The 56143-nt window shown below is 62.3% G+C and carries 56 protein-coding genes, 1 tRNA gene and 1 pseudogene (1 of these 58 only partly in view); 31 read left to right on the top strand and 27 right to left on the bottom strand.

Features of this window, described 5'->3' with window-relative positions; all coding sequences use genetic code 11:
• The 3 genes from HMPREF1531_RS03920 to HMPREF1531_RS12785 all read right to left on the bottom strand — a co-directional run.
• Positions 1-2484, bottom strand: the 5' portion of a protein-coding gene (locus tag HMPREF1531_RS03920; protein ID WP_016668608.1) for a PEP/pyruvate-binding domain-containing protein. The gene continues 75 nt to the left of window position 1, outside the view; the window shows 2484 of its 2559 coding nt (coding positions 1-2484); its start codon is at positions 2482-2484; its stop codon lies beyond the left edge, outside the window.
• A 3-nt stretch (positions 2485-2487) separates the two neighbouring features.
• Positions 2488-3567, bottom strand: coding sequence for a 3-phosphoserine/phosphohydroxythreonine transaminase (serC, locus tag HMPREF1531_RS03915; RefSeq protein WP_016668607.1), 1080 nt, complete (start codon positions 3565-3567; stop codon positions 2488-2490).
• A 198-nt stretch (positions 3568-3765) separates the two neighbouring features.
• Positions 3766-4350 (bottom strand): hypothetical protein, encoded by a 585-nt coding sequence (locus HMPREF1531_RS12785; RefSeq protein WP_016668606.1) that lies wholly within the window; start codon positions 4348-4350, stop codon positions 3766-3768.
• A gap of 341 nt (positions 4351-4691) precedes the next feature.
• Here HMPREF1531_RS12785 and HMPREF1531_RS03905 point away from each other — a divergent pair, with 341 nt between their 5' ends.
• The gene (locus HMPREF1531_RS03905) at positions 4692-5693 is read left to right on the top strand and encodes a D-cysteine desulfhydrase family protein (RefSeq protein WP_016668605.1); all 1002 of its coding nucleotides are present in this window, start codon (positions 4692-4694) and stop codon (positions 5691-5693) included.
• Positions 5694-5792: 99 nt separating this feature from the next.
• On the opposite strand, the gene HMPREF1531_RS03900 is transcribed toward HMPREF1531_RS03905, so the two are convergent.
• Together HMPREF1531_RS03900 and HMPREF1531_RS03895 are read right to left on the bottom strand one after the other, a co-directional pair.
• Entirely contained in the window at positions 5793-6644 is an 852-nt protein-coding gene (locus HMPREF1531_RS03900; RefSeq protein ID WP_016668604.1) for a hypothetical protein, read from the bottom strand.
• Between the two features lie 14 nt (positions 6645-6658).
• Complete coding sequence (locus HMPREF1531_RS03895) at positions 6659-7663, bottom strand: hypothetical protein (RefSeq protein WP_016668603.1); 1005 nt, start codon at positions 7661-7663, stop codon at positions 6659-6661.
• 326 nt (positions 7664-7989) lie between these two features.
• Here HMPREF1531_RS03895 and HMPREF1531_RS13195 point away from each other — a divergent pair.
• Positions 7990-8934, top strand: a pseudogene (locus HMPREF1531_RS13195) (IS630 family transposase); the annotation flags it as partial.
• A gap of 170 nt (positions 8935-9104) precedes the next feature.
• On the opposite strand, the gene HMPREF1531_RS03885 reads toward HMPREF1531_RS13195, so the two are convergent.
• Positions 9105-9695, bottom strand: coding sequence for a TetR/AcrR family transcriptional regulator (locus HMPREF1531_RS03885; protein WP_016668600.1), 591 nt, complete (start codon positions 9693-9695; stop codon positions 9105-9107).
• Positions 9696-9731: 36 nt separating this feature from the next.
• On the opposite strand from HMPREF1531_RS03885, the gene HMPREF1531_RS03880 reads away from it, so the two are divergent.
• Positions 9732-10673, top strand: a complete 942-nt coding sequence (locus HMPREF1531_RS03880) for a hypothetical protein (protein WP_016668599.1) — start codon at positions 9732-9734, stop codon at positions 10671-10673.
• Between the two features lie 157 nt (positions 10674-10830).
• Here the strand turns inward: HMPREF1531_RS03880 and HMPREF1531_RS03875 are convergent, their stop codons facing one another.
• The 8 genes from HMPREF1531_RS03875 to moaC all read right to left on the bottom strand — a co-directional run bounded on the left by HMPREF1531_RS03875 (position 10831) and on the right by moaC (position 15282).
• A complete protein-coding gene (locus HMPREF1531_RS03875; RefSeq protein WP_016668598.1) occupies positions 10831-11121 on the bottom strand; it encodes a hypothetical protein in 291 nt (96 codons plus the stop codon).
• Positions 11122-11129: 8 nt separating this feature from the next.
• Positions 11130-11720 carry a hypothetical protein gene (locus tag HMPREF1531_RS03870; RefSeq protein ID WP_016668597.1) on the bottom strand — a complete coding sequence of 197 codons (591 nt, stop codon included), beginning with the start codon at positions 11718-11720 and terminating at the stop codon, positions 11130-11132.
• 1 nt (position 11721) lies between these two features.
• Complete coding sequence (locus HMPREF1531_RS03865; protein ID WP_084669262.1) at positions 11722-12123, bottom strand: DUF4919 domain-containing protein; 402 nt, start codon at positions 12121-12123, stop codon at positions 11722-11724.
• A gap of 120 nt (positions 12124-12243) precedes the next feature.
• Positions 12244-12543, bottom strand: coding sequence for a hypothetical protein (locus tag HMPREF1531_RS03860; protein WP_016668594.1), 300 nt, complete (start codon positions 12541-12543; stop codon positions 12244-12246).
• A gap of 27 nt (positions 12544-12570) precedes the next feature.
• Positions 12571-13428, bottom strand: coding sequence for a WD40 repeat domain-containing protein (locus tag HMPREF1531_RS03855; protein ID WP_036897155.1), 858 nt, complete (start codon positions 13426-13428; stop codon positions 12571-12573).
• Between the two features lie 239 nt (positions 13429-13667).
• Complete coding sequence (locus HMPREF1531_RS03850; protein ID WP_016668592.1) at positions 13668-14489, bottom strand: hypothetical protein; 822 nt, start codon at positions 14487-14489, stop codon at positions 13668-13670.
• Positions 14441-14656, bottom strand: coding sequence for a hypothetical protein (locus tag HMPREF1531_RS13840; protein WP_016668591.1), 216 nt, complete (start codon positions 14654-14656; stop codon positions 14441-14443). The genes HMPREF1531_RS03850 and HMPREF1531_RS13840 overlap by 49 nt, the downstream gene beginning before the upstream one ends.
• 125 nt (positions 14657-14781) lie before the next feature.
• On the bottom strand, positions 14782-15282 hold the full coding sequence (gene moaC, locus HMPREF1531_RS03845; RefSeq protein WP_036897152.1) for a cyclic pyranopterin monophosphate synthase: 501 nt from the start codon (positions 15280-15282) through the stop codon (positions 14782-14784).
• Positions 15283-15500: 218 nt separating this feature from the next.
• On the opposite strand from moaC, the gene HMPREF1531_RS03840 reads away from it, so the two are divergent.
• The 6 genes from HMPREF1531_RS03840 to HMPREF1531_RS03815 all read left to right on the top strand — a co-directional run bounded on the left by HMPREF1531_RS03840 (position 15501) and on the right by HMPREF1531_RS03815 (position 21411).
• Entirely contained in the window at positions 15501-16901 is a 1401-nt protein-coding gene (locus tag HMPREF1531_RS03840) for an amino acid permease (RefSeq protein WP_051123323.1), read from the top strand.
• Positions 16902-17118: 217 nt separating this feature from the next.
• On the top strand, positions 17119-18063 hold the full coding sequence (locus tag HMPREF1531_RS03835; protein ID WP_051123397.1) for an ABC transporter ATP-binding protein: 945 nt from the start codon (positions 17119-17121) through the stop codon (positions 18061-18063).
• Positions 18060-18815, top strand: coding sequence for an ABC transporter permease (locus HMPREF1531_RS03830; protein ID WP_016668587.1), 756 nt, complete (start codon positions 18060-18062; stop codon positions 18813-18815). Before HMPREF1531_RS03835 ends, HMPREF1531_RS03830 begins: the two co-directional genes overlap by 4 nt.
• Complete coding sequence (locus tag HMPREF1531_RS03825) at positions 18812-19564, top strand: ABC transporter permease (protein WP_016668586.1); 753 nt, start codon at positions 18812-18814, stop codon at positions 19562-19564. The genes HMPREF1531_RS03830 and HMPREF1531_RS03825 overlap by 4 nt, the downstream gene beginning before the upstream one ends.
• A gap of 3 nt (positions 19565-19567) precedes the next feature.
• Positions 19568-20746 (top strand): sensor histidine kinase, encoded by a 1179-nt coding sequence (locus HMPREF1531_RS03820; protein WP_016668585.1) that lies wholly within the window; start codon positions 19568-19570, stop codon positions 20744-20746.
• Positions 20743-21411, top strand: coding sequence for a response regulator (locus HMPREF1531_RS03815; RefSeq protein WP_016668584.1), 669 nt, complete (start codon positions 20743-20745; stop codon positions 21409-21411). The genes HMPREF1531_RS03820 and HMPREF1531_RS03815 overlap by 4 nt, the downstream gene beginning before the upstream one ends.
• A gap of 31 nt (positions 21412-21442) precedes the next feature.
• On the opposite strand, the gene HMPREF1531_RS14275 is transcribed toward HMPREF1531_RS03815, so the two are convergent.
• The 4 genes from HMPREF1531_RS14275 to HMPREF1531_RS03790 all read right to left on the bottom strand — a co-directional run bounded on the left by HMPREF1531_RS14275 (position 21443) and on the right by HMPREF1531_RS03790 (position 25741).
• Positions 21443-22246, bottom strand: coding sequence for a hypothetical protein (locus HMPREF1531_RS14275; protein ID WP_051123322.1), 804 nt, complete (start codon positions 22244-22246; stop codon positions 21443-21445).
• A 41-nt stretch (positions 22247-22287) separates the two neighbouring features.
• On the bottom strand, positions 22288-22857 hold the full coding sequence (locus HMPREF1531_RS03800; RefSeq protein ID WP_232210220.1) for a hypothetical protein: 570 nt from the start codon (positions 22855-22857) through the stop codon (positions 22288-22290).
• A gap of 111 nt (positions 22858-22968) precedes the next feature.
• On the bottom strand, positions 22969-24195 hold the full coding sequence (locus HMPREF1531_RS03795; RefSeq protein ID WP_016668581.1) for a chloride channel protein: 1227 nt from the start codon (positions 24193-24195) through the stop codon (positions 22969-22971).
• 286 nt (positions 24196-24481) lie between these two features.
• A complete protein-coding gene (locus HMPREF1531_RS03790; RefSeq protein ID WP_016668580.1) occupies positions 24482-25741 on the bottom strand; it encodes an alpha/beta fold hydrolase in 1260 nt (419 codons plus the stop codon).
• Between HMPREF1531_RS03790 and HMPREF1531_RS14380 the strand changes: the two genes are divergently transcribed.
• Together HMPREF1531_RS14380 and HMPREF1531_RS03780 are read left to right on the top strand one after the other, a co-directional pair.
• Positions 25740-26132 (top strand): hypothetical protein, encoded by a 393-nt coding sequence (locus HMPREF1531_RS14380; RefSeq protein ID WP_156860162.1) that lies wholly within the window; start codon positions 25740-25742, stop codon positions 26130-26132. The genes HMPREF1531_RS03790 and HMPREF1531_RS14380 overlap by 2 nt on opposite strands.
• Before the next feature lie 8 nt (positions 26133-26140).
• The gene (locus HMPREF1531_RS03780; RefSeq protein ID WP_156860161.1) at positions 26141-26455 is read left to right on the top strand and encodes a hypothetical protein; all 315 of its coding nucleotides are present in this window, start codon (positions 26141-26143) and stop codon (positions 26453-26455) included.
• Positions 26456-26516: 61 nt separating this feature from the next.
• Here the strand turns inward: HMPREF1531_RS03780 and HMPREF1531_RS03775 are convergent, their stop codons facing one another.
• Positions 26517-27050, bottom strand: a complete 534-nt coding sequence (locus HMPREF1531_RS03775; RefSeq protein WP_016668577.1) for an O-acetyl-ADP-ribose deacetylase — start codon at positions 27048-27050, stop codon at positions 26517-26519.
• Between the two features lie 259 nt (positions 27051-27309).
• Between HMPREF1531_RS03775 and HMPREF1531_RS03765 the strand changes: the two genes are divergently transcribed.
• Positions 27310-28059: an SIR2 family NAD-dependent protein deacylase gene (locus HMPREF1531_RS03765; RefSeq protein ID WP_232210219.1), complete on the top strand. Its 750-nt coding sequence runs from the start codon at positions 27310-27312 to the stop codon at positions 28057-28059.
• Positions 28060-28069: 10 nt separating this feature from the next.
• On the opposite strand, the gene HMPREF1531_RS03760 is transcribed toward HMPREF1531_RS03765, so the two are convergent.
• Entirely contained in the window at positions 28070-28720 is a 651-nt protein-coding gene (locus HMPREF1531_RS03760; RefSeq protein WP_016668575.1) for an ankyrin repeat domain-containing protein, read from the bottom strand.
• Between the two features lie 660 nt (positions 28721-29380).
• Between HMPREF1531_RS03760 and HMPREF1531_RS14070 the strand changes: the two genes are divergently transcribed.
• Together HMPREF1531_RS14070 and HMPREF1531_RS03745 are read left to right on the top strand one after the other, a co-directional pair.
• Positions 29381-30505 carry a trypsin-like serine peptidase gene (locus tag HMPREF1531_RS14070; protein WP_016668573.1) on the top strand — a complete coding sequence of 375 codons (1125 nt, stop codon included), beginning with the start codon at positions 29381-29383 and terminating at the stop codon, positions 30503-30505.
• Between the two features lie 152 nt (positions 30506-30657).
• The gene (locus tag HMPREF1531_RS03745) at positions 30658-30939 is read left to right on the top strand and encodes a hypothetical protein (protein WP_036898223.1); all 282 of its coding nucleotides are present in this window, start codon (positions 30658-30660) and stop codon (positions 30937-30939) included.
• A 423-nt stretch (positions 30940-31362) separates the two neighbouring features.
• Here the strand turns inward: HMPREF1531_RS03745 and HMPREF1531_RS03740 are convergent.
• The 6 genes from HMPREF1531_RS03740 to HMPREF1531_RS03715 form a co-directional block, all read right to left on the bottom strand.
• Positions 31363-31435, bottom strand: a tRNA-Ala gene (locus HMPREF1531_RS03740).
• Positions 31436-31701: 266 nt separating this feature from the next.
• A complete protein-coding gene (gene hrpB, locus HMPREF1531_RS03735; protein ID WP_016668571.1) occupies positions 31702-34197 on the bottom strand; it encodes an ATP-dependent helicase HrpB in 2496 nt (831 codons plus the stop codon).
• Positions 34198-34320: 123 nt separating this feature from the next.
• Complete coding sequence (locus HMPREF1531_RS03730) at positions 34321-35133, bottom strand: energy-coupling factor ABC transporter ATP-binding protein (RefSeq protein WP_016668570.1); 813 nt, start codon at positions 35131-35133, stop codon at positions 34321-34323.
• Complete coding sequence (gene cbiQ, locus HMPREF1531_RS03725) at positions 35130-35921, bottom strand: cobalt ECF transporter T component CbiQ (RefSeq protein ID WP_016668569.1); 792 nt, start codon at positions 35919-35921, stop codon at positions 35130-35132. The genes HMPREF1531_RS03730 and cbiQ overlap by 4 nt, the downstream gene beginning before the upstream one ends.
• 5 nt (positions 35922-35926) lie before the next feature.
• Positions 35927-36316 (bottom strand): energy-coupling factor ABC transporter substrate-binding protein, encoded by a 390-nt coding sequence (locus tag HMPREF1531_RS03720; RefSeq protein ID WP_016668568.1) that lies wholly within the window; start codon positions 36314-36316, stop codon positions 35927-35929.
• Positions 36309-36995, bottom strand: a complete 687-nt coding sequence (locus HMPREF1531_RS03715) for an energy-coupling factor ABC transporter permease (RefSeq protein WP_016668567.1) — start codon at positions 36993-36995, stop codon at positions 36309-36311. The genes HMPREF1531_RS03720 and HMPREF1531_RS03715 overlap by 8 nt, the downstream gene beginning before the upstream one ends.
• A 345-nt stretch (positions 36996-37340) precedes the next feature.
• Here HMPREF1531_RS03715 and HMPREF1531_RS03710 point away from each other — a divergent pair, with 345 nt between their 5' ends.
• The 4 genes from HMPREF1531_RS03710 (at position 37341) to HMPREF1531_RS03695 (ending at position 42665) form a co-directional block, all read left to right on the top strand.
• A complete protein-coding gene (locus tag HMPREF1531_RS03710; protein WP_016668566.1) occupies positions 37341-37775 on the top strand; it encodes a DUF5318 family protein in 435 nt (144 codons plus the stop codon).
• Positions 37768-40011 carry a transglycosylase domain-containing protein gene (locus tag HMPREF1531_RS03705; protein ID WP_016668565.1) on the top strand — a complete coding sequence of 748 codons (2244 nt, stop codon included), beginning with the start codon at positions 37768-37770 and terminating at the stop codon, positions 40009-40011. The genes HMPREF1531_RS03710 and HMPREF1531_RS03705 overlap by 8 nt, the downstream gene beginning before the upstream one ends.
• A 104-nt stretch (positions 40012-40115) precedes the next feature.
• On the top strand, positions 40116-41528 hold the full coding sequence (locus tag HMPREF1531_RS03700; RefSeq protein WP_232210218.1) for a glycosyltransferase family 87 protein: 1413 nt from the start codon (positions 40116-40118) through the stop codon (positions 41526-41528).
• Positions 41529-41573: 45 nt separating this feature from the next.
• Positions 41574-42665, top strand: coding sequence for a mannosyltransferase family protein (locus HMPREF1531_RS03695; protein WP_016668563.1), 1092 nt, complete (start codon positions 41574-41576; stop codon positions 42663-42665).
• A gap of 18 nt (positions 42666-42683) precedes the next feature.
• Here the strand turns inward: HMPREF1531_RS03695 and HMPREF1531_RS03690 are convergent, their stop codons facing one another.
• Positions 42684-42968 (bottom strand): GNAT family N-acetyltransferase, encoded by a 285-nt coding sequence (locus HMPREF1531_RS03690; RefSeq protein ID WP_016668562.1) that lies wholly within the window; start codon positions 42966-42968, stop codon positions 42684-42686.
• Between the two features lie 287 nt (positions 42969-43255).
• Between HMPREF1531_RS03690 and HMPREF1531_RS03685 the strand changes: the two genes are divergently transcribed.
• The 13 genes from HMPREF1531_RS03685 (at position 43256) to HMPREF1531_RS03630 (ending at position 55873) form a co-directional block, all read left to right on the top strand.
• Entirely contained in the window at positions 43256-44443 is a 1188-nt protein-coding gene (locus tag HMPREF1531_RS03685) for an ethanolamine utilization protein EutH (protein WP_016668561.1), read from the top strand.
• A 3-nt stretch (positions 44444-44446) separates the two neighbouring features.
• Entirely contained in the window at positions 44447-44737 is a 291-nt protein-coding gene (locus HMPREF1531_RS03680; protein ID WP_016668560.1) for a EutN/CcmL family microcompartment protein, read from the top strand.
• Positions 44738-44866: 129 nt separating this feature from the next.
• Positions 44867-46234 (top strand): ethanolamine ammonia-lyase subunit EutB, encoded by a 1368-nt coding sequence (locus HMPREF1531_RS03675; RefSeq protein WP_016668559.1) that lies wholly within the window; start codon positions 44867-44869, stop codon positions 46232-46234.
• Positions 46235-46239: 5 nt separating this feature from the next.
• The gene (gene eutC / locus HMPREF1531_RS03670; protein WP_016668558.1) at positions 46240-47142 is read left to right on the top strand and encodes an ethanolamine ammonia-lyase subunit EutC; all 903 of its coding nucleotides are present in this window, start codon (positions 46240-46242) and stop codon (positions 47140-47142) included.
• 16 nt (positions 47143-47158) lie between these two features.
• The gene (eutL, locus tag HMPREF1531_RS03665) at positions 47159-47815 is read left to right on the top strand and encodes an ethanolamine utilization microcompartment protein EutL (protein WP_016668557.1); all 657 of its coding nucleotides are present in this window, start codon (positions 47159-47161) and stop codon (positions 47813-47815) included.
• A gap of 18 nt (positions 47816-47833) precedes the next feature.
• On the top strand, positions 47834-49330 hold the full coding sequence (locus HMPREF1531_RS03660) for an aldehyde dehydrogenase family protein (protein WP_016668556.1): 1497 nt from the start codon (positions 47834-47836) through the stop codon (positions 49328-49330).
• Between the two features lie 206 nt (positions 49331-49536).
• On the top strand, positions 49537-49812 hold the full coding sequence (eutM, locus tag HMPREF1531_RS13550) for an ethanolamine utilization microcompartment protein EutM (protein WP_232210260.1): 276 nt from the start codon (positions 49537-49539) through the stop codon (positions 49810-49812).
• Between the two features lie 38 nt (positions 49813-49850).
• The gene (locus HMPREF1531_RS14065) at positions 49851-50519 is read left to right on the top strand and encodes a cupin domain-containing protein (RefSeq protein ID WP_016668554.1); all 669 of its coding nucleotides are present in this window, start codon (positions 49851-49853) and stop codon (positions 50517-50519) included.
• A 56-nt stretch (positions 50520-50575) separates the two neighbouring features.
• Positions 50576-51217 carry a hypothetical protein gene (locus tag HMPREF1531_RS03645; RefSeq protein WP_156860160.1) on the top strand — a complete coding sequence of 214 codons (642 nt, stop codon included), beginning with the start codon at positions 50576-50578 and terminating at the stop codon, positions 51215-51217.
• Between the two features lie 22 nt (positions 51218-51239).
• Positions 51240-51368: a hypothetical protein gene (locus HMPREF1531_RS14270; protein WP_269593234.1), complete on the top strand. Its 129-nt coding sequence runs from the start codon at positions 51240-51242 to the stop codon at positions 51366-51368.
• Positions 51359-53410: a phosphate acetyltransferase gene (gene pta, locus HMPREF1531_RS03640; protein ID WP_016668552.1), complete on the top strand. Its 2052-nt coding sequence runs from the start codon at positions 51359-51361 to the stop codon at positions 53408-53410. Before HMPREF1531_RS14270 ends, pta begins: the two co-directional genes overlap by 10 nt.
• A gap of 46 nt (positions 53411-53456) precedes the next feature.
• The gene (locus HMPREF1531_RS03635; protein WP_016668551.1) at positions 53457-54893 is read left to right on the top strand and encodes an ethanolamine ammonia-lyase reactivating factor EutA; all 1437 of its coding nucleotides are present in this window, start codon (positions 53457-53459) and stop codon (positions 54891-54893) included.
• Positions 54894-55222: 329 nt separating this feature from the next.
• On the top strand, positions 55223-55873 hold the full coding sequence (locus HMPREF1531_RS03630) for a hypothetical protein (protein ID WP_156860159.1): 651 nt from the start codon (positions 55223-55225) through the stop codon (positions 55871-55873).
• The last annotated feature ends 270 nt before the right edge of the window (positions 55874-56143 follow it).

Raw genomic sequence — 56143 nt, 5'->3', positions numbered from 1 at the left:
GTGCACCACCTCGCACAGCCGGAACAGTTCGGGTGCGATGCTGGTCAGCCGGTTCGGTGCCTGCGTGACCAGTTCCGGATGGAAACTCACCTGCGGATCGCGGTCGAAGATCCCGGCATAGAAGATGCCCGATTCCACCAGGTCCTGGAAGAAGTGCGAGCCCTGGGAGAGCTCCGGCAAGAACCCCCCAGCCGCGTGGGTGAACTCGGCGATCACCGTCGCATTGCTCAGTTCGGTGAAATGCACCGGAATACCCAGTGATGGGGTTGTAGTGCCCCAGCGGCCCGGGCCCATCACCATGAAGGATTCACCGGCCAAGGCCTTGTTCAGCACCCCGATCCCGCGGGCCACCGCGTAGCGTTCCTGCTGGCCGAGCGCGAGATAGGCTTCTGGGCGGACGAGGATCACGTGCGAGATCGGTGCCCTAAGGTTCCCGCCCATGAAGCTCCCGTGGGTGGATACCAGCACCTTGTCCGGGTCTGGGTCGACGGGCATCTCCACCGCCTGGCCTAGCCCCCGGAACTGCAACGGGCGGCATTGCACAAGGTTGAACATGGGAACATCGTCGACCATGTTGATCGTGTATTCGATGTCCACCGGATGGTCATATGCGCTCGTTAAAGCCTCCATGATGGCCCGGAATAGGTCGCCAAGGTCGGTTTGCGACAGCAACTTGGCGAAGTCGAGCACCATCGGGGTGCGGGTGTACGGCCGGTTGTTTTCCCGCAGCCAGCGTAGGGTCTCGGTGTCCACCGACAGGAAGTGTTTCCAATCGGTGCCTAGGTCGAGATCGCATACCTCGGTCAGCGGCAGGGTCTGGGCCCGGTTCTGTGGGATGCACAACACGTCGACGTAGCGCTGGGTCCGGTTGTCTGCCCCCGTCCCGACCCTACGCAGGGGATCGTCCAGGGTGACGATTTTCGCGTGGTCGGTGATCGTCCGGTCCACCGCCCGGGTACCGAGCCCAAGAACCAGTCGCAGCATCCCGGCTTGTGGATCCATCTCGGGATCCCAGACGTAGGCATTCGTCGAATTGCCGACTCCCGCTGCGTGCGGGAAGAAGTAGTCCCCATGCCGGGCCCCCGACACCCGCTGCACCAAGATGGCCATCTGCTCGTCGGCGGCATCCAACCCGCGATGGCGCCGGTATTCCAGGGCCTCCGAGCCCATCAGTGAAGCGTAAACGGTGCGAATGGCGTCCTCAAGAGCGAAAAGCCGGTCATCGAGGGAGCCTTGGTTGGTGCAGAACACCGATTCGTATTTGCCCGCGAAGGCATTGCCAAAATTGTCCTCAAGCAGTGAAGAGGAACGCACGATGATTGGATCGGTGCCGAAATGGCCCAGCAGGGTGCGCAGCTGTTCCCGGATGGCGGGCGGGAAGGTGCCGGTCGTCAGGCGCTTGTTGAGCCGTGCGCCCGCAGTGAAGTAGCCATCGGGGGATTTCTGGTCGGCCCACAGCTTCCACCAGCCGTTGGCGATGATGAAAGTGTTGAACAGGTCGGAGCCCAGGAAGAAGGAATCGTGGGATTCCATCCGGCCAGCGAACCTTCCCGAGGGATGGTGGGACAGAATCGCCCGGGCCATCAGCATCCCCGTCGATTTGCCACCGATCCATCCGGTGCCGACGATCCGATCGACGATGCCCATGAGATCGTCCAGGGTGAAATGCCTACGCGCCAGTTCAACCACCCGGGGATCGTGGGCAATGGCCATGCCGATGATCTCGGCCTTCGCCGCGTCACATTCCCCCTCATCGAGCGAGGCCAGGGCGGTGTTGCCCCGGCGGATCGCCGTATGCCAGGGATCCAGCACCTCGGTCTCCGCCGTCGCATCCAGTCGTCGCAGGGTGCGCCGGTCGGTGAGCCGGTGGGCACCGGTGCTGTCGAGTTCCCAGGCGCCCGGAATCTGCGAGGTGCCGCGCAACCACACCTTCAATGGGCGCACCACGATGCGGCCGTCGAGGCGCTGCACGTCGATGAGCAGTTGGGTGGTGTCAGACAGCGTCGCCGAGGTAGCCAGGGTGTGGGCGTCGCGCAGCACACCGAACCACCCGATACCGTCCTGGTCGAACAGCGCGGGGCACACCACCTTGAACAGGTTGGCCACGGCGACGTCGGAATACCAGACGCGCAGCAGGGCGGTCAGCGGGTCGAAGACGTGAAAGGCGTGGGGGCCGTTGTGGGCGATCAGGGAATCCACCGCTGAGGTGAAGGATTCGAAGCCGCCCCGTGGGTCGACGTGGTCGACGACGATCCGAGGGTCACGGATCAGCGGCTCGCCGCCCAGGACATCGTTGTCGGCGAAGCGCACGTGGTGCACCGCCCGCCCCTCGTCCAGGGCGTGGCTGACGAAGTCTTGGGTGAGTTTCCGGTAGTCGCTGAGGTCGTCGAGGCGCCACATCACGCAGTCGCCGAGGCGCATCCCGTCGATAATTCCATCGAGGGCGGGGTTTCCAGTCGACGCGCGGCGGTAGGAGGTGACCATGGTTCAGCCGTGAGCGGTGGCGAAAGAATCCATGAAGTCGATCAGGGCACGGACCCCCTCAATCGGCATCGCGTTGTAGAGCGAGGCTCGTAACCCGCCGACGGAACGATGCCCGGCGAGATTCATCAGCCCCGCCTGCTCGGCCTCGGCGACGAATACCTTGTCAAGGGAGGGATCAGCGAGCAGGAAGGGGACATTCATCCAGGACCTGGCATCGGGGGCCACCGGATTGGAGTAGAAGGGTGAGGAGTCGATGGCCGCATACAGCGCCTCGGCCTTCTCCTGGTTGCGCCGGGCCATGCCGTCTAGTCCGCCGTTGTCGGCGATCCAGTCGAGAACCAATCCCAGCATGTAGATGGAAAAGGTAGGGGGAGTATTGAGCATCGAATCCGTTTCGGCCATGGACTTGTACGACCAGATCGAGGGAATGCCGGGGTGGGCTCGGTCGAGCAGATCCCTGCGCACGATCACCACGGCCATGCCGGAGGGGCCCATGTTCTTCTGGGTTCCGGCGTAGATGACTCCGTGCGCGGCGACGTCGAGCGGACGGGAGAGGATCGTCGAGGAGAAATCTCCAACCAGCGGGATCGCGCCGGTGTCGGGCACATAACTGAATTCGACACCACCGATGGTTTCGTTGGGGGTGTAGTGCACATAGGCGGCATCCGCGTCGATGGTGAACGATCCGGGAGCGGGCACCGTGGTGTAGTTGGAGGCTTTCTCGTCGGCGATCACGCGCACCTGGGCTCCGAGCGTGGTGGCTTCCTTGCATGCCTTGGCGCTCCACTGGCCGGTGTTGATCAAATTAACGAGAGCACCGCGGGGGGCTAGGTTCATCGGGATGGCGGCAAATTGTCCGTAGGCACCTCCTTGGAGAAAAAGAACCTCGTAGTCGTCGGGAATTTCTAGCAGGGTGCGCAGTTTGTGGCGGGTGGCGGTTGCAGTGGCGACGAAATCCTTGCCGCGGTGGGAGACCTCCATCACCGACATGCCGTCCTTCCAATCGGTGAGTTCGGCGGCGGCCCGCTCAAGCACCTCAAGTGGCATCATTGACGGCCCGGCGGAGAAGTTGTAGGTGCGCATGGGGTGATTCTCCCACTGGGTGCATGGTGCGAGCAGCTGGTCCACGGCGAGCTTTCGGGTGGCAGATGGCCAGAGCAGTCATGGATGCCTGGTGTTCAGGCGTAACGGTCAGATGAGATAGCCGTGCTGATGTTCTGCACTCAAAAGCCATCTGCTAGGTGTGGCTGTAGTCATGTCTGTTGGCCGATAGGCCATCACTTAGCGGCGGCGGTGGCGGTAGCCCCAATCGTCCCAATCGCGCCAGCCGCGGTCCCAGCGGTCACGATGATCATGGCGATGACGACGCCAGCGGTCGTCATCGTCATCGTCGTCGTCATCATCATCGTCGTCGTCGTCATCATCATGATCCCACTTGTTGTGATGATCCCGCCTGTTGACTGGCGGCGGAGGTGCGGTGGTGGGGGCCGGGGCCTGTGGCTGGACGCTGGGAGCCTGCTGATTGGTTCCGGAATCCTGACCCTGGGATGCGGCACCGGCATCGTCTGGTGCGGGAGCCTGGGGAGCGTCGGCCGGTGCTTGGGGTTCCTCGCTGACCACCGGTGTGGGCGTCCCACTGATTGCGACATGTGCCTGCTCGACTGTTGGGGACGATGTCGAGGTCACCGTCTGTGTCGGGGCGACGGTGGTTGTCACAGTGGGACGCCCCACACGGTTGCCGACGATGAGACCGGTGCCCAGGAACAACAAGCCCAAGCCTGCGGCGATGACAAGCCGCGGCTTCGCCACGATGCTGCGGGTCCGCTGGAGGATCGGGACCAACTCTTCATCGGGATCGAATGTCATGGACGCGTGTTCCTGCCTTGTTCAGTCTCCGTCGGCGCGGGGGACTAAAACATAGTAGAGTTTCACCGGTTCACTTCAGGGTACAACAGTGCATCCAAATATCCGGGATTCTTCCTGCGTGTCCTGCCTACTTGGGACCGATTGCGCATCGCGCGCTTTGAGTGATCCAGCTGGACAGCTGTGTGACCAGGATGCACTGATACGCTGGGCTCACGGTTTCGTCTGCCTCTCGTCATGGTCCGGCCCAGTGCCGTCGTCGGTCCGGTGTCGTGGGGTGGTGGCTGGGCAGCAACCCGCTCCCCGGTTCGATGCGTTTCTGCTTGTCATAGGAGAGTGAGCCGATGGTCCCGGATCTTTCCCATTTCCCGCGACTCCCGCTGGGGCTGTGGCCCACCCCGTTGGAGGAGGCCCCCAGGTTGGGTGAGGCGTTGGGTCGTCGGGTGCTGGTGAAACGCGACGACATCAACGGCTTGGGTGGTGGTGGGAACAAGCTGCGCAAGCTGGAGTTCCTGCTCGGCCAAGCGCGCGAGGATGGCGTTGCGACGGTGATCACCTTCGGGGCGTTGCAGACCAATCACGGTCGCCAGACAGCGGCGGCGGCCGCGAAACTCGGGATGCGCTGCATTCTGGTGCTGACCGCATCGGTTCCCCGCAACGGGGTCGCCTACCGGGAATCGGGCAATGTTGTGCTGGATCATCTCTTCGGCGCTGAGGTACATGTCTGCGAGAGCGCAGGTGAGGCGGGGGAACTCACCGATTCGCTGGTGGCCGCGGAGACGGCTGCTGGTCGGGAAACCATGGTCATCCCGATGGGCGGGTCCGCGGGCCTGGGTGCGCTGGGCTATGTCGCTGCTGCTGCAGAACTTGATGCCCAACTGGGGGAACTGGGTATTACCCGGGCCCGGGTTGTTGCTCCATTGGGTAGTGCTGGAACCGCTGCTGGGCTGGTGGTTGGGGCGGCAGGGCTTGATTGGCTGTTGGATCTCCCGTCGGTGTTCCGGCCAGCTGATCAGGCTAGGCAGCGTCTGATGGAGCTTGTCGCTGAAACTGCTGAGTTGCTCGGGGTTGATTCGCCGTCGATGGAGCGGGTGATGGTGAGTGATAGGGCACTTGGTGAGGGCTATGGGGTGCCGACGCCGCAGGTGTGGGAGGCGCTTGCCCTATTTGCCCGGACCGAAGGCATCATCTTGGATCCGGTCTATACCGGGAAGGCTGCGGCACATCTGCTCGCCGGGGGTGATGGTGATTCGGAGCTTCCCGTCGTGTTTATCCATACTGGTGGTTCACCGGGCCTGTTTGCCTACCAGCCGGAACTGGCCGCTGCTCTCGGGGTGGATAGTTGACCCCGCGGGTGCTGGGGAACCGCCGGCGACCATTCATCTGTAGTTTTTGATCGGTGTGGCAGGCGATGAACTTCATTCAATTTGGCAAGTAGAATACTCCTAGCCGTCAACACCCTGCCCTCCTATAATTGGGCCATTTAGGCCTGTCTGGATGCCGTGTTGGAAGGTGGCTAGGAGGTTTCGGGTGATTTGGTCGTGTTTGCGGGTGAGGAGTTCTCGTTTGCCGAAGGTGACGGTTGGTGGGGTGTGTTTTGTGCGGGCGCGTTTGTAGGCGGTTTTGACTGCTTTGGTGATGTCGCTGGAGCGGATGTTGGTTGCTAGCCATTGTGGGTCGAAGGTGGCGCTGATGGGTTGGCCGAAGATGCCTAGGGTGATGGTGAGTGCGTTGTCGTAGGCGGTGGCGGTGGTGTGGTGGCCGATCCATGTGGTGGGTTCGGTGTCGCCGAGGGCGGTGAGTTCGGCGTCGACTTTGGCGTGTTCGCGGTCGGCTAGTTGGAGGGTGTGCCATCCGAAGGGGCCGGGGTAGGGTTCGGCAGGTAACGGGTCGGGGGAGGGGAGCCGGTGTCCGCCTTGGTGGTAGATGGCGTTGATGGCCATGAATATGATGCCGAAGGCTTCGTCGAGGCTGGAGTGTGTGAGTTTGTGGCGCCAGTTGAGTGATACCCGTACGCGTTGTAGGTCGAAGGTGGGGGTCATCCATACTCGGACGGCTCCGGTGGGGTCGGGGAAGCCTTTGTCTGGGGACCAGTGCTCGGTGTCCTCATCATCGCCGGTGTCCTCGTCATCGTTGGTGTCGTGTTCTTGGTGGGTGGGTGTGTGGTGGCCACCGAGCATGGGTTGTGTGGGGTCGAGGGGGTCGTGGTCGTCGTGCTCGGGTTCTGGTTGTGGGTAGTTCGGTGCTGCTAGGAACTCGTCATCGGTGTCGTCGAAGTGCCATATAGATCCATCCATTGGTTATTCCTTGATCATGTGATGGGTGTGAGGGTTCCGGTGATTTGCATTCGGGTGCCTAGGAGGATGGATGCGAATCGCCAGGTGATGGTGTTGCTGCCGTCGGGGTTGGGGTTGAATTCTAGGTTGGAGCCGCTGGGCATGGGTTGGGTGATGTCGATGCCGGATTCTTCTTTGATGTGTTGGGCGGCGATGTTGACTAGGTTGGGGTCGTAATCGGACAGCCGGAAGGTAGGAGGTTTCGGGGCATTCGGATCGGCCGGGGTGTCAGATTCACTCTTTTCCTTGCACCAGAGTCTAGTGGGTGGTGCGAGGAAGTCGCCGTCGGCGTAGGTTGCGAGATGGGTTCCGAGGGTTGGTGTGCATGTTGTCCCGAAAATCGTGGCTGCCCGGGGTGCGTAGGTGCTTTGTTTGATGCCGTCAGTCTCGGGGCTGGTGGTGATTGTCCAGCTGGTGATGGTTCCGTTGTCGGGGAGGACTGCGGCGTGTGCAAGAGCTAGTGATAAGACATGCTCCGGATTGAATGGATTGGGAGAGTCGATCACCGGCTGCCCATCTGCCGTTGTACTATTTGGTATGTATTCTTCTCCTTGAGAGGTGAAGCAGCTGGCCTTGAGGACATGCTGTCCAGGCAAGGTGGCCTCATCATACACTATGGGGGTTCCGCATTCGTTGCTTTCCTTCAACTCTCGGTATCGGTTGATCAGATTCTGGGTGTCGAATGTTGATAACGGTAAGGAGCCACGTAATCTTCTATCTGGCTGATCTGTGATCGCGATGATTTCGAGTTCACCATTCTCAATTCCGAGATCTTGAGTTTTCCCTTGGTAGCTAGCGGTTACCACCAAGTAATCCACGTAGATCTTCATTTCGTATGCATGAGTGATTCCAGTCTTAGCAACGATAGTATCCAACTGCTTCTCTAACTGTATTCCAGGGCCAGGCTTTGACTGACTACAGCCAGTGGCTAGAAAAACGATAATGCTGATTATTGCGATGATTTGCTTTACCATATTCATGGTCTCCCTCGGTTTCGCTGGTTACTGTTAGCGATTGATCTACCAACCTTCTTTGATGCGTTGGTCCTTTGACTTGTTGTCCGAAGGAACATACTTCCACGTGGTTACAGGCACGTCGTTCTTGTAATTATGGCTGCCATTAAACAAGATCGCATGCGGGTTATGGAATAGAAATCGAGAGGAGGTCGATATAGAATAGTAGCATGCTGATTGGTGTGACGGGTGAAGAGCGGGACATTCTCCTGAGGTGGAAGAAGCGCAACGACTCGTTTGTCCTGGTGAGGCTGAAGGCCGCGGCCGTCCTTTAGGCTTCTCGTGGGGTCGACGTCAGCATCATCGCCGAGATGACCGACAGAAATGAAAGAACGGTTCGGGACTGGCTCTCGGCCTGGCGGTCGGCCAGGCTGGGCTCAGTGGTGACCGGGCACGCCAACAGCCAGAACGCCGCGAAGCTCACCCGCGTCCAGAAGGAGCAGCTCAAGGAGACCCTGAGCAGACCGCCATCACAGTCCGGGGTACAAGCGGACTTCTGGGACGTGCCGGCGTTGCGTGACGTCGTGGAGATCCTGTTTGACGTCGAGTACCAGTCGGACTCCACCTACCAGCTGCTGCTGAAGTTCTGCGGGATGAGCTTCAAGCTGCCCGACCCCTTCGACAAGCGCCGCGACGAAGCCGCGATCACCAAGCGGATGACCCAGATCCGACAGGAAGTCGCAGACCTGCTGACCCAGGGATGGGAGGTGTCCACCGTCGACGAGGTCCGCGTCGAACATGAGAGCGAAACCCGACGCACGTGGCTCCCCAAAGGAGAGAGGACCAAGCTCTACGTCGACCGTCGGCGCGCTCACCAGTCATTTTTCGGTGCGCTGAGCCTGACGGACAAAAAGATGAGGGTCTACCCCATCAAGGGCAACCAGAACGCTGAACAGACCTCCTTGGCCCTGACCCGCCTGGCCCGCGAAACAGCAAACGACAACGTCGCCGTCGTCCTTGACAACGCCAGATTTCACCACGCCAAAGCAGTGACCGACCTGTACGCGCCCGGACAAACACTAGAACGCATCACACCGATCTACATCCCACCCTACGCCCCAGACCACAACCCCACCGAACACGTCTGGAACACCGCTAAAGACCACATCGCGAACATCCAGCACGACACCCCCGAACAAACCTGGACCGCATTCACCAGCTACATCACCAGCCGCACCTTCGACTACGACTTTGAGCACCTGCCAACCCGCACCCACCCAAACGATCTTGTTTCATGACCGCCATACTTCTACGGCGGCACCGCCATCAAGGTGGTCTTCTACGACCGGGTCATCGTCCGCATCCCCGACCACGACCCGCGGTACTTCACTCCGGCCCGCACCCCGGTCGAGGCGGCCGGGGGAGAAGGGGGTGGGCCCGCCGTCGTCGCCGCGCACCGCGGGGCCCGTCAGCCGGCGCTCGCGCTCCAGGCGCGGAGCTCCTCCTCGACCACGGACCTCGCCCACTGCTGGCTCGTCCCCGGCTCCTCCTGGACGAGGTGGAAGGCCAGTCCGTCGACGACGACGTGGAGCCTGCGGGCGCGTTCATCGAGCCGCTCCTCGTCCGCGTCGGGGCGGATGCGGGCGAGAAGACGCCGGCAGAGGCGGTAGAGCTCGTCCCGGGTGCGGTCCCGGATCCGCAGGAGCTCCCGATCCGCCCCCGCCTCCGCGATGAGCGCGACATTGATCTCCATTTCGGCGCGGCTCACCGAGTTCGTGGGGACTAGGTGGAGCAGGACCTCGGTCGCGTAGGCCAGGGCGCTCTGATTGGTTGGCACCGCCCGGACGCGCCGGGTGACATTGTCGATCATCAGCTCGGCCGCGGAGGTGAGCAGGGCGCTGCGGGTCGGGAAGACGTGCCGGAGCGACCCCACCGACACATCCGCGGCGGCGGCGACCGTGCGGAGGGACACCGCCGAGACGCCGTGGTGGTGAATCACGGACCACAGCGCCTCGACGAGTTCGGCTTTGCGGGCGGCGCGGTCGATTCTGCGGGGCATGATCGTATGGTAGCACGATCGTGCTACCATACGATCATGAATGATGGTCCGGATGCGGCCGCCCCGACCCGGCGGGGGGCGCTCGCGAGGGCGCTCATCGGCTGGGCGGTGCTGACCCTAGGGGTCCAGTTCTCAATAACGATCGCACAGCTCATAAGGGCCCGGGTCGCGGCTGGTCCAGCCTTCGTCCCCGTACTCCAGGCTGTCCTGACCCCGATGATCGTCGTCCCCGCCATTGTGATCCTCCGGCGGCGGCTCGATCGCAGGCCCCTTCGGGGAGCCGGGGGAATCGGCCTGGCCCGTCGCTGGCCGGCCGCGGCCGGAACGGGTGCGGCCGTTGGTCTCGGCGCTGGGGCGCTGGTGTGGGCCCCAGCGTTCTGGGCCGGCTGGATCCGCCTCGATCACTTCGATCCGACGGCGCTCATCACCTTCCTCGCGGTCAACACCATCGTCCTGCTGCTGTACGAGGCGCTGCCCGAGGAACTGGCGCTGCGCGGCTACGGATGGTCCACGATGCGCGAGGCGTGGTCCCCGCTCGCGGCCACCGCGACCATCACGGTGCTCTTCTGCTTCAACATGGTCCCGGGGAACCTCATCCGGGCGGCGGTCTCGGTCCTCCTCCCCGGCGTCGAGATGACGGGCTTCCCTCTGGCGCCGAGCGGAGCCGATCCCATCGTCTACCTGACGCAGATGCTCATCTTCGGTCTCGCCCTCATCGCGGCCCGACGCCTCCCGCTTCCGGGTGCGCTCACCGCTGCGATCGCCTTCCACGTCACCGTCCTGACCATCAACCGTGTGCTTCTGGGCGGCCTGAGGTGGATCGACTCCGGGGTCAGGACCGGGCTCGCCGCCCCGGAGGTCGCCGCCCTCACCCTCGTGTACCCCGTGGTCGGCGGCGTGCTCTTCATCCTCATCCGACGGTGGTTGGAGCGTCGCACTGAGATCCGCGCCGGGGCCAGTGGCCCGACGGAGCGATAACGCCCGCGCCGCGAGCGCGCCCACGCCCCGCCGATCGCCCGCGCTCGCGGCCATCGGACGCCCCCGTCCGTACCGGCAGCCGCGGTCCCTGACCCGCCAGCACCTAGAACTCCGCTGGGTGAACTCAACGACCCACCATGCAAGGTTCCACCACTAGCTAGGGGCCCGGCCCCGGTTCTGTGCGCTGGTCGAGGATGTGGAGTAGTGCACCGTCTGGGGAGAAGACAGCTGCTCCGGTTTGGTAGGAGGGATCGGCTAGGGGGATTTCCTCGGTGCCCGTATTGGGTCGGTGTAGCACGAGTACGGGGCCGTCAACCGCAGCCACCAGGCCATTGCCTGCTGTCGTAATCGCGCACGGTGGATCGCTGGCGGGTATCACTTGATCGGTGTGGCGGGCGATGATGCCACACTGATTGCTGGCCGAATCCATGCCCGTGGCATCGTCCATGTGCAGGGTCAGTACCAGCCACTGCGCAGCCGGTTGGCTTGTTTTGCAAGCATTGCCCAGTCTGGCGCAGCAGGCTCGGTGGTGGGCTGTTGCCCACCGTTGCGGCGTATCCCAAATTCGATGACATCTTTGTCGTGTCGTTCAAGTGCTTGGTTGAGGGCATCACGAATCGCCCAGCCACAAAGCTGTGAGTCTTGCAGCATGTCAAATGGCACGTCGAGCCTCACCACTGCGGAGCGTATCACTGAGACATGTACGGCTCCGCTTTTATCTCGGCCATCGGCGCGTTCAGGGAACCACGTTCTTGATTCCGGGATCACGTCCGTGGCTTCGTCGAGGATTTGCTGGGCGAATGCCATTGCCGCTTCGCGATCTGGGTCAGCCGGTGCGGCGTAACGTGTGCGCAAGCTCTCCAGAACATCGGCATTGTGTTGGGCAAGACAGTTGGTGAGCGCCGAACGAAGAATAGAAAGAAACTCCTCATCATGCTCATGATCCGCTTCCCAGCTGAACTGGACGGTCTCGAAACGACCGTCGCACATTTCCAACAGGATCCACGGTTCGCTTGATTCGAATTGAGTATGCACGGATTCGGTCATGTCACACCAACTCGAACCAGCACTGATTGCCAAAATCGAACCCATGCAGATCATCGTCCGCAGCAATGTGTGTGTCGAAAATTCTACCGTCCTGTTCGATTCTCTCCTGCGAAACAGGTTTCATTCCTCGCTCGCGCAGCAATGCGTACTCGTCGATGATTCGCAGGACTCGCCAAGGCCATGATCGTGTCCCCTTCCCAGAGGATTGGATCGCTGCCACAGCTAAGTCTGCCCACGTTCTGTGGATATCCGACCGTTCATGGTCATTGAGTTGTGCGTATGCATAACCGAGCATGCTGTGTGCTTCTGGGCAGAAGAACACTCCCGGCATCAGATCCTCGATGAGATCAATCACCTCATCATAGCGTTCGTCGCGAAGCAGGTCGGTAGCCCGAGGGTACAAGGTGCTCGCTCGGTGAAATAGGGATCGGCCTTGATCTGTTGATGCAGCGCAGCCAACGCCTCAGCTGAGCCAGTTTCCTGATATTCCCAGAAAGCGGTCGGTACAATCACCTCATCCCTCCTACCAGAACCGTTCGGCGGCAGCTGTGGCGTCGGCTTCGGTTGCCTCATAATCTGAACCGGTACCTATCATTCGTGAAGCGATGTCGGTCAGGGCTTCGAAGCCATTGGCGATCAAGTGATGCCACTGGTCATAGCATCGTTTATCGCCAGCCGCCATCGCTGCTTCGATGGGAGATTTTGATTCGGGGGTGAACCTTTCGGCGATGATGACCTTGTGTGCGCCTCGATAAAATTCGTCGGCTGCGGTATTGAGCTTGTCGCCTTCGGCCTTCCAGACGGAAGGGGTGAATGCGACCATGAGCAACTCCTGGGGATCAAAGGTGGGTTACAGCGGTGTTGGGTTTCGGTATGTGGTGATGGTGTGGCCGGTTGCCACGTCGACTGTGCGTAGGCCGGTCCGCTGGTCGAGGATGTGGAGTAGTGCACTGTCTGGGGAGAAGACAGCTGCTCCGGTTTGGTAGGAGGGATCAGCCAAGGGGATTTCCTCAGCGCTCGTGTCGGGTCGGTGTACCACGAGTACGGGGCCGTCAACTGCAGCCACCAAGTCGGTGCCTGCTGCTGTGACCGCTCTTGGCGGATCACTGGTGGGTATCAGCTGATGATGGCCCGTGACGGTATTCCAGATCATCATGCCGACGTCATCGGCGGAAATCCCGAGCAGCAAGCCGTCGCCCATGGTCTGCCAGCCGTTGGTGGTGGGCGGTCCCGCATGGGTATGAAGGGATTGGAGGGTGTGAGCATCGAAGATTTCTACCCCACCGGAATGGGAGACCAGCAGGGTGTCGGACTGCCAGCCTGGACCCAATGTCCGGTTCCCCGCGGGCGTGATGACCTTCGTTTGGACGGTCTGGGTCGCTTCGCTCACTCTCCAGCTACGTAGAGTGTCATCGGCCCCTAGACTCACCAGTTGGTTATCGCTCACCCAGCACAACCCTTGGATTCCGTCCGGGCTGGTGCCGGATCGCCCATCGCTCGTGTGGCCAGTCAACTCGGCGACTGCGCAACCGTCTCGATGTGCCACCAATGTGGCGTCGCATCGTGGGTTGACGGTCCATGCTCCGCGATGGGCGTACAGCCAGCTGTCCGATCGTTTCGGTGCCAGCAGGCGCATTGGTTCGCCAGTGGCAATATCCCATTCGATGACTGCATCAATGTAGTAGGAGGTCAACGTGGTGGCGGTCATACCCAGTGGGCCATGATGGTCCAAGGGAGAGACGGAAGACTCCTGGTTACCGCTTGGTGCAGCTTCGCAGAAGCGACCGCCCCGAATGAAGTTATGCTGGCCGAGGTCCACGCACTGCGGTGCAACACGTGGAGAAGGACGGGTTCTATGGCCGGGCTGGGCTCCACACGCCGTCAATAACTCACCTGAGACCCCGAGGGCTGCTGCCCCCAGAACTACGCGACGTCCGTATCTGCGAATCATCGCAGATACCTCTGGAAGTCCTCGTAGTTCATAGTATTTACGAACTCACGCCCAGCTCGGCGGCCACCGACCTCGACCGGTCGTGGTGGGTAGTAGTCCATGTACTCAGGGCCGCCCCGCTTACGAACATGGTCTTGATTCAATTCTCTCCAGCGTTCTGCTTCGACCCTGGACATGCCTGCTCGTTCGTCCTGCCACGGCCACCGGAGGCCCATCCCTTCGTACTGGCCGCGGTGTTCCATCTCATGGGCGACAGTATTGATCGCGTTTGGATCGTTGAGCCCGTCTGAATTCATTCGCAATTCTTTAAAAGGTAAACGGCGGTATTCGCCCAATGGGGTGTAATTCCCTCTGCGGGCGATGGGTTCGAACGTGAGTTCAATCCGCGGGTATCCGTTGTTGTCGGCAAAGTCATCGGCCATTTTCTGGAGGATCTTTTTCCTCTCTTCATCGCTCAATTGACGCCACTTTTCGGCAATCGCCGAATCAAGTTTGCCGTCTATGTTTTCTTCGGGAATAAGTGTTGTTCCGGGAAGAGCGAGATCTGCGAATGCTGCGCCGATCTTATTGACGGCATTCTTTTCTATCCGGAGTAACTGGTCCCGTGTTTCTTTGATTAGTAAGGCAGCTTCGACTAGTTTGGCTGTTAATATCAGATCACGGTATATCGAATAATTTTCTTCAGCTATAATGGTCATGACGTTCTGCGCAGAACTCGCTTCCATGGCTGCAATCTTGTAGGCACCGGCGGTATGTTGAGCTGCATCGGCTAGTCGAGCGAAATGATTGGCGAGGTTGCCTGTGGTAAACTCAAACATTCCCACTCCGGGCCGTCGTTGTGTGCAGCTACAATTGAGATCGCACTATCGGTGGCTCCGAATTTAGCGCCAGCGGCTGAGGCCAACGTGGCATAGTCGTCGCCACGCGAAATCATCCCTGTCACGTCAAATTCTGGTTTGACCACACCGCAGATCAAAAACATCATCGCCAATCATCCTCATGCTCTTCAGTTGTTTTCAGGTACGGCGACAATTCTACAGCGTGCTCGGTCAACGACACCTACGCGTGACCAAATTGTAGTACGGCCTAAGGCCAGGCCTTTTAACAGGGTCAGTCGTCGAACGCCCAATTCGGTAGGTCGTTCAGATCACGACGCCAAGAGCCGGTGCGGCCACCGGATTTGGCCACCACCATGAGGTCGCGCATCGCTGCTGAACGATCGATCGATTTGAGCATGTCAACCAGGGTCAGGCCCGCCACGGTCACCGCAGTTAGCGCCTCCATTTCTGGGCCGATCAGGTCATTCGCCCGTACCGAGGCCTGCATGAGGATACCTTCGTCGGTGATCTCCAATTCGACATCTGCCCCGTGGATATTTACGACGTGCGCCAAGGGGATCAACTCCGAGGTCTTCTTCACCCCGCAGATGCCTGCCACCCGGGCGGTCGCCAGCATCTCCGTCGTGTCGACCTCCCCGTTGCGCAGCCGCGCCACTGTGTGGGGAGGAACGCTCACCAGACCGATCGCGGTGGCCTCGCGGGTCGTCACCCGCTTGTCGGCCACGTCGACCATGTGAACAGTTCCGTCTTCTCGCAGGTGAGCCACATTCATGGTCCTATCGTTTCACGTCACTGTCACTGTTCCACCGGCTGGGTCGGTGGGTCGCGCAGCCCGCGACGCGGATAGATTTATCGGGACACGACATCCACACGAATGTGCAGGTCAACCGCATGCCCCACTCCTCTACTGAATCATCCACCGGGCCAGCGCCCACTCCGGCGAGTGCCTGCGAGCCCGCCACGAGTGGCGAAGGACTGCGCCGCTCGCTGATGAGCCGCCACCTGACGATGATCTCCATCGGCGGGGCCATCGGCACCGGGCTGTTTGTCGCCTCTGGTTCCACCGTCTCCCAGGCAGGTCCGGGCGGTGCCCTGGTCGCCTATGCCGTCATTGGCATGATGGTGTGGCTCATCATGCAATCACTTGGGGAGATGGCGGCCTTCCTGCCGGTCGCGGGATCCTTCGGTGAATACGGCAGCCGTTTCGTCTCCCCATCCTTCGGTTTCGCGATTGGCTGGAACTATTGGTTCAACTGGGCGATCACCGTGGCCGCTGAACTCGTCGCAGCCGCGCTGGTAATGAAGTATTGGTTCCCCGAGGTGCCCTCCATCGTGTGGTCCGGGCTGTTCTTACTGCTGTTGTTCGGCATCAACGCCTTGTCGGCTCGCGCCTACGGGGAGAGCGAGTTCTGGTTCGCGGCGATCAAGGTCGTCGCAGTCGTCGTCTTCCTGGTGCTGGGTCTGGCAATGATCGCCGGGATCATCGGGGAGTCCCCGGGCACCAGCAACTGGACGGTGGGGGAAGCCCCGTTCGTCGGCGGGGGAGAGGGCATCCTGCTCGTCCTGCTCGTCGCTGGGTATTCCTTCCAAGGAACCGAACTCATCGGCACCGCTGCCGGTGAGGCCGATAACCCCGGAACGACCATCCCGAAGGCCATCCGCACCATCTTCTGGCGCATCCTGCTGTTCTACATCGGGGCCATCGCCGTGATCGGTTTCCTGCTGCCCTACACCGACCCGAACCTACTGAATTCATCGGAATCGAATGTCTCGGTCAGCCCCTTCACCCTAGTCTTCGACCATGCCGGGGTGCTGGGCGCGGCGAGCGTGATGAATGCCGTCATCCTCACCTCGGTGTTATCGGCCGGAACCTCCGGGCTGTATTCCTCCACCCGGATGCTGTTCGCCTTGGCGCAGCGTGGGCACGCACCGCGGTTCCTCACACGGTTATCGCGTCACCGGATACCGATGAATGCCCTACTGGCCACCACTTTGGTTGGGTTGGCCGGTTTCCTCACCTCGCTGATCGGCGACGGGCGTGCATACCAACTGCTGCTGACCATCTCGGCCCTGGCCGGATTCATCACCTGGGCAGGTATCTCCTGGTGTCATTGGAAGTTCCGTAGGGCATTGCGCGCCCAGGGCCACGACCTGGCCGCTCTGCCCTACCGGGCCCGTTTCTTCCCGGCTGGGGCCGTCGTCGCGTTGGTGGCTTGTATCGCGATCATCATCGGTCAGGCCTATGGGCCGGTTACTACCGGCACCAAGGTGGGTGACATTGTCATGTCCTATCTGGGTGTCCCGGTCTTCTTCGCCCTGTGGTGGGGCCACAAACTGGTCACCAGGGCTCCTGCGGTGCGCCCCGAGGAGGCTGACCTCGGTACCGAATGAATTCGCTCGTCTTGGCCCTGTAAGCGCGCTATTCCCGTGTCAGTCAGCAGAAAGATGTTCTCGCACGCCAAGAACTTTCCTGTAAGCGCGTGCCGCTCCTATGTCAGCCGACAGGCCACGAGAGAGCTCGGCCCTGACCGTGTGAAGGTGTCCCCCATGGGGGACTGTGGGAGGGCAGGTGGTGGAGGTTGGCTTGGTGGTGACGAAAGGAGTCACCATGACCACCGAAGTGATCAGGACCGAGAACCTGACGAAGCGCTACGGCGAGCGCAATGTCGTCGACAGCCTCAACCTGAGCGTGCCGCAGGGTGTGGTGTATGGCTTCATGGGCCTCAATGGGGCTGGGAAGTCGACCACCATGAAGATGCTGCTCGGGCTCACCACCCCCACCGAAGGCCACATCGAGGTCTTCGGCCAGCCCCTCGACAAGAACCTGCCCAGCATTCTGGGACGCACCGGCTCACTCATCGAGGGTCCCTCCTACTACCCGAACCTGACCGGTGCCGAGAATCTATCCATCTTGCAGCGATTGCTGAACCTGTCTGCTCAGCGAATCGATGAGACTCTGGAGATCGTCGGCCTGAGTGGTGCCCGGGACAAGCTGGCCAAGTCGTATTCGCTGGGCATGAAACAGCGTCTCGGCATCGCCATGGCGCTGCTGGCCAACCCGCAGTTGCTCATCCTCGACGAGCCGACTAACGGTCTCGACCCGGCCGGTATCCATGAGATCCGTGAATTGCTGGTCGCCCTCGCCCACCACGACGGGGTCACCGTGCTGGTCTCCACCCACCTGCTTGCCGAGATCGATCTGATGGCCGATCAGGTCGGTATCATCCACGAGGGACTTCTGCGCTACCAAGGCCCCCTGACCGGTTTGCGGGACAACGGGCATCTCGTATTGCGCACCTCCGACAACCAGCGCATCCGCGAGTCGCTGCGGCGCTGGGGATGCCCGGTTGCCGATAGCCCGTCTACCTCGTCGGATCTCCCGGTGGAAGTGCCGGGCAATGTGACGGACCTGAATCGCGCCCACATCGTCCGCTACGTGCTCTCCGAGGGCGCCGACGTTTACGAGATCTCCCACCACCGCCGCAGCCTGGAGGATGTCTTCCTCGACCTCACCGAGGGGCTTTCCTCAATTCCAGAAAGGGCAGCAGCATGACCGGTATTCCTCTGGAAATCGCCAAGATCAAGCGTCGTCGGGTGCTGCCCATTACCTTGGCCGTTACTTTGAGTGGCGTCGCCTGGACGGCCATGGCCATCGGCAAAATGGCCGCCAAGGGAAAGATAACCGTGGACGCGGTCACGGTGCTGAATCAATACAATTCCGTATTGCCTATGGTGGCGCCGCTGATGGTTGCGGTGCTCATCGTGCGGGTGGCCGGTGCTGAGCAGGAGAATGACATGCTTACCCGGCTTGTCGCGGCAGGCGCATCCCGGACCAGTCTGTGGATCAATAAGCTCCTGCTCATCGCGGGCTTTTTGGTCATCATCCACACCATTGGTTTCGCCGGAGCGATCGGCTTCGGGCTGGGATCGGGTGCCACATTCGATGCCGGGCTCACCGCCCAATGCTTGGTTCTCGCCCTTGTCACTTCCGTGGAGCTTGCCGCACCACTGTTGGTGATCGCGCTGCGCGGTAACCGGCAGCCTGTCGTCATCGCCATTGGCCTGGCATTGACCGTTGCCGGTGCCCTGTTGAGCCTGGCTCCGGTCTGGCTGCAGATGGTGTTGCCCAGCACCCAGATCTACGCGGCTAACCCGACCAAGGCAGTTTTCGATGCCGCCAACTATGTCAGCGGCTACGCCCTTAACCCTGAAGGGGCTGCACTGATTCCCCTCGTCGCACTGATTGCCGCGGCTGTCGTCGCGGCGTCCGCCATCGTCCATCGCATGTGGAAGGTAGAAGCATGACCGCCATTGCACCATCCGTCGTCACCGAGATCACCAAACAACGTAGGGGTTCGCTCTGGTTCCCTGTCGCATCCTTCCTATTCGGAGGCATCATGGTAGCCAGTGGCCTGTACAGCTACCATAAGTACACCGACGTCTGGCAGCAGCAGTCAATGACTTGGTCGGCGGTCTGGGCCAATGCTGCGATGCTTTACGGTGGGCTCCTGCTGCCAATCCTGCTCGGCATATACGCAGCATGGTCGATGAGAATGGAGCATTCCACCGGTAGCATCGCCCGGCTGCGGGCGCTCGGCTTGGGTTCCTCGCTGATCCTCGGCAAGGTGGCAGGCGCACTGGCTGCCAACCTGATCTCCTGCCTGCTGCTGGGAGCAACCGTCACCGCTGTTGGTTTGGTCACTGGTTTCAGTATTGATGCCGAGTACCTGCGAGTCCTGGCCTATCTCGGGCTGGGGTTGCTGGGCGGCTGGTCGGCCTCGTGTATCTTCTTGGTGCTGGCTTGCGTCATCCGTTCCTTCGCGGTGGTGTGCGGGGTCTCGGTACTGTGTGCGATCAGCGGTTTCGGGATCATGTTCGTCGCCCCTGGGAAGCAATGGCTGTGGCCGTTCAGTCAGATCTCGCTAGGTATGCATGGCCGTGACCCGATCAGCCTGGAACTGATGCCCACCATTGGATTCATGGTCGTCAACGCTGTCATCATCGTCGTGGCAGCAACGCTGGCAACTCGGGTGCTCGGGAAACGGGAGGGCTGAACGATGGGGCCGACCACGCGGGCGCAATCGACTTTGCTCGACAAGGTGCTGGCTCTGCTGCACCGTCACCCCTTGCGGGTGAACGCACTGTGGGCTGTCGGCTCTCTGATGCTCTCCGCGGCGGTGTGCTTCCAGAAGCTATTTGGGATGCAGTCCATCACCCTGCTCCAGGCCGCTTTCACCTTGATGTGCGCCATCATTAGCTGTGCCGCCATCATGATCCGGCACCGCAGGGGGTTCCCAGCGCTGGCTACGACCATCATCTGTGCTGCGGTCTCCGCCGTTCTTGGCGACGGACGAGCCGGTGTCGAGACGATATGGATCGTCACATGGACCATCATCATCCGGGACACTCCACGCCGGGCCGCATTCGGTGCGCTTACCGGATTTGCCGGTTCGTTCCTCGTGGGCACCCTTTTGGTGCAGCACCAGAAGGTCGGCTGGTTCCAGGGAATCCTCCTGTGGCTCGGGCCGTTGCTGATCATCGACATGGTCGCGGTCTTGGTGCGAGCGCGCTCCACCACGATTGTTGAACGGCAGCGGCTGGCCGAACAGCAGGCCGAGGTGCGTGCAGTCGCTGAGCGGTTGCGTATTGCTGCTGATATGCACGACATCATTGGCCATGGGCTCACCAGCATCATCAATCTCACAGATGTCGCAATGCTGGCTTTGGAGCATGACGACATCGTGACCGTCACCGAATCTGTGGAGCGGGCGAATGAGCTGGCCAGGAACACCTTGATGGATAGCAGGGCGGTCATCTCCCGGCTGCGTGGTGATTGCGTGCAGCCGACCTTGCGCCCCCAACCCGGCCTCGGTCAACTCGCCGAGATCGTTGAACCGGCCGAGCGGGCCGGAGTTACGGTCCGCTTGGAGGAGACCGGGCAGCGCCCTGGTGGCCTGCTGGAGGTCGACGCTTACCGGATCATCCAGGAATCGGTCACCAATGTGCTGCGGCATGGGGTGGACGTCAGCCGGATCACCATCGTTGTGCGTCATGACCCCATGGGCACCAGGATCGTGGTGAGTGATGATGGGGCGGGCACCGATGCCGGCCCGCGGCAGGGCAGTGGATTGTCCGGCATGACCGAGCGCGCCCGGGCTCACGGCGGAACCCTGACAGCCGGGCCTACCGGCCATGGTTGGCGGGTAGATGCTGACCTACGGAAGGCGGAATCATGATCCGCGTGATGATCGTCGACGATATTGCAGACACCCGCACCTCACTTGCCCGGATACTCGGTTACAGCGACGATATTGAGGTCGTCGCCCAGGCAGCCGACGGGCTGGCCGCACTCGCCGACCAGCAGACCGTGCAGGCTGAGGTCATCGTCATGGATGTGCGGATGCCCCGCATGGATGGCATTGAGGCCACCCGGCGGCTGCTGGCGACCGATTCAAAGGTGAAGGTGCTTGTGTTAACCACCTTCGACCTTGACGAATATGCTTTCGCGGCCTTGGAGGCTGGGGCCTCGGGATTCCTGCTCAAAGACACCCGTCCCGCTCAACTCACCGATGCGGTTCGGTCGGTGGCCCGCGGGGATGCCGTGCTCACGCCACGTATCACCCGTCAATTGCTGGCGCGCAGTCCTTTGCGGAAAGTGGACGAGCAGCAGGCCCGCGAGCGGCGCGAGGCCGCCGAGAAACTAGCTGTACTCACCGAGCGAGAGCGCGAGGTCGTCGACTTGATCGCCGACGGCCTGACCAATGCCGAGATCGCCGAGAAGCTGGTGCTGTCCACCGAGACCACTAAGACCTACGTCAAGCGATTGCTTACCAAGCTTGGACTGCGTGATCGTATTCAGATTGTTCTGCTTGTCCATGCCGCTGAGGGCCGGGCTGGGTGAGGGTGAGGGTTTTTGGTCGGTGGTTGTGGGTTTATCCGATGACGATGGCTTGGAATTCTGCGATCTCGATGGTGGTTGTTGAGGTGGAGGTGAGGGGGAGGGTGCCGGTTTGTCCCATGGCTGTCCAGGTGACTGTCCAGGCGGATGTGGTGGTGACGGTGTAGGTGGCGGGTTGTGTCCAGGTGTGGCCGCACCAGGGGGATTGGGTGCCCATTTTGGTGGTGCGGGGCATGGGGCCCCATCGGGTGCAGGTGGAGGTGGTGGCGTCTCCCCAGTCGATGTGGATTTCTGATTGGGTGGCGGCCATGTCGATGGTGATTCCGCTGGCTGTTGTGGTGGTAGTGATGGGGTTAGTGGTAGGAAAGTCGACCCAGATGGGTAGTGCGATGGCCCAGGCGTTCCATTCGTTGTTGGCTGGGTCGGGTGACCATGTCAGCTGTGGGGTGGGGATCGATAGTTGGGCGAGGGCGGAGGCTGCTGCTGTGTGGGGTGAAGGCCCTGTTGTGGGTGGGGTGGGTGTGTCGGTAGTTGGGGTGGTGAGAGTGGTGGGTTCGTAGCAGACGGTGATGGATTTTTGGTCGTTGGAGAAGTCGATTTCTCCTGCATGCACGAGTCGGCAGATCTGGGTGGGTACTGCCGGAGCGTTCTCGCCGACCGGCCCATCAGGATAACTAACGTATTCCCCGTTAGCGGCAGGCACCACCCCACCACCAGTAGAACCACCAACCGACGCACCCACCCGAGCAGAACCATTTGATGATGAAACAGTGATATCGCCCCCATTTCCACCCCTGCCACCTGACCAGTCGGGGTTGGCCTTCGCGTCGAGGGTCATTGCAAAAGGAAGAACAGCACTAATGAGTGACGTGACAGCTATTAACCGTAGACATTGCATGATTCAACCTCTCTATACTGCTGATAGAAGATCTTCAACAACCCGTCAGTGTCATTTTTGAAGAAAAAGCGTGACTCGATGAGGTGTCCTTGCGACATGACTGTTCCGTTCTGGTCGTACAGTGGGACTGGTCTTGTATCGGTACAAACATGAAGGGTCGCGGCGGAGTCGGCGTGCATTTGACTTGGTAAAGGTTCACTTGTGATGATTGGAGCCGAGCCCTGGCGGGTAGCCCATCTCTTCTCAGCCATGAAGTTGTACATCGCGTGTGAACTCGTGAGGAAGTCTTCCATCGCCACTTCATTTAGTTCAGCAGGAAAACCAGAAAAATCACCGTAGAGTTCATAGCGATTCACAATATCCATCGCACGTTTGAACACTCGTTCTGTTTCTATATACAGCTCCTCTTCGCTCATGCTGGGGGAAGCAGTTGATGAGCTGATCGAAGTCGAGGGCAGGGGAGTCGGTGACCATGGCGGAGGGCCATCGTCTTTCTTCGGGCTGCATCCGGTGCCCAGCACCAACAAAACCAACAACACCACAGCGGTCATGGATCTCATGAACACTCTCCAAAAGGGGGCGGTGACACCATCGTCACCACCATCATCCCAACCCACACCCCACCTGACAACCCCCCCCCACCAGTATCTGTGGAAAACCCATCAAGCAGGGATCGGTCGTCGCAGCATTGAGGTGGCGAAAGCTGCTGCGACGGCGAGTGTCATGACCAGTAGGGCCTCGTGGCCTTGACCGGTGACCCCAGCAACGAGCAACAACCCCGTCACCGGGCCGCGCAACGAGGTGGCCAGCAGCGCTGCAGCACCCAAAACGGCCAAGGCGGTGACCGGGACATCGACACCGGGCATTACTGCCGCGGCGAGGTGACCGATGATGATCCCACCCAACCCACCAGCAGCGATCGCCGGAGCCAACGTCCCGCCGACAGCACCCGCGCGCAATGTCACAAACGTTGCCAACAGCTTTCCGGCAAGCACAATCGTCGCGGCACCGAGCCCCATGCCAAGAAAAGCGCTCTGTGCTGCGGCCCGCCCGTTACCAAGCACCAGCGGGAGGAACCAAGCTGTCGCAGCAACCGCTAACCCAGTCAATGGAAGGGTCAGCAGTGTCCACGCACCGCGTTGTGAGCGGGCCTTCACCCGGTCGGCAACATCGCCGAACCAGCCGCCGAGCGGTCCGAGGAGTGCGCCGACCGCCAGCGCCCACAACCACAACCACGGTGTCGTGCCATCAAGGTGAACGGCCTCGTACTGCGGCAGCGGACTGATCGACGCCCGGGAGACGAGCGTCGCGATGGCCGAGATACCCAGACAGACCGCCACGATGCGCGCGGAGACCTGGCGCAGCAACAACTCGACGGCGAAGACTGCCCCGGCCACCGGCACCTGGTAGACCGCGCCGAGCCCGGCCCCGGCCGAAGCTGCGACGAGTAGGCGTTCGGTATCCTCGTCGAACCCCCTGGACAACCTGCCAGCGATCAGCCCGGCGAGTTCGCGGGGCGCGGCCTCCCGCCCAACCGGAAGCCCGGCACCGACCCCAATCATCTGGAACACCGCATTGAGCAGGGTTCCGACCACCGGCGCGGGCTTACCGTCGACCATGCCCCGCACACCCACCAGTTCGCTTCGGCGCCGCAGCGCCCACCAGGCCACGGCCAACACGACCGACACCACCGCAACACCCGCAGCCATCCGCCAGTTCGAGACGCCATCCACTAGCACCTGGCCGTGTTGTTCGCTATGCCCGTAGACCACCTCCTCAACGCCGTGCAGAATCCAGGTCAGCAGCATCGCCGCGCCCCCGGATGCGACGCCCAACACAACGGTGATACCCGCCAAACGCAGATCGGAGCGGATGGAGGAGTCAGCCATGGTGGTGAGCGATGCGGTATGGGGTGGGTGCGGTGCGGTCAGCGTCGTGGGTCATGGCTGGGCTCCTTGCTGCCGGTGCCCGGCCAGTTGGTGCACGAATATTCCTTCCGACGTCCGGCGCTGGTTTTCCCTGGTAGAGAGCTCTGCGAGGAACTGTGGCAGCAGTCTACCGGGCGGGTTCACGGGAGTTGTTTTGTCAGCGTGACCGTTGGATACCTGTCTTGGGGCGTCACCAGTCACGTTGCCTAGGTGGCAGATGAGTCGGTCTACGGGATCCGGATGCAGCTCAGGTCGGCTCGGCGAAGACCTGTCGCACGTGGGCGATGAAGAGCTCGTTTTCGGTCTGCCATGGGTTATGGCTCGAATGCTCGAAGTAGGTCAGCGACTTGTGCGGCGCTTGTAGCCGTGCGTAGTAGTCGTCCACCAGGCTTGTGGGGGCGTTGTAGTCGTAGCGGCCGTGGAAGATATGGATCGGGATCTGCTGTTCTGCCGCGGACTTGCGGAGATCGATCGGGTAGAGCTTGCCGTAGAACGAGTCGAAGGTCCGGTACAGACCCCAGAAGAAATACACCTTGTCAAGCAGGCCGTACTCGACCCCGTATGGCCCGTCCATGGTGGAGCAGACGGCGTCGTGGATCTGGCCGGTGCGCGCCGGTATCCCGTATAGCGGGGAGAGGTAGGCGAACGTCTTGAGGGCGATGTCCGACTCGTAGGGCGGCGGCCCCTGCTTTTCAAGCTTGTCAACGAGCTGTTGGTTTCCCGTCGCCTGGGCGTCCTCAAGGGTCACCTGGTAGTCGATGCGCTCGGTTTCGAGGAAGTCGATCATCTGGCCCGTGCCTGCGAAGGCCCGGTAGTGCTCCGGATGCTCGCGCGCCATCATGAGCCCCAGCGCGGAACCCCAGGACTCACCCATGAGGTAGATGCGGTCCTGGCCGAATTCGCTCCGCAGTAGGTCGGTGACGGTGGCGCCGTCGGAGAGGTATGTGTCGAGGGTGATATTCCCGGGACTGATCGCGTTGTAGGACTTCGCCGCCCCTGGCTGCTCCCAGGTGACGACGACGTAGTCACGCTCAAGATCGGTGAAGCAATGGCGCGCGGTCACCAAGTGCGATCCCCCGGGCCCGCCGGAGAGGAACAAAAGCACCGGTTTGGATCGGTCCTGGCCGCGGATGGACAGCCACTCCGCACGGCCATTGACGGTGATGGGGCGTAGCTCTGCAATCGGGTTGGGCCCCTCGATGGCGGGTGTGAAAGCGGTGACCTGCGACAGTGCCGCCATGAGGATAAGGAGGGTCCCAGTCAGTAGTGAGACCTGCAGCGACGTGACGGCCGCAGCGGCCGAGCGGTGCAGCAATGCCGTGATGATGCGGATGAACAAGGCCGTGACGAGACCGCCGAGCGTTACGGCTACGAGCGCGACGGCGATATAGACCTCGCCTCGCGCATCGTGGATGTGGAGCACGTGCTGACGTAGGCAGACGTAGTAGATGACAAGACCGGCGGCCAAAACCGACCAGATGATCAGCGCCGATTTCACATGAGTCATGTGTAACTGCTCCCTGGGTACCCAACCAGCCTCGGCTCCCGACCGGTGCTTCGGCCCATGGCAACCGTGCCTCGGGGAGATCCGGCGTCGGCGGGATGCGGTGGTGCGATGCCTGCGGATGGTGCATCTCACTCTACAAGTCTGGCTGGGCTTGCGGGTGAGACCCACCCCACGCCACATGCTGGAGCAGGCCCAAAACGAGATGAGGTCGCACTTCGACATTCCCTTTCTTCGGTTCGACTTGGTGGGAATCCAGCATGTCAAGCAGGACTACTTCGTCAGCGACCTGCGCAAATATCACTGGAACGCTGTGCTCGCCGACCGCGCGAGTCGTATCGTCGCGCAGCCAGTCGAGAAAACCCACGGATGGTCGCCCCTGTTCTTGGAATAGTGGGGGGCATGACTTTTGTAATAGTGGAAACCATAAGGAGGATTCGGTGGCCGTGGCAGCGGTGGCGCAGATATGACCTGTCGGTAGACGGGCATCGCTTTCGTGTCTGGGTCAATCCGATCCATTGCAACGTGGAATGGCTGGATTGCCCGGGTGAGTTTGTTCCTAGCGGTTATTCGTCCACGGTGTTCGTCGGGGGTGCTTCTTGCCGGGTGTGCGCGCGGTGGCAGGCCTGGCGGCTCATGCCGATTCCTACCGCTGAGCAGATGCAGGAAGAGATCCGTGACTGGCTCGCTAACCTGGACGACTTAGAAGACGAGTAAGCCACCGGACCGAACGAGCGGAGCGTAGAGCCCGAATGCCCTCACCCCAACCCCGGCAGATCTACCGATCCCGGGGATCAGCCGTTGTGGTTAACGCCGCATCGAAGGCCTCGAAGCTTTGATCGCTGAACAGCCAGAAGCGGGCCTCAATGACCTGCGGATGCTGCGCCATGGCTGCGGTTACGGTCTGGATGGCGATCTGGGCTGCCTCGGCCAGCGGGTAGCGATAGACCCCGGTCGAGATGGACGGGAAGGCCACCCGGGCGGCACCGATCTCGGCCGCCACCTCAATGCTGCGCCGGTAGGCGGAGGCCAACAGTTCGGCTTCATCGCGTGTCCCGTCGTGGTAGACTGGGCCGACGGTGTGGATGACGTATGTAGCGGGTAACTGGTAACCACCGGTGGCCTTGGCGTCGCCGGTGGCGCAGCCGTTGAGGGTGCGGCATTCGGCGAGTAATTCCGGCCCCGCGGCGCGATGGATGGCGCCGTCGACGCCTCCGCCGCCCAGCAGCGAGTTGTTGGCGGCATTGACGATCGCATCGGCCTGCGTATCGGTGGTGATGTCGCCTCGGTGCAAAGTGATTTTCGGTGTCATGCCTCATCCTCCATCGGTCAGGGCGACCAGGGCAATGACCGGCCCCGTGCTTACGGGCTACCGTCCACGTGCTCCTTGGCCGGATCATCGCTGGGCAGGCGGGTCTCTTTCCTTACCTTGTTGGGAATCTACCCGCTATGGCGCAGTATCGGGAGATCTGCGAGGGTGGAGGCATGGCGAGCTTCGAACACCGAACCGGGGCGATCAAGCATCTGACGGTCGGCCACGGGGCCCGGCCCACGACCATCGGGGCGCAGCGGTGAGTGGGCCAGTGGTGCCGCAGCACGCACGGGAGCTGGCGCAGGCGGCACGGCGAGTGCTGGTGCTCAGCGGTGCGGGTATGTCGGCCGAGAGCGGTGTGCCGACGTTCCGGGACGCTCAGACCGGGCTTTGGCACCGTTACGATCCAGCCGAGTTGGCCACGCCCCAGGCATGGGCGCGTGATCCTGGGCTGGTCTGGGCATGGTACGAATGGCGGCGCTCACTGGTGGCCGCCTGCCAGCCCAATGCGGGTCACCGTGCGCTGGCCGAATGGGCGCGGATCGCCGAAATGAGCGTGGTCACACAGAACGTGGACGACCTGCACGAACGGGCCGGATCGGCGGTGGTGGTGCATCTGCACGGCAGCCTGTTCGCGCACCGCTGCGATTCGTGCGGTGCTCCCGTCGAGTTGCCGGTTCCAGACCAAGCCGAGATTTCCGGACGACTGGCGCCACCGGTTTGCGTGCACTGCACCGGACGTATCCGCCCCGGCGTGGTGTGGTTCGGTGAGGCATTGCCAGCAGGTGCGCTAGACGAGGCAATGACGCAGATCGAAGCATCCGACCTGGTCATGGTGGTGGGCACTTCGGGCATGGTCCACCCGGCCGCCGCACTACCGGGCCTGGCGGTGTCTGCGGGCGTCCCCGTCGTCGAGATCAACCCGAACCCGACCGGCCTGCCCGCCGACGTGCACTGGCCGGTGACTGCGGCGGTGGGTCTACCGGCGCTGGTCGATCAGCTTGGGTAGCGGTGCAGAACTAGTCCTGACCAGGGATCATCGATTCCCCGCCCATGCCCCTCGGCGGGCAGACTGTCCCGTGCCATCCGACGAGTACCCGGCCGAAGTCATCGATCCACACCGTGGTCCCGGCACGGATCGGAGCCACACCCCCGCCATAGGCCACCAGATCGTCGCGAGGCGGGACCCACGCCCGGGCCTGACTAAACGCACAACTGGACGGAAGGTGTTCGGCATCGGTGGGGGCGGTCCACAATGACTGCGCCGTTTCCGCAGCCCCGCTCAGCAGCCCACGCAGATCTGGGTGCCGATGCTGGCCGGCGATGTCGACGGGTGTTCGGCCCTTCTTATCGTCAAGATCAACCCGTGCGCCCAGACGGATCAACTCACGGGCAGCTGCCTCATCGCCGAACCAGGCGGCCTGGTGCAGGAATGACCACCCCGAGGTCGGTTTGACGAAATGGGCGCAGGTGCGAGCGAACATGTCATGTGACTGCCAAGCCGCCAATACCCGGGGCCACTGCCCCACTTTCGCCAACTCGTAGGCGATGGCCGCCCCCTGCTCTATGAGCATGTAGGCAGCGGCATTCATGGAGACCAGCGCCCCGGCATCGGGTGTGGACTCGAACCGCTTGATTATCTGGATGAGGTCCTCAAGGACATGCTCCATGGATAAAACCTAGCCGGTCAACTGCCGGTTGACCGTCCAGCCGGTGGCGATGTCGGTCATCGTCAACGTGTAGCAGTGTTTACCCGAGGCGACGCCGCCGTCGTGGGCGACCATATCGATCTCCACGAACCCCGGGGTCGGGTCGTCTCAGTCCGCGAAGGTGCGGATCGGGATCTGGTGTTTCAATGATGATCTGGCTTGGTGTGGGTGCGGCCCCGCAACGTCATCGGTGACTTTTCGCTGGCGAGCATCCGATCGATTGTGGCCACCGAAATCTGTCTCACGCAGCTCGGCGCGCGCATAGTCACGGTGCCAGCTGCTCACGTCGATTAACTCGTCCACGATTACGGGTTTTGCCCACCCGGTCAGCACTGCGATATGCCAGTGTCTTCTTCGTCACGGCCTGCCATTGCCTCATCGTCAATTCCATGGTCGATCATGCCCAGCTGAATACCCCACATGAGGCAAAAACCCTGGCCAGGCGGAGGTTTTCGATGAGTTAACTTTGAGGTATTGCTCAGCACCGCATGGCTGTCGTAGGATTCCCGTGTAGCCCGGGTGTGCTATGTCCCTCTCGGGCACACGAAATGAATATCCCCATTAGTGAGTGGGCGATACATCCACCCCACTAAGAGACCTTCTGCCCCCGGAGGTAATGACATGACAACATCCCGACATCTCTCCCTCTCTTTCGCAGCCTTTGCTTCAGCGGCCATCCTGGTCACCTCGGTTGCGACGCCAGCGTTTGCTGCGCCTTCACCGGAGGAACCAGATAGCGCTACCAGTCACTCGACAGCTGTTGTGGCCCCCACCACATTTGGACAGTCTCCCGATGTCATCAGCCCCGATTCCTCACCCGATGACCAAACAACCGATCTGACCACCCAAGATGAGAAGGTCCTCGCCTACTGGACACCAGAGCGTCTTGCTTCTGCCGTCCCCTATGAGCCTTCTAGGACCCCAACCGTTGAGGAGCCGATGGACGACACCCCAACCGGCCCCGAGGGGTCAACACCCCCAGCCGAACCGCTGAAGGCGTCACCTTCCGTAATGCGTTCAGAGACAACAATTCTCGCTTCCGACCCCAGCACGGGGGTCGCTCCCCAAACAACCCCGGTGACGAATTTCCCGAACACGAACGGAAAGCTGTTCTTCGACGGCTACGGTACGGGCAATGCGTACTGTTCTGCTTCTGCCTTAAACACGGGTACCAAGCGGGTTGTCATCACGGCGGGCCACTGCGTCTATGACGATGGTGCATGGAAGCAGAACGTCGTTTTCGTTCCCAACTACGACAAGCGCAACGCCGATCCCGATCCGGTGGGCATCTGGACAGTGCACGCACTGCGCACCTTCGACGCATGGATCAACAACGGAGACTACACCCATGATGTCGGTATGGCCACGCTGAACAATGGCGGAGACGACGGCCAACGCATTGTTGACGCGGTCGGCGGTCACGGAATGCGCTGGAACGGTTCATATGCCTTCGACGTGTCAATATTCGGATACCCGAGCAACAAGACCAACCCGGAGGGGCGATACACCATGTGGGCTTGCTGGGGCACCACCTTTCGATCGGGCAGACGGGTTTCGATCAACGGTTGCGCATTCGGCCCAGGTGCATCAGGAGGACCTTGGCTGCATGAATATAACAACGCATCGGGTCTCGGCTACGTCAGATCTGTGACGTCAACGTGGCTTCCCAGAACTGGACAGAATTGGGCCCCCTACTTCACCGATGACATGAAAGCTCTGAAGGACGCGACGAACGGAGACTGGTAATGCGCAGGCGGTGGACCACGGCTATCGGAGCAATCACTGGGATCATGATGATCGCGTTTTCCTCCTCAGGCTGTTCATGTTCCAGAACCTCCCCGGATGCAGGGTCCACCGCCACGCACCCCCTTCAAAGTGGCAGCGCTGCGCCTCAAGTCATGAGTTCACGCGACGACTTACAATCGCCCACCCCGCTCGCTTGGGATTCGTGGCGAGAAACCACACCCACCACCATCGAGGTCACCTTTCTGTCAGGGCCTGCGTCATGCACCGGCATTCAAGCAACGGTTGTTGAAACCACGAATGACATCACCATCGATCTGATGCAAGGTGCACTTCCAGGAAGTGCCGATTGCCCGGCGGTCGCCCTTACCAGCACGACCACGATCGAATTGGGTCAACCGCGCGGAGACCGAGATGTCATCCAGTCCGCCAGATGAGCGTATTTCAGCAAATTCGTAATGCGCGCCTGTACAGCGTTAACTTGGCAATGGACACGGACGTCTTCCTCCACTCATCCGGTGCCTGTCTCCCGAATAAGTAGATCAGATACCGAGGCGTAGCACGTCCCGATGGGGTGAGCATTCGCTCATCAGTAGAACCCAACGGCGGCCCTCCGCGGAAGCGCTTGGTTTCCGCATAATCGCGCAATGTGTAGTCAGCACAACAAATGCGGCTCTTCCCAGTTGAGAGTGGAGGGGTCGTGGGCATTGTGCGGGCGCGTCGGTGTCTAAGATAGGAGCCGAGATCTTCGGAAGATGAAGGTTCCTGCGCCTGATATCTGGAAGACCTCGACGTGCGGGACGCTACCTCCACGCCCCTGACCACCTTCACCGGCCTAGACGGTCTCGGCTTGCAAACCGTGGAGCGTAGGGGGTTCGAACCCCTGACCTACGGCTTGCAAAGCCGTCGCTCTACCAACTGAGCTAACGCCCCGCCCGTGCGAACACGTGCAGCGTAGACAGCTTAGCCGCCGCCGCCGCCGACGGGAAATCACGGGCGAGAGATAGCCAGATCCACTACACCGGCGGCGTCGGTCCGTCGTCGACCGGGCGCAGCTCAGGGTGATGGGCATGCCTGTGTGAGCGCGATCGCAGGGAGACAGTCAGCTGGAGGATCCTCCAATGATCCTTATGTGCTCCGGGCACACGTGCAGGACAGACGAGACGTCCGAGGCCGATGAAGACCCGTGCCCTTTTCACTTAGATTCCGGATTTCTTCGTCCCGCGCCTCGCCTCGGCCGTCAATGGGTTCTCCGGCCATGGGTGTTTCGCGTAGCGGCCACGGTTCTCGGCTCGCACGTGCGGGTAGACCTCGCGCCAGAAGCTCTCCAGGTCATCGGTCACGGCCAGCGGACGGTGTGCAGGAGACAACAACTCCATCACTACCGTGACCCCGCACATGGTTGGCGTCGATGTCATGCCGAAGCACTCCTGCAGCTTCACGGCCAGCACTGGCGCCCCGCCCGAGCCCACCTGTGGATAACGCACCCTGATCCGCGAGCCACTCGGCACCACGATGCGCTCGGGCACCACCTGGTCGAGATCCGCCAATTGCTGCCAGCCCAACAGGCCGCGCAACGCCCCGGCCACGTCGATCTGTTTCGTTGATCCTTGTCCCAGATGTGGGCCGAGCCATACCTCCGCTAAGGAGGTCAAGGCCTCCTCCGAGACATCTGGCCAGTCATCACCTAACATCTGGTGTGCGAAGCCCAATCGGTCGCGCAGTCTTCGTGCCGCATCGTCCCACACCAAAAACCCCGGCTTCGACAAGCCAAGACCATGTATGTGCAGTTCCTTGAGCAGGAGCGTACGGCACTTCTCGGTATCGATTCTCGTTGGTGTCGAACCCAGCACGATCGCCCCCAGCCGTCGCACCAGCCGACCTCTCACCCGGCCGGATTCAGGGTGCCACCGGGCCACGGTGGAGGTGCTGAGCAATCGCGCCCCGGCCTCCAGCGCGGTCTCCTCGTCGATTTCCACCCCGGCCCGCACCACCGCCCCCGAAGTGTTGCGCTCCCCAGCCTCCACCCGGCTCAGTTCCGCGATCGCCAGCCACGGTGCCCGCCCCAACACCGACCCTGGCTCCACCTGCACACCGGTGCCTGAGGCGGTCAGGAAACCCGACCCGTCATCACGTCGACGGGCGATCCACTCCGGTTTAGAAAGCGCTGTCACGATGCCGACCGGATCTGGGCGACCATCCCCATGACCAGGCACCAGACCCGCCAGCCGTCGTGCCTCCACACGCCACGATTGTGCCCCGCTCATCCGTCCCGCTCGCAGGTCGGTTAGCAGGCGTCGCAAGTCCCCGTCTGCGCACCGAAGATCCCCGGACAACATGGCGACGACCTCCGCAGCTGCCCGGGTCCCCACGATCTCGGCGCCGACCAACAGCCCCCGGGCGAGCCTGGGCTCGGTAGGCACCCGCACCAGGCGTCGCCCCAAATCGGTGATCCGCTCATCGGCGTCCAACGCGCCTAGTCCCTGTAACGCCCGGATAGCGCGTTCCAGGCCCGCCGTCGGTAGGGGATCGGGCAGAGCCATCCCATCTCCACGCGTCGAACCCCATGCGGCCAGTCGCAACACGGCGTCCGACAGATCGACGACGCGCACCTGAGGGGTCGCATCTGCTGCCATGCCCGCCCACTCCGAGGCCGGGAGACAACGCACTGCCAGCCCTGGACCGAGCCGAGCCGCTCGCCCGGCCCGCTGCTCGGCGCTGGCCCGGGATTCACGGACCGTCACCAGCCCCGACATGCCCCGACCGGAATCGAAGCGTGGTTCCCGAGACAACCCGGAATCCACCACCGCCCGTACTCCAGGCACAGTCAGTGAGGATTCCGCCACGGATGTCGCCACCACTACCCGGTGGTCGCCCCCGCGCAACACGTCATCTTGTTCTTGTGGCTTAACCCCACCCGACAAGCCCACCGTCACCATCCCTGGAACCCTGATCCGAGAAACCATCTCCTCGACGTCACGCCTGGTGGGCACGAAGACCAATACCGACCCCGTGGTGCGGGTGGCGACCGATGCCACGATGCCCGTTAGGTGATCGGCGAATTCCTGAGACAGATGACCCCGATGGGTCGGCAACATACCTGCGGGAAGCGGAGCCCATTCGACGGTCAGTTCGTGCAGCACTCCGCCAACCTCGACGAGCACCGCATCGGGCCCCAGTAACTCCATCCAGCGGGCAGCATCCAGGGTCGCCGACATCACCACCAGCCCCAGATCCTCGCGTAGCGAGGCGACCTCCTGGACCATCGCGAAGCCCAGATCCGTGTCCAAACCCCGCTCGTGAACCTCGTCCAGCACGACGGTGCTCGTCCCGGTGAGGTCAGGATCACCAAGTAGCCGGTTGACCAGGATTCCCGCCGTGCAGAATTCGACCGCGGTGCCCGGAGAAACCCTCGACTCGCCGCGCACCGTGTGCCCGGCCAAACCCCCCACCGGTGAACAGGACAACTCGGCGAGTCTGGCCGCAGCCGCCCTGGCTGCGATCCGGCGTGACTGGGTCACCAGCACCCGTCCACCGCGAGCCACCGCCGCTGCGGCAGGCACGACCGTCGTCTTACCAGAACCGGGAGGAGCGGTGACGACCACCCGTGCCCCCGGAGCTTTGAGCACGCGCACCAACTCGTCGACGATCGTCCCGACGGGTAGTCCCGCCGAGATCACGTCGAGGTTGAACATGCTGGCAGTCTGGCATATCGACCACCGAACCCGCCGCACCCGCGCATCATCGACGCGCGATCAGGGCCGGTGGTCATCAACCCATCAACATGGCTGCTGACAAGCAGCGATGTTGACGGGATCTCAGTCCTCAGCCCGCAGCAGTTCCAGTACCTGAGGCAGATTCTTGGGGCGCCCATCTAGATCCAGCTCTAGCGCCAGTTCCAAGGCCCACGGCATTTCCAGGTGTGCCCGCTCGATGATGTCCCGGTTCGCCAGTAGCTCGGTCACCGGCCCCTGGGTCACCCGGTGATCGCACACCACCGCGGCCTCGTCGGCCCAGTCGAGGGCCAGGGCGACGTCGTGGGTGGCCATGACGATGGTCGTGCCGTGATCGGTCAGCCGGTCCAGTGCCGCCCGCATTTGTCGAACGCCCAGTGGGTCCAGCCCGGCTGTCGGCTCATCCAGCAACAGCACCTGTGGACGCATGGCCACCGCCCCGGCAGTCGCTACCCGTTTGCGTTCCCCGTATGACAGATGGTGGGTCGCGCGCTCCGCAAGATGGGAGGCCCCCAATAACTCCAAGGCCTCATCGACGCGATGTCGCACCTCGTCAACACCGAGTCCGAGGTTCAGTGGCCCGAAGGAGACATCCTGGATGACATCCGCGCTGAACAATTGGGCATCCGGATCCTGCAGCACCATTTGCACCGCGCGACGATGCTGCCGCAGCCCCTTGCGAGACCAGTCGACGGGCCCATCCTCGCGCAGCACCTCACCGGCGGTCGGCTTCAGGGAGCCCGACAGCACGCTCATCAGCGTCGTCTTGCCGAAACCATTCGCCCCCAGCAGCGCCATGCGGGAACCCGCCTTGATGGACAGCTCGACTCCATCCAGTACCTTCTCCCGGCCTGGGTACCCGGCCACCAGGCCGCGTGCCTGCAACACAGTGTTCATAGGTTGGTCACCACCAAACTGATTGCCCAAATGGCTGCCACCACAGCCGCACTGCCTCCCAAAAGCTTCGGTGACGCGGGCCGGGCAACCGGCAATGTCACCAACGAATCCTCGAAGCCCCGATGGGTCAGGCCCTCGTTCAGCACCGAGGCCCGGCTCCAGGCCAGCACCCCCACCTGTCCGATCCCGGCAGCTAGGTTCGACCAGCGCCGCCGGAACGCACCCGGGCCCACCGGGTCGTCGCCCAGGCGGCAACGCTGCGCCTCGAATACCGTGATCGCGGTGTCCAGCAAAACGAACAACAGCCGGTAGGTGAGATTTGCGATCTCCAGCAGCGGATCGGGAATGCGCAGCCGACGTCCCCAGGTGAGCAGGTCAACCATGGGAGTCGTCGTGGCAAGCACCATCACCGCCAAGGTCCCCGCGATTCCATGGGCAAATAGCTTGGCGGCCTGGCGCATCGAGGTCTCACCAATGCTCAACCAGCCCAACTGCCACCACGCATCGACTGCTGACTGGCCAACGGACAGCAACACCGAGGCTGCGCCGAGCAATAGGAAAACCACTGGGGCCGATATCGCGGCCAGCAGTACCCCGGGCCGGATGCGCGCCCACCCGCAGATGAATGCGACGGCGGCCAGTGAGACCAGCAAGGTGCCCGGCCACGTCGGTGCCAGCAGCGCGGTGGCCACCAAGCTCATGGAGCAGAATACCTTCTCCCCCACCCGGTGACGCCGCCAGGGGGAATACCAGGCGGCATCATCGAGGGATCCGATGTGTAGATGCATGGGGTTCAGTCCACCGGTGTCTGCTCGTTCCCGGCCTCGTTGGTCGGATCGGGCCCCGCGCCGGTATCAGCTGTGGTGGTCGCATGCTTGGCGCCCCTGCGGTTCCCGGCCATCCAGCCGATGGCGAAGCACATGACACCCGAGCCAATGGCGGCCTGCATGGCGAACAGTCCGGACTCGACCTCGCCCGCCGGCTCGAAGAGCGGCTTGAACCATGGTTCAGCGCCGGCCTCCTCGGCAGCCGTGGTGGCTGCCCCGTCGGTGCCGCCGAAGGCTTCCTCCTCACCGGATGCAGCATGGGTTCCGATAAACAGGCAGGCCAGGAAGATCGCCACGACGGCGGCCACGAGCGCCGGGGTGACCCATTTGCGATTGCTGGTCAGCACATCAGACATGAGCGTGCTCCTTCGCGATACCGAGATCCAGCCCGAGAGAATCCAGCTGGGGGGCCGCCACCTTCACCAGGAAGCGGAACAGCAGGATGCCGAGGAAACCCTCCATGATCGCCAATGGCACCTGGGAGACCGCGAAGATCGACAGGAACTTCGCCGCAGCACCAGCCATACCACTCGACGGATCAGGGAAGGCCAGGGCCAACTGGATGCTGGTGACGCAGTAGGTGGATAGGTCGGCGAAGACCATACACAGGAACACCGCCAGCCAACTCGGGCCGCCCACCTTCATCGTCAGCTTGTAGAACGCGTAGCCGACCCATGGTCCGACGATTGCCATGGAGAAGGCGTTCGCGCCCAGGGTGGTGATGCCGCCATGGGCTAGCAACAACGCCTGGAAGATGAGCACCACGGTGCCCATGAAGGCCATCACCGGTGGTTTGAAGATCACCGCTCCGGCTCCGGTTCCGGTCGGGTGCGACGAGGAACCGGTCACCGACGGCAGTTTGATTGATGACAACAGGAAGGTGAAGGCACCGGCGGTTGCCAGCAGCAGCCGGTTCTCCGGACGCTCCTTCACCTCCTTGATCACCTGGCGTGCGCCGTGCACGACGAACGGCGCGGAGGCGGCATACCACGCCGCGCACTGGATAGGAGGAAGAATGCCTTCTGCAATGTGCATGCGAAAGTCACTCCTTTCTCGGGATCATGCGTCCCGTCGACGAAAGGCACCACCAGAGCCAGTTTCTGACTTCCGTCTCGTAAGACGGTCACAGTGGCGCGACCGTGCCGGCTTGATCCGGCTTCCTGGATCCTGGTGGATGTCTGATCATATCATCGCACCAAACCTATTGACAACGCATCTATTGGCAACGCGCACTTCATTTCCAGTGGATGCGTCGTCAGCACAGTGATGGTGGTGGGCTTGGGAGCGCAGCCGGACAGATCACGACCGTCTGCGGGCAAGCCGGGCGTATGTTTCTGGGTGATGACCACGGACCTTGCTCCACGCCCTAGGCTGGTGCGCATGGTTCGTCCACCGTTCCGCACCCAGCGCGAACGGGTCAGCCATGCCCTGCAACGTCGGGCCACTCTTGAGGCGATGCGTCGCCCAGCGGCCCTGTTGAGCGGTATCGATCCCTGTGACGCGGACCCGCTGCTCGTCCGGTCGGCCCTGCACCACGGTGTGCTAGCTGCCCGTGACTGCCCGGTCTGCACCTCGCAGAGATTGATGGTGCTCAACTATGTCTTCGGTGACCAGCTTGGTCAATTCTCGGGGCGGATCAAATCTGCCGAGGAATTGTGCGAGATGGAGACCGAGGTCGGTGAGTTCAAGGTGCGCGTCGTGGAGGTTTGCCCCGACTGCAACTGGAACCATCTGATCGAGACCTATGTGCTGGGCGACGGGGTGCGGCGACCGCCGCCGAGACGACAGAGGACTGTGGAGGACATCTATGGTTGAGACCAACTCGAACGCGCGGCGTGCCGATGCGTCGGGCAGGGGACGACGCGGGCGTGGTAAACATCCACGTATCAAGAGGTTCTTCCAGGTGACGACGATCCTGGTACTAGTGCTGGCCTTGGCGGGCACCGTCGCTGGATACGCCTTCTACAAACGCACCGAACTGCCTGATCCAAATGCCGATTTCGGTACCCAAACTACCCGCCTCTATTTCCGTGACGGTACTACCGAACTGGGTTCCTTGGCCGTGCAGAACCGTACCGTCGTCAGCTATGATCAGATGGCCGAGTCGATCAAGTATGCCGTCGTTGCAGCCGAGGACCGTTCCTTCTGGACCAACCAGGGCATCGACTTCAAGGGCTTGGCCAGGGCGGTGTTCGGAATTGCCACCAATCAGGAGATTACCGGTGGCGGGTCGACGATCACTCAGCAGTACATCAAGATCCGCTACCTGACTTCGGAGCAGACCTTCAGCCGCAAATTCACCGAGCTGGCCTTGGCCATCAAGATGGATAAGGAACTGCCTAAGGAGAAGGTGCTTGAGGATTACCTGAACACCATCTACTTCGGGCGCGGCGCCTATGGCATTGAGGCCGCTGCCCAGACCTACTTCGGTGTCAGTGCCGCCCAGCTCAGCCTCCATCAGTCCGCAGCCCTTGCCGCGCTGATCAACCAGCCCTCCGCCTTCGACCCGGCCAACGGTGAGAAGGCTATAGCGGGCCTGACCGAGCGCGTCGACTATGTGCTCGACGGCATGGTGCTGGCCAAGAACATCTCCCAGTCCGAGGCCGACCAACTGCGCGGCACCCTGCCCCAGTTTCCGCAGGTCCAGACCTCGGAAGCCTACGGAGGATCTAATGGCTTCTTGATGAGCATGGCCACCAGCGAACTGGAGGCCAATGGCTTCACCGCTGACCAGATCAACGGTGGCGGCTACAAGATCATCACCACCTTCGACGCGGCCATGCAGGCCGCTGCCGTTGATTCGGTGCAGAAGAACACCAAGAAGGCGGCAGAGAATGCCCGCCGCTACCGCGACGAAGCGGGCAATTGGGTGGAACCCACCGCTGAAGGGCTGAAAACCGGCCTGGCTTCCGTCGAGGTGGGCACCGGTGGAGTGCTGGCTCTCTACGGCGGCCCGGATTTCATCAAGTCCTCGCTGAACTGGGCAACGACAAACCACTATGCCGCATCCACCTTCAAGGTGTGGGGTATCGTCGCGGGCCTGCGCAACGGTTTCGGGCTCACCTCGGTGCTGCGCGGATCGACCTTCACCCCGCCTGGGGAATCTGTCCCGGTGCACAACGACTCCGGTGCCAACTACGGGCAGACCACCCTGCTCAAGGCCACCCAGTACTCGATGAATACCGCCTTCGTCGATTTGATGACCCGCATTGACAACGGCTCGGAGCAGCTGGTCGACGCGGCTACCGACGGTGGTTTGGTCGAGGATCCATCATGGCGCGAGCAAGGCGACCGCATGGTGTTGGGGGAGGGCGAGGTTACCGTCCTTGACCAGGCCAACGCCTTCGCAACCCTGGCCAACAAGGGAAAGCGTAACGAGGCCCATGTCGTCGCCCAGGTGATCGATGCTAAAGGCACCGTTGTCTATGAAGGAAGCACTTCTGGGGAACAGACCATCGAGGCCGATGTGGCCGCAGACGTGACCTACGCTCTCAGCCAGTCCGCGGAGCCTTCCCAGCGCACTGCGGTTGATGGGCGCGACGTCGCGGGGAAGACCGGCACCGAGGGCATAGCGGTCGGTCAGGGGGGCTCCGCTCGCCAGCTCACCCGCGCTGGATGGCTGTGCGGCTACACTGCCAAGATCTCCACCGCGGTCATGATGGCTGCAGGCGAGACCGGTCAGGAGAACCTTGACGTCTACGCCAAGAGCGGGCAGGCGGCCTTCTATGGCGCGGGTTACCCGACCGACATCTGGAACGACTACATGGCGGTGGCCACTCAGAAGACCGACCGTACCGAGTTCCCGCCCGCAGCGAACATCCAGCCGACGGTCGCGAACCCACCGAGCCAGGCACCGAGCCCTTCTGTGACCGAAGAGACCCCGCAACCCACCGAGACTGCGACTGCGGCCCCGGAGCCTACCGAGACGGTAACCATGGCCCCGGAGCCCACCGAGCTGCCAAGTGAGACCGCAACCACGGTGCCCTCGGTCGAGTATCCGCAGCCCAGTGTCTCAGCTGGAGAACCGGCCGGACCACGCACTGCCGGGTGACCCTGGCTGTTCGTGGCTCAGTACCAGGTCATGACATCACCGAATCGTGACGCGGATTGTCGCCCGGTGCGAGGGCGGCCTACAGCGTGGGGCACAATTGCCTCGTGATTCCTGAGGTACTGACCCGGCGTATCGGTGGACCGCTCGGCACGCGAGCGGCCACCGGTGGGTTGTGGCGTGATCCACGGGTGTGGACTTACATGGTCGCAGGGGTGTTCTGGTTGGTGCTCATCGCCCGCCAGTTGCCCTGCCGGATGATCGACGGGCATTTCCCCAACCCCTACCTGCGGGTGTGCTATTCGGATATCTGGACGCTCTTCCTCAACCGGCACATGATTGAGTCTGGTGGTATCTATACCTCGATTGACCTGGAGTATCCCGTCGTCATCGGCTATTTCATCATGGCCATGCGGGCCCTGACTGCGCCCTTCGCCAGTCTGGGCGGGGCCGGTAGCAGCACGGGACAGGTGGCCGCCTCGCAGATTTTCTTCCAGTGGAATGCCATCTTCCTTTTCGCCGCCTTCATGGTGCTGTGCTGGGCTCACCTGCGCCTAGGACGGCCCTCCCGCGATGAGTCGCACCGTTTCTCCTGGGACGCCATGTTCATCGCGGCCTCCCCGGTGGTGCTGCTCAACGGGCTGATCAACTGGGACCTGCTGGTGCTGGTCTTCACCTCCCTGGGGTTGCTCGCCTGGTCCCGGTCACGCCCGGGCTGGGCCGGTATATGGCTGGGAGTGGGCTTCGCGACGAAGTTCTACCCGTTGCTCGTGCTCGTGGCCATCACCCTGTTGTGCATCCGGGCCGCCAAACACCGGCAGGCGGTGGTGATGTGGGTTGCCGCCGTACTCACCTGGGGTGCGGTGAATGCCCCGATGATGATCATTTCTTGGTCCGGGTGGGTCTATTTCTGGTCGTTTAACGCCGACCGCAAGGCCGATCTGGGCTCCCTGTGGTACGTCATCTCGCTGATGGGTTTCGACGTCCCTGGGGTCTCCGGCATCGCTTTTGCCCTCATGGCATTCGGCGGCATTGGCATAGCCTGGTTGGTGATCAAGGCCCCTCGGCGCCCCCGGGTGGCCCAGGTGGGGTTGTTGCTGGTCATCGTTTTCCTGATATTCAACAAGGTCTATTCACCACAATTCGCCTTGTGGCTGCTGCCCCTGGTGGTGCTGGCCCGCCCGAAGTTCACCGATGTCGCGGTATGGAGCGTCGGCGAGGTCATCTACAACTTCAGCGTGTGGGGCATGCTCCAGGGAGCCCTCGGCATCGGCACCGACGGGGAGATCCTCTACTGGTTGGCGATCATCTTCCGCGTCGTCATCCAGGTGTGGGTGGGACTGCGGGTGATTGACGACATGATGCGGCCCTGGGAGGATCCGGTGCGCATTCCACATACCGACGACCCACACGGCGGTGTGCTCGACCACGCCCTGGACGCCGACTGGGTGGTCATTCTCAACGAGCGTCGTCGCCCCGCCCGGGTGTCGCAGTTACGTGGCTGGAGAGCCAGGCGATGAGCGTCGTCGTCCGCAGGCGTTGTGACGAGTGGCGGTGTCATCACGATGACTCTTGAGAAACGCCGTGATGATCCGAAACTAGTGGTCATCACATGGTTGATGACGCGAGTGGTGTATCTGCTCGTGCTCTTTCGCATCGTCGAGACCAGTCGGCGCAGCGTGGTCGATGTGCTGTCGAATTGGGATGTGGCGCATTTCACCGGCATCGCTACCGAGGGCTATGTGCAGCAGGCCAACCAGGCCTTCTTCCCCGGCTTGCCGCTGCTGATGAGGCTCCTCGACGCCTTCGGCATCAACATGGTGATCGGTGCAGCGATCGCCGCCAATATTGCATCACTTCTTGCCGTGTGGGCCTTGTACCGGCTCTTCGGCAGCACGGTGGCCTGTCTGTGGTGTCTAGCCCCGATGGGGGTATTCACCGCGGTCGGCTACACCGAGTCTTTCTTCGCCGCCGCCGGGTTCTGGGCCTGGCAGCGAGCCGACGCCCGTCGCTGGGGCCAGGCAGCCGCCCTGGCCGGACTCGCCTGTACCCTGCGGGTCTCTGGGCTGTTCCTCATCGCCGGGCTGGGCATCATGGCCCTCGTCCAAGACGAACGCATGCTGGATCGTATCCGCAACGCAGCCTGGTTGTTGGTGCCCGCCGCGGTGTTGGGCGCCCACGCGGTCTTCCTCTACCGGCTCACCGGGGACTGGGGTGCCTGGTACTCTGCCCAGAACAGCGGCTGGCAACGTAGTTTGGCGTGGCCGTGGGAGGGCTTGCGGGCAACCTGGCCGATGACCAGCCAGGCCTACTGGGCTCCGCGCAGCGATGCCGTCGCCGCGATGTTCCGCTGGGAGATCGTCTCTGTGATCGTTGGTTATGTGACGGTGGTTTGGTGCCTGGTCAGGCGTCGTTGGGCTGAAGCAGCCTGGGTGGGTGCGGCGGTGCTGGCGTTGTCCTGCTCCGGATGGTTCATCTCGGTGAACCGAGCTGTGCTGTTGTGGTTCCCGACCTTCGTGCTCATCGGCGATCTGCTGTCCAGACGCGTCGGTTCGCGCATCACCCGCTGGTTGGTTGGTGGCGCGTTGGTGCTCGCCGATGTGGCGACGATGGCTTGGTGGGCGTGGCAGTACGGAACTGGCGGCTGGGCGTCGTGACCATGAGCGCCGGGGCACTCAGCCGACAACGAGATCGCGGTAGGCCGGGTGTGACTTGATGTACTGGGCGGTGTAAGGGCATAGCGGGCGTACCTTGCGCCCCCGGCGACGCACGTCGTTGAGGGCGAAGGATGTCAACTTGCTCGCCAGCCCGCGCCCACGATGGGCAACCGGGGTGCCGGTGTGGGTGAAGGAAACAACGTTCCCGTCGAGCAGGTAGTCGATCTGGCACACGAGTTCGCCATCCTCGTAGGCCTCGTATCGGAAAGCTGCGGTGTTGTCAATCAGGTTAAGTTCGGGCATGGGCCGGTTCCTGTCATGTGAACGCTCGGGGTGCGCCCCGCTGATGCGCCCCATCAAAGCAGATTGAGCCAAGTGGGCAGCGGGTTGCTTGAACCGTGGACTGCAAGATCATTTCTCCTGAGGGAACACTTTATTTCAGTCTTGCATCAAGGTGAGCAGGGCCACTACGGTAGTGCTCGTCTATGGCAAGTTGTCATGGAACAAGTGGTTCACTTGCCAGAATTTACTTGTCATAAGTGGTTTCCTTCTTGTCATAAGTGGTTTCCTTTCAGAGTTGAGGGGCTTAGGTGGGCATTAATGAAGTGATCATGTGGATCTTGATGATCTGCATGGTGCTGGGCGGTCTGGATCGCGCGATCGGCAACAAATTCGGTCTCGGAGAGAAATTCGAGGAGGGCATCAATGCGATGGGTCCGCTGGCCCTATCGATGGTGGGCGTCTACTCCTTGTCTCCGATCTTGGCCAAAGTACTCGGTGTCGTGATCCGCCCCGTGTATGAATTCCTGGGAGCCGATCCGGCAATGTTCGCCGGCACCCTGCTGGCCAACGACATGGGTGGCTGGCCGCTGGCCCAGGCGCTGACCGGAAACCCCGATGCCCAGAAGCTCTCCGGTCTGATTTTGGGCGCCATGATGGGTGCGACCATCGTGTTCACCATTCCAGTGGCCCTGGGCATCATCAACAAGGAGGATCGTGGCTTCCTGGCCCGCGGGGTCATGGCTGGCATCGTCACCATCCCGATCGGTGTGGTCGTCTCCGGTCTGGTCGCCGGTATGAGCCCGGTCTTCGTGCTGCGCCAAACCGTTCCGATCGTGCTGGTCGCGATCCTGTTGGCCGTCGGCCTGTGGTTCAAGCCCGACATGATGACTCGCGGATTCGAGGCCTTCGGCAAGGGCTTGGTGTTTATGATCTCGATCGGTCTCATCTTGTGCATCTTCCAGGGTGTGCTCCAAGTTTTCCCGACGATCACCGATGCCGACGGCAATGAATTGTTCGTGCTCTTCGGGGCCCAGGACGCATCCGGTTGGGTGATGAAGCCCGCGACCGAAGGTTTCGGCATCATTGCTTCAATCGCGATGGCTTTGGCTGGCGCCTTCCCCGCGGTGCACCTCATCGTTACCTTCGGCAGGAAGCCGCTGGCGGCCGTCGGCAAGCTGATGGGTGTCAACGACACCGCTGCCGGTGGCTTCATCGCCACCTTGGCCAACAACATCGCGATGTTCGAGATCATGAAGAACATGGATGCCCGCGGCAAGATCCTCAATGCGGCCTTTGCCGTGTCGGCGGCCTTTGCTTTCGGCGACCACTTGGGCTTCACCGCAGGCGTGATGCCCGACATGATCGCCGCGATGATCTCCGGCAAGCTCGTTGCGGGCATCGCGGCGGTGGCCCTGGCCCTGCTGATGTTCCGCAACGCCTTCCCTGCATCGGGTGCTGCGGAGGAATCCGCTGCGGCACAGGCTCAGGAGGCCTAAGCAATGAGGATCGCCCGGGTGGTCGGTTCGGCCGTCTCCACCATCAAGGAGGATTCCCTGCGCGGAGCGAAGCTACTTGTCGTGCGGGATGCCTCGGTGGACGACCAGATCACCGGTGAACCCTATGTGGCGGTGGATGCCGTCGGTGCTGGTGAGGGTGAGCTGGTGCTCGTCTCTGCTGGCAGCGCTGGGCGATTCACCGCCACTACGCGTGACACGCCCGTCGATGCGGTGATCATGGCCATCCTGGATTCCATGGAGGTTTCCGGCGAAGTCACCTTCCGCAAGGGCTGACACTGCTGTGAAGGGCTGACACAACTGAACAACGTTCAACCCTTTCCGGCAGTGGCTGGCGGAAAGGTGTCACCATTGAATTCCGAGAGGACAGGAAACATGGATCGCTACCGTCAGGAGGTGAAGTAGATGTTGTTGCGAACCAAGCTGTTCGGGCACACCTACGAATTCGCCGATCTCAAAGAGCTTCTGGCAAAGGCCAACGAGGAGAAGTCCGGAGACCAGCAGGCAGGAATTGCTGCTCGCTCGGCCGCCGAACGCGTGGCCGCACGATACGTGCTCGCCGAAGTTCCGCTGAGCGCCCTTCGGGAGAACCCGGTGGTTCCCTACGACCAGGACGAGGTCACCCGGGCGATCGACGATGCGATCAACGAGACCATCTACGAGGAGATCAAGGGATGGACCGTCGGCGAGTTCCGCGAGTGGCTGTTGTCGAACAAGACCACCGGGGCCGACATCGCCCGGATCTCACGCTCTCTCACCGGCGAGATGATCGCGGCCGTCGCCAAGCTGATGGGCAATCTTGACCTGGTCTACGCGGCCCGCAAGATCCGCGTGGTCACCCACTGCCAAAACACCATGGGTCTCAAGGGCACTATCGGCTCGCGCCTGCAACCGAACCACCCGACCGACTCGGTGGAGGGCATCCGTGCCGCCACCTACGAGGGCTTGTCCTACGGTTCCGGCGACTCGGTGATCGGTATCAACCCTTCCGACGACACCGTCGGCTCGGTCTCCCGCCTGCTGGAGATGACCCACGACGTCATCAAGACCTGGGAGGTACCGACCCAGAACTGCGTGCTGGCCCACGTCACAACCCAGATGGAGTGCCTGCGTCGTGGCGCCCCGGCCGGTCTGATCTTCCAGTCCATCGCGGGCTCGCAGAAAGCCATGGAATCCTTCGGGGTGTCCGTCGGCCTGCTCGACGAGGCCTACGAGCTGGCCAAAAAGTATTGCTGGACGGCCGGCCCGAACTACATGTACTTCGAGACCGGACAGGGTTCGGCCCTGTCGGCCGACGCCCACAATGGTGCCGATCAACTGGTGCTGGAGGCCCGCAACTACGCCATCGCCCGTCGCTGGAATCCTTACCAAGTGAACACCGTGGTCGGTTTTATCGGCCCCGAATATCTTTATGATTCGGTGCAGATCATCCGTGCCGGCTTGGAGGACCATTTCATGGGCAAGCTGGCCGGCGTCTCAATGGGCTGCGACGTGTGTTACACCAACCACGCAAAGGCCGACCAGAACTCCAACGACAACCTGGCGGTGCTGCTGGCCGCGGCCGGCATCAACTTCATCATGGGCATCCCCATGGGCGACGATGCGATGCTCAGCTACCAGACGACCAGCTTCCACGACGCCCCCGCCCTACGGCAGGCCCTGGAGTTGCGTCCGTTGCCCGAATTTGAGAAGTGGATGGAGGATGTGGGGCTGTGGAAGGACGGACACCTCACTGACATCGCCGGCGACGCGTCCTTGTTCCTGCGGAGGTGACTGTGATGAGCCAGTCGATTGAAGACATCGTTTCGCGCGTGCTGGCCGAGCTGTCCCGCGAGGGTCTCGCCCCAGCCGCAACCGCTGACCCAGCACCGGCCCGCGCTGCCGAGGCTTCCGGCGAACTGGTGATCGATCTTCCTGATCCCACCGACCCCGAAGCTCGGCACGCGATCCTGGTCGACAACCCGAAGGACATCGAGGGGCTGCGCCAGATGGTCAGCTCGACCTCGGCCCGCTTGGCCGTCGGCCGTGCGGGTGCCCGTCCGAAGACCGCAACAGCCCTGCTCTTCCAGGCCGATCACGGCGTCACCCAGGATGCCATCTATGGTGTGGTGAGCGAGGACCTTCGGGATCGTTCCAGCCTGTTCACCGTCACCTCCCAGGTGGCCGACCGTGCCGAATACCTGCTGCGTCCCGATCTAGGCCGCAAGCTGAGCGACGAGGCCCGCAAGACCATCGAGGAGAAATGCGTCAAGCACCCCGACGTCCAGATCTGCGTTGCCGACGGGTTGTCCGCTGCGGCCATCGACAACAACCTGCCGAACATCTACCCGGTCATCGAACAGGGCCTGAAGTCGGCTGGCCTGTCCATCGGCACCCCGTTCTTCATCGAGAACGGTCGCGTCGGCATCATGAACGACGTCAATTCGATCATCGGTGCCAAGGTGCTCATCCTGCTTATCGGTGAACGTCCTGGTTTGGGTATCGCCGACGCCATGAGCGCCTACATGGGTTACGACCCGCAGCCGGGTAAGTCGGACGCCGATCGTGACCTGATCTGCATGATCACCACTCATGGCGGAACCAACCCGCTGGAGGCCGGTGCCTACATCGTCGATTTCATCAAACGGATGATCCAGCATTCGGCATCCGGTGTGCAGCTTCGCGAAGTGGCCAAGGACTAGGTAAGGAAGATTGACAATGGGAATCCTTGAACCGATCAAACCGACCATTCTGGCCGTACGTCTGATCTCCAACGTCGACCGCGGGTTCGCCGAGTTCCTGGATCTGCAGGACCATCACCGGGCCCTGGGCATCATCACCTGTGATATCGACGATTCGCTGTACGTGTCCCTCGACGAGGCGACCAAATTCGCCGAGGTGGACGTCGTCTACGCCAAGAGCTTCTATGCCGGTTCAGCACATGCATCGGGTCCCTTGTCGGGCGAGATCATCGGCATGCTCGCCGGTCCCACCCCGGCAGAGGTCCGTTCCGGCATCGACGCCTGCGTCGCCCATGCCGAGGAGAAAGCTTGGTTCTACGCCGCCGACGAGGCGGGCGAGCTGGCCTTCTTCCCGCACCTGATCTCCGCGACGGGCACCTACCTGTCCAAGGAGGCGGGCATCAACCCCGGCGAATCGCTGGCCTATCTCATCGCCCCGCCGCTGGAGGCGACCTGGGGTCTGGATTTGGCGATGAAGGCCGCCGATGTCGATATGAAGGTCCATTTCGCGCCCCCGAGCGAGACCAACTTCTCTGGTGGTTTACTCACCGGCTCGCAAAGCGCCTGCCGCGCTGCTTGCGCGGCCTTCCAGTCCGCCGTTCTTGATGTCGCCTCGGCGCCCAAGCAGTACTGAGGGCTGGGAACCGTGGAGATGACCGAAGCAACGATTGACAAGGATCTGCGTTCCGTTCAGCAGGCACGTGACCTGGCCGTGGCGGCCCGGGAGGCCATGCGGTCTTTCCAGTTCGCATCCCAGCAGCAGGTCGACCGTATCTGCGAAGCGATGGTGGCGGCCGCCATGCGCGAAGCTGGACGTCTGGGCCAGATGGCCCACGACGAGACCGGTTTCGGATACCCGGCCCACAAGAAGCTCAAGAACGAGTTCGCTGCCCAGGGAGTGTGGGACGACATCAAAGATGTCCCCACCTGCGGAGTGCTGCGTCGTGACGAGAAGAACAAGGTGGTGGAAATCGGTTGGCCGGTGGGTGTGCTGTGCGCGCTCACTCCGTCGACCAATCCGACCTCGACGGCGATCTACAAGATTTTGATCGCCATCAAGGCGCGTGACGCCATCGTCGTGGTTCCCCATCCCACCGCCGTGAAGTCCACCTCTGCGGCGGTGAGGGTGATGGCCGAGGCTGCCGAGGCCGCTGGCTTGCCCAAGGGAATGATCTCCTGCATGACCGAGATCTCCTTGGCCGGAACCAATGAGCTGATGCACCACTATGCGATCAACATGATCTTGGCTACTGGCGGTCCCGGCATGGTGAAGGCCGCTCACTCCACGGGCAAGCCAGCCCTGGGAGTGGGGCCCGGCAACGGACCCTGCTACGTCGACCGCACCGCCCATGTGGTGCGGGCGGCCCAGATGATCGTGGAATCGAAATCTTTCGACTGCTCCACCATCTGCGCCACCGAGCAGACCGTCATCGCCGACCGTCCGATCGCCGCACGCCTCAAGGAGGAGATGCAGGCCCGCGGGGCCCAGTTCCTCTCCAGAGAGGAGGCCGATCGGCTGGCCAAGGTGATGTTCCGGCCCAACGGGATGATGAACGCCGAGTTCGTCGGTCGCACCCCGCAGGCGCTGGGCAAGGCCGTGGGTATCGATGTCGATCCGGGGAGCCGGATCCTCGTCGTGCCGCTGGATGGAATCGGGCCGAAGCATCCGCTGTCCCGCGAGAAACTCACCACGGTGCTGGGGTGGATGGAGGCCGACGGTTGGCGGGCCGGCTGCGAACTGGCCATCGAATTGCTGAAATTCGGTGGTGACGGACACTCGCTGACCATCCACTCCCGCGATGAGGAGGCCATCATGGCCTTCGCCATCGAGAAACCGGCCTTCCGCATGATGGTCAACACCTGGGGATCGCTGGGTGGAGTCGGTTTCACCACCGGCATCCGCCCCTCGCTCACCTTGGCCCCCGGCGGTATCGGCGGGGCGTCGGTGTCGGACAACATCACCGTCGAGCACGTTCTCAACGTGAAGCGGGTCGCTTATCATCTGAACAATCCTCCTGCCGAGGCTCGCGCCCATGCAGGGATCGTTGACGGTTCGCCCACCGATGCGTCTGAGGCTGCCCCGGCCCCCTCAGACTCCCAGGTGATCGAACAGGTTGTGCAGCGGATTCTTGCGGAACTGCGGAAGTAGGAGGGTGAGTTGTGGCAGCGACGACCAGCAGCAAGCAGACGACAACCGGCCAGCAGGCATCCGGTGCGAAGCAGGCCCCGGTCACCGATGGGGAGGCACCGGTGACCAGCAAGGAAAACAAACAAGCCCCGGCACCCGCCGGGACAACGACAACAAAAGCCAAGACCTCAACAGAGGAAGAGAAAAGGAGCACTCCAGTGGCTGACATCAATATGACTGCTCTCGGCATGGTCGAGACCAAGGGTCTGATTGGCAGCATCGAGGCGGCTGACGCCATGGTCAAAGCCGCCAACGTGAAGCTGATCGGCAAGGAGCAGATCGGCGCCGGTTACGTGACCGTCATGGTCCGTGGCGACGTCGGCGCAGTGAAGGCTGCCACCGATGCCGGTGCGGCTGCCGCTGCCCGGGTTGGCGAGCTCATCTCGGTGCACGTCATCCCGCGCCCGCATTCCGACGTCGAGATCATCCTTCCTTCTCGCTGACAGGTTCTCGTGGGGGAACCAGGAGGAGGTGAAACCACATGGCTGCACAGGTGCTGACCGCCACCGACGTGAAGAACGCCGCAAGCAGCGGTGGGGTGCTGCACGCCGGACCGGGAACCCTGGTCACCGCCTTGGCAGCGGATCTGGCCAAGGATCTCGGGGTGACCATCGTGGAGGGGAACGTGCCGGTCCCGGAACCGGCGGCCTCCGTCCCGGCTCCTGCCCGGGCGGACACCACTGCCGATCGGGTCGCAGACACCGATGAACTGACCGATCGCATCCGGGCGATCGTCGCTTCGGTGATGGCCCGGGGCGAGACCGTGACTCCCGCGCCCGTCACCCGCCGCCATCCGGTCAAGCATGCGACGCAGACCGATGCGACGATGGAGCCCTTCCCCTACCCGGGACCGCCCCCGGGTATGCAGGTGCGCACCGGCGACGTGGTCACTGGCGATGACGGTGCCCCGATGGCTGCCGGGTACATGGAGATCACCGCGGGCGAGTTCCCCTGGACACTCACCTATGACGAGGTGCAGATCGTGCTTGAGGGCGAATTGCATCTCGGCGGTGATGCTGGTGGGAAGGTTGGCCGACCCGGTGACGTGCTGTACGTGCCCAAAGGCTCCAGCATCACCTTCGGCACCCCCAGCTGGGCGAAGTTTGTCTACGTGACCTTCCCCGCCAACTGGGAGGACCAGATCGGGTGATCATCACCGAGGCGGACCTCAGGTCGTGGATTCGTCACCCCCGACCGGGACAGTCAGTGACCGTTCCGGCCGGGGCGCGGCTCACGCCTTCGGCTGCTGACTTTGTGAAACAGTGGGATGTCGTGCTGATTCCCGGCGACGAACCGGGACTGGTCGCCGACGCAAGTCTTCCCCCAGACCGGAGTGCGGATCGCATTGCCGGGGCAGGTGGCCGGGTCGTGCCAGATGATCCCGGTACATTCGACGACTCCCCGCAGGGTGTCGCCCGCGCCATGCTCGGTGCCCGGCTCGCAACCGTGCATGCGACGATCCTGTTCATCCAGCGGGCCGCACACGACGAGGGCCGGGCACAGCTGTGTTCCAGCCTCGGTGCGCTCGCCGATTTCTGCTCGCTGCTCATCGCAGCCGAGGCCACGAGCCAGCTGGTCGATGGGCTCGCTGCGCCCGGCGACGACCTATCGCCGGGCGGCGAAGACTGCCCCACAACGCCACCGCCTATCGTGGGGGTCGAAGACCCGCTCCTGCAGCACCGGTTAAACCGGGTGCGCTGCGAGATCCGGGAGATCGAGGTACTGGCCCGTCAGGGCTTCGGTCCGCGCCCGTCGGCGTGGGCCATGGCGGTTCGACAGGGCCTGCACCAACTGGGCGCCGTCGTTGAATGCCTTCAGCTGGAACTGAAGGGGGACACCACCCGGTGAATGCACCTCCGGGTGCACGCCGGTGACCGGATCCGCGGTGGGCGAGGCAGCGATGCCGCGCACGCCAGAACAATATCGTGAGGAGCAAGGCATGGGACGCGCGGTCGTCTTCGGGAAGCATCTGGTGGGGGCGGTCATCCGATGGATGTGATCCAGTCCGGGCCCGTCGTCTACCTGTGCCCGACCAGAGAATGCGATCAGCTCCTGGCACTCGCCGTCGGGGTGGGCGCCCATCTCGGTGACCGCGGGCGGGTGGGAGTGTTCCGTCCCATCACCCCGAGCCCCGTTGACCCCCTCGCTGCGGCCATCGCCCAGCAGCTGGGCACCCGCATTGAGGTCGGCCCGCAGCCGGTGAGTGCTGCGGAGCTGCTGGCCGATCCGGATGCGGCGATGGCCCGGATTATCGAGGCTTGGTCACAGATCTCGGCTCGTCACGAGGCGATGGTGGTCATCGGCTCCGAGTTCGACGGGCCGCTAGCGCCTGTCGGGTTCGCCTGGCATACCCGCATTGCCGCGAATCTCGGCATTCCGCTGACCTTGGTCGTTCCCTGCGCCGGTGGCGCCCAGCGCATCAACGAACGCGTCAATGCCGCGGTCGACGAGGCCCTGCGCAATCATGCCCGGGTGGCCGGGTTCATCACTGTTCGCAGCGCCCACGACTGCCTGACCACCGAGGACCTGGGGCAGACCTGCGTCCCGGGTTTCGTCGTCGATCGGATCACCCCGCAGGGGCTGGGCCAGCGCACGGATGACTGCCCTACCGTTGACGCGACCTTGCTTGCCGGGCCCGCAGCCACCGACTGGAATACCGGGGACGTGCTCGTCGCCGACGGTGGGTTGGCCGATCTGCTGGATGTCATTGAGCCTGGTCAGACGGTGATCTGCGATGCTGCGCGTACCGATCTCGGGCTGGGCCTGGCGATTGGGCTAACCGCAGGTGGGTTCACCCACCCGGGTGCGGTCGTCATGGCAGGTGCCGGTGCCGCCGGTGAGGTGGTGCGGTTGTGGGACCGGCTGAAGGTACCGGTGCCGCTGTTGTCGACTCCTTGCGACGTGGCTGAGACCTCTGCCAGCTGTCGTGCCGCCGGTGGGTGCGCCTCCTGGTTCACTGCGGTGCAGTGTGCCGAGGCGAAGCGGATCGTCGGCGCCCAGGTGGACATCGCCTGCCTGATTTCCGCGAAGGGCGTCGTGGGCGATGACGACGTCGTCACCCCGATGATGTTCGAGCACCGGTTACTGTCGGAGGCACGCAAGGCAGACCGGCACATCGTGCTGCCCGAGGGCACCGAGGAGCGCATTCTCAAGGCCGCAGACCGGCTGGTGCGAGACCGGATCTGTCGGCTCACGCTGCTGGGTGATCCGGAGGTGATCGAGCGCCGCCAAGCCGAGTTGGGGCTGTGTCTGGATGGGGTGCAGATCATCAATCCGGCAACCAGCGAACTGCTGGATTCCTTCGCCCGCCGCTACGCCGAACTGCGGGCCAAGAAGGGGGTCACCTTCGATCAGGCCAGAATCAAGGTGGCCGACGTCTCCTATTTCGGCACGATGATGGTGCTGGAGAATCTCGCCGACGGCATGGTTTCGGGTTCGGTGAACACTACCGCCCACACCATCCGCCCGGCTCTTGAGGTGATCCGCACCGCGCCTGGCACCTCGGTGGTCTCCTCGGCCTTCCTCATGTGTCTCGCCGACCGGGTGCTGGTCTTCGGCGATTGCGCGGTGAACCCGAACCCAACCCCAGACCAGGTCGCCGACATCGCCATTTCCTCGGCGCGGACCGCCGAGCAGTTCGGCATCACCCCCAGGGTGGCGATGCTGTCCTATTCGACGGGCAGTTCCGGATCGGGCCCGGATGTGGATGCCACCGTCGAGGCGACCCGGTTGGTGCGAGAGAAGGCCCCTGATCTGCTGGTTGACGGGCCGCTGCAGTACGACGCGGCGACCACCCCATCGGTGGCGCGCACCAAGATGCCGGATTCCCCGGTGGCCGGGCGGGCGACGGTCTTCGTCTTCCCCGACCTGAAGACCGGGAATACCACCTATAAGGCGGTGCAGCGTTCGGCGAATGCCTTGGCCGTCGGGCCGGTGCTGCAGGGGTTGAATAAGCCGGTGAACGATCTGTCGCGTGGGGCATTGGTCTCCGACATCGTGAACACCGTCGCCATCACAGCGATCCAGGCGGGTATGAAGTGATGAGCCCGGGCTGGGCGGTCATCCGCGGACCGGGAGGGGTGGGGCGGTGAGCGACAAGATCCTCAGCGTCGGCATCGACGTCGGCACCTCCACCACGCAGCTGGTTTTCTCCGAGTTGACCATTGAGAACGTCGCCGGGGCTTTTGTCGTGCCGCGGGTCGAGATCGTCGGCAAAACCGTCGTTCACCGGTCAAAGATCCATATGACTCCGTTGATCAGCCCGGAGTTGATCGACGTGGAGGCGTTGCGGGCGATCGTCGAGCAGGAATATCGCAATGGCGGGTTCACCCCCGCTGATATCGGTACTGGGGCCGCGATCATCACTGGCGAGACGGCCCGCGCGGACAATGCGGCCTCGGTGCTGGAGGCGTTGTCGAGCCTGGCCGGGGAGTTCGTCGTCGCCACCGCTGGGCCGCAATTGGAATCAGTGCTCGCTGCGCGCGGGGCTGGCATCGATACGTGGTCGCGGGAACTGGTGAACCACCAGGTGATCGCCAATTTGGACATCGGCGGCGGAACGACGAATATCGCCGCCTACCAGCACGGGAAACTGCTGGGGACATCCTGTCTTGATATCGGTGGGCGGCTGGTGCGTATCACCGACGGGCGTATCTCCTACATCTCGCGGGCCACCAAGCGCCTGGCCGAGGCGAACCGGATCACGATTGAGGTTGGCGACCGCCCAGACATGGAGCGGTTGCGCGCGCTGACTAGGGTGATGGCCCGCCAGCTGGCGATGGGTATCGGTCTGGTGCCTCCCGATGAGATGCAGCCGCTGATGTACACCAACGATGGGGTGCCGCTGGCGTCGTCGATCGCCCCGAAGGTGATCTCCTTCTCCGGTGGAGTGGCTGATCTGATCGACGCCCCCGAGCTTGGCGATCCCTTCCGCTACGGGGATATCGGCCCGCTGCTGGGCCGGGCCATCGCCGAAGATTCCGCGTTTTCTCTCGTGGAACGTTTCCATGGGGTCGAGACCATCGGCGCGACGGTGGTTGGCGCCGGGGTACACACCACGGATATCTCCGGTTCGACCATCTCCTATGCGGCTGGGCTGCTGCCAATGCTCAATGTGCCGATCATCAGGATCGACGACGAGGAGACCGCCGATTCCCTCGCCTTGTCGCGAACCATCGACGAACGGTTACGCCTGCATCACCCCGATGACCCGTCGCGCAGCGTGGCCATCGCCATGACCGGTGCGGGTTTGGATTCGTTTGCCGCGGTGCAGGATCTGGCCGACGCGATCATCGCCGGCGCCCGGTCGGTGCTGGAGGGCCCGGAACCGCTGGTGGTGGTGCTGGAGCACGACCGAGCGAAGGTGCTCGGGCAGTCGCTGGCGGTGAAGCGTGGCCGCCAGGACGACCTGATCTGCATCGACGGGGTGCACACCGCTCTTGGTGATTACATCGACATCGGTCTTCCGGTTGGTGACGGTCGTGCCGTGCCGGTGGTGGTGAAGACGCTGGTTTTCAATGTTTGACTAGTGTGTGGTGATGGGAGAGTGGTGTGATGCGGTTTTGGTGTGTGGTGTTGGCGGTGGTGGGTGTGGTGTCTTTGTTGTCGGGGTGTCGGTTGTTTCAGATGGATGTCCATGAGCAGTTGGACAAGATTTTGGCTGAGATCGGCGGCAGGCAGATTGTCGCTTTGAGGGTTGGCGAGCTGGATGATGTGCCGAACACACTTGTGTCAGTCGAATGGGTTCGTGATGGCCGATTGACCTCGACATGGTTCGGCTCTGGTGAGCTGGTCACCGAGGATCGGGATCAGCCTTTCCCATCGTCTGGTCCAGTCGATCTTGACAGGTTTGGAGTGGATGCTCTTGTGGCTGAGGCTAGGGCTGTTTTCAAGGAGGAGAACTGCACGTCTACCCGGGTTGATGCCCGGGTGGGGCCGTCCGGGAAGATCGAAACCAGAGTCGACTGTGATAAGAAGGGTGAGCCCGGAATCCGGAAGTTGCATGAACGGTCGAAGCTTGATGGCCAGCCCGCGTTTCTTCCGGCTCTTGATTTCGAGTCAGCCTCCGACGTGGAAGCCTTCAAGAAAGCATACACTGACTACTTCGGTTCCGCAGAAATCCAAACCTTCTCATACGGTTTTGAAGGCGATCATAGCCTCCAAATCGGTGGACTACAGGTCACCAACACGTTAGGGGAACCCTGCCTAGCAAGAACGAGTATTAGATGGGACGAGCCCTCCACGTTATTCCCCATGTTCTGCGATGACAAGGATTTCCCCCAAGACGCGACGATCACCTTCAACCTCGACGAATATGATGCAGCAGACATCGCCGCTGCCGTGTCCGGGGTGCGGAACAACCCCAACCTCAACCAATCTGCGATGATCTCGATCGATTTCTACCAAAAAGGCAACGAGCTGTTCTGGGAAGCAGGCACCACAGACACCGGCGACATGATGAAATACTCCGACCAACTATCCGGCTACGTACCACAGAAAGCGTGAACCATTGAACGCGTGAGGTAGAATCTGTAGTTGGTGATCGGTCACCATCGAACGTGTTGTTCTCGAAAACTTATTCAGAGCTCTTCCAATCTCAGCCTTTGGTTTGCGAGCCAAACGTCGATGGCGAGACGTGAACTGTGCTGACCAGGCTTTACTTTGTCGTGAAGCACGCACAGCCCACCCAGGCTTTTCAGGCTGAATCCCGTCGTGCACTGGTCAGCAAGGAGCGCGCCAACTAGCATGTGGCTATGGTCTCGCCTGCCCTCGGAT

It is taken from the genome of Propionibacterium sp. oral taxon 192 str. F0372 (genome assembly GCF_000413315.1).
In the GTDB taxonomy this organism is placed as follows: Bacteria; Actinomycetota; Actinomycetes; order Propionibacteriales; family Propionibacteriaceae; genus Brooklawnia.
This window is presented reverse-complemented; position numbering and strand designations above follow the sequence as displayed.

Bases quoted from the DNA above. Each gene is read 5' to 3' on its own strand.
- serC (WP_016668607.1), bottom strand. From the start codon at position 3,567: ATGCGCACCTACAACTTCTCCGCCGGGCCGTCAATGATGCCACTTGAG.
- HMPREF1531_RS12785 (WP_016668606.1), bottom strand. From the start codon at position 4,350: ATGACATTCGATCCCGATGAAGAGTTGGTCCCGATCCTCCAGCGGACC.
- HMPREF1531_RS03905 (WP_016668605.1), top strand. From the start codon at position 4,692: ATGGTCCCGGATCTTTCCCATTTCCCGCGACTCCCGCTGGGGCTGTGG.
- HMPREF1531_RS03900 (WP_016668604.1), bottom strand. From the start codon at position 6,644: ATGGATGGATCTATATGGCACTTCGACGACACCGATGACGAGTTCCTA.
- HMPREF1531_RS03895 (WP_016668603.1), bottom strand. From the start codon at position 7,663: ATGAATATGGTAAAGCAAATCATCGCAATAATCAGCATTATCGTTTTT.
- HMPREF1531_RS03885 (WP_016668600.1), bottom strand. From the start codon at position 9,695: ATGCCCCGCAGAATCGACCGCGCCGCCCGCAAAGCCGAACTCGTCGAG.
- HMPREF1531_RS03880 (WP_016668599.1), top strand. From the start codon at position 9,732: ATGAATGATGGTCCGGATGCGGCCGCCCCGACCCGGCGGGGGGCGCTC.
- HMPREF1531_RS03875 (WP_016668598.1), bottom strand. From the start codon at position 11,121: ATGGACGATGCCACGGGCATGGATTCGGCCAGCAATCAGTGTGGCATC.
- HMPREF1531_RS03870 (WP_016668597.1), bottom strand. From the start codon at position 11,720: ATGACCGAATCCGTGCATACTCAATTCGAATCAAGCGAACCGTGGATC.
- HMPREF1531_RS03860 (WP_016668594.1), bottom strand. From the start codon at position 12,543: ATGGTCGCATTCACCCCTTCCGTCTGGAAGGCCGAAGGCGACAAGCTC.
- HMPREF1531_RS03855 (WP_036897155.1), bottom strand. From the start codon at position 13,428: ATGACCGCCACCACGTTGACCTCCTACTACATTGATGCAGTCATCGAA.
- HMPREF1531_RS03850 (WP_016668592.1), bottom strand. From the start codon at position 14,489: ATGTTTGAGTTTACCACAGGCAACCTCGCCAATCATTTCGCTCGACTA.
- HMPREF1531_RS13840 (WP_016668591.1), bottom strand. From the start codon at position 14,656: ATGATGTTTTTGATCTGCGGTGTGGTCAAACCAGAATTTGACGTGACA.
- moaC (WP_036897152.1), bottom strand. From the start codon at position 15,282: ATGAATGTGGCTCACCTGCGAGAAGACGGAACTGTTCACATGGTCGAC.
- HMPREF1531_RS03840 (WP_051123323.1), top strand. From the start codon at position 15,501: ATGAGCCGCCACCTGACGATGATCTCCATCGGCGGGGCCATCGGCACC.
- HMPREF1531_RS03835 (WP_051123397.1), top strand. From the start codon at position 17,119: ATGACCACCGAAGTGATCAGGACCGAGAACCTGACGAAGCGCTACGGC.
- HMPREF1531_RS03830 (WP_016668587.1), top strand. From the start codon at position 18,060: ATGACCGGTATTCCTCTGGAAATCGCCAAGATCAAGCGTCGTCGGGTG.
- HMPREF1531_RS03825 (WP_016668586.1), top strand. From the start codon at position 18,812: ATGACCGCCATTGCACCATCCGTCGTCACCGAGATCACCAAACAACGT.
- HMPREF1531_RS03820 (WP_016668585.1), top strand. From the start codon at position 19,568: ATGGGGCCGACCACGCGGGCGCAATCGACTTTGCTCGACAAGGTGCTG.
- HMPREF1531_RS03815 (WP_016668584.1), top strand. From the start codon at position 20,743: ATGATCCGCGTGATGATCGTCGACGATATTGCAGACACCCGCACCTCA.
- HMPREF1531_RS14275 (WP_051123322.1), bottom strand. From the start codon at position 22,246: ATGACCCTCGACGCGAAGGCCAACCCCGACTGGTCAGGTGGCAGGGGT.
- HMPREF1531_RS03800 (WP_232210220.1), bottom strand. From the start codon at position 22,857: ATGACCGCTGTGGTGTTGTTGGTTTTGTTGGTGCTGGGCACCGGATGC.
- HMPREF1531_RS03795 (WP_016668581.1), bottom strand. From the start codon at position 24,195: ATGGCTGACTCCTCCATCCGCTCCGATCTGCGTTTGGCGGGTATCACC.
- HMPREF1531_RS14380 (WP_156860162.1), top strand. From the start codon at position 25,740: ATGTGTAACTGCTCCCTGGGTACCCAACCAGCCTCGGCTCCCGACCGG.
- HMPREF1531_RS03790 (WP_016668580.1), bottom strand. From the start codon at position 25,741: ATGACTCATGTGAAATCGGCGCTGATCATCTGGTCGGTTTTGGCCGCC.
- HMPREF1531_RS03780 (WP_156860161.1), top strand. From the start codon at position 26,141: ATGACTTTTGTAATAGTGGAAACCATAAGGAGGATTCGGTGGCCGTGG.
- HMPREF1531_RS03775 (WP_016668577.1), bottom strand. From the start codon at position 27,050: ATGACACCGAAAATCACTTTGCACCGAGGCGACATCACCACCGATACG.
- HMPREF1531_RS03760 (WP_016668575.1), bottom strand. From the start codon at position 28,720: ATGGAGCATGTCCTTGAGGACCTCATCCAGATAATCAAGCGGTTCGAG.
- HMPREF1531_RS14070 (WP_016668573.1), top strand. From the start codon at position 29,381: ATGACAACATCCCGACATCTCTCCCTCTCTTTCGCAGCCTTTGCTTCA.
- HMPREF1531_RS03745 (WP_036898223.1), top strand. From the start codon at position 30,658: ATGAGTTCACGCGACGACTTACAATCGCCCACCCCGCTCGCTTGGGAT.
- hrpB (WP_016668571.1), bottom strand. From the start codon at position 34,197: ATGTTCAACCTCGACGTGATCTCGGCGGGACTACCCGTCGGGACGATC.
- HMPREF1531_RS03730 (WP_016668570.1), bottom strand. From the start codon at position 35,133: ATGAACACTGTGTTGCAGGCACGCGGCCTGGTGGCCGGGTACCCAGGC.
- cbiQ (WP_016668569.1), bottom strand. From the start codon at position 35,921: ATGCATCTACACATCGGATCCCTCGATGATGCCGCCTGGTATTCCCCC.
- HMPREF1531_RS03720 (WP_016668568.1), bottom strand. From the start codon at position 36,316: ATGTCTGATGTGCTGACCAGCAATCGCAAATGGGTCACCCCGGCGCTC.
- HMPREF1531_RS03715 (WP_016668567.1), bottom strand. From the start codon at position 36,995: ATGCACATTGCAGAAGGCATTCTTCCTCCTATCCAGTGCGCGGCGTGG.
- HMPREF1531_RS03710 (WP_016668566.1), top strand. From the start codon at position 37,341: ATGGTTCGTCCACCGTTCCGCACCCAGCGCGAACGGGTCAGCCATGCC.
- HMPREF1531_RS03705 (WP_016668565.1), top strand. From the start codon at position 37,768: ATGGTTGAGACCAACTCGAACGCGCGGCGTGCCGATGCGTCGGGCAGG.
- HMPREF1531_RS03695 (WP_016668563.1), top strand. From the start codon at position 41,574: ATGACTCTTGAGAAACGCCGTGATGATCCGAAACTAGTGGTCATCACA.
- HMPREF1531_RS03690 (WP_016668562.1), bottom strand. From the start codon at position 42,968: ATGCCCGAACTTAACCTGATTGACAACACCGCAGCTTTCCGATACGAG.
- HMPREF1531_RS03680 (WP_016668560.1), top strand. From the start codon at position 44,447: ATGAGGATCGCCCGGGTGGTCGGTTCGGCCGTCTCCACCATCAAGGAG.
- HMPREF1531_RS03675 (WP_016668559.1), top strand. From the start codon at position 44,867: ATGTTGTTGCGAACCAAGCTGTTCGGGCACACCTACGAATTCGCCGAT.
- eutC (WP_016668558.1), top strand. From the start codon at position 46,240: ATGAGCCAGTCGATTGAAGACATCGTTTCGCGCGTGCTGGCCGAGCTG.
- eutL (WP_016668557.1), top strand. From the start codon at position 47,159: ATGGGAATCCTTGAACCGATCAAACCGACCATTCTGGCCGTACGTCTG.
- HMPREF1531_RS03660 (WP_016668556.1), top strand. From the start codon at position 47,834: ATGACCGAAGCAACGATTGACAAGGATCTGCGTTCCGTTCAGCAGGCA.
- HMPREF1531_RS14065 (WP_016668554.1), top strand. From the start codon at position 49,851: ATGGCTGCACAGGTGCTGACCGCCACCGACGTGAAGAACGCCGCAAGC.
- pta (WP_016668552.1), top strand. From the start codon at position 51,359: ATGGATGTGATCCAGTCCGGGCCCGTCGTCTACCTGTGCCCGACCAGA.